This window comes from Pseudoalteromonas sp. PAST1, from assembly GCF_021532515.1.
GTDB classification, from domain to species: domain Bacteria; phylum Pseudomonadota; class Gammaproteobacteria; order Enterobacterales; family Alteromonadaceae; genus Pseudoalteromonas; species Pseudoalteromonas simplex.
On the sequence record NZ_JAKGBH010000028.1, the window covers coordinates 1 to 57,671 of the forward strand.

Here is a 57,671-nt window from a genome sequence, read left to right on the forward strand (position 1 = left end):
GAGAAATCCAAGTCGTTGGTCTGGTGAGACCAGAAACTGGGATAAGATCGGAAGCGTGGAGTTAAATCCGGAGAATAAAAAAGAAGCAGCTTAACAGCTCAGGCGACAACTACCTTGAAAAACGCCGTCTGCAGTGAACGTGAAACCTAAGTAATCAGTGCTGTTAATTTGATGATTGTACTTAAGGTCGAACATTACATAGTTATCACCATCTTCAACATCAGTGAAAGTCGCTTTTAGAAGAAGGTTAGGGTTAAAGAAGTAACCCGCAGACAGATTGAATAAATCAGTGTCTGAACCGTAATCGTAATTGCTGTAACCCGCACCGATTACAAAATCTTGTACGAAGTACTCACCGCCGATGTTAGTCACATCACCAAAGTCATCATCTGCGTACGAACCAAACACGTTAGTTGTTCTGTTGATGTATTCAAACTGGTCGTATGGACCCATCGTTTTCTTTGGTGCGAAGTAATAAGTTGAATCAACACTTACAGTGTCGTTGCCATCGGTGTCCTTGTATCCTAAATGGCTAATTGATTGGTAACTATCCGCAGCAGTCGCGGCAGTTGACAGAAGCATACTCGAAATAATAACTGCTAACTTTTTCATAAACAGATTTCCCTATTAACATTGTTTCATTGCTGTTGAAAACTAGCCTGATGGCTAAGTTGGGCACATGCTAACGTCAGAAAACTGAATGGAAACTTAACTAAGCGTTTGTTTTTACTTGATTAATTGTAATAAAGTATCGGTAAATGTAAAGAAAAAGTTGGCCAAAACTTTCATCTTTTAGCCAACTTTTAATAAAAAAACAAGATTTGTCAGTACTTTATAAAGCAAATTGACTTATAATTCTATAAACCTCATTAATGTTATCTCCTGCTTTAAAGTCTTTACTGATTGGCGTTGGATCTGAACCAACCCAAATTTTCAGTTCAGCATCTAGGTCAAAATGCCCGGCACTTTCTTTACTAAACTTAGTAATTTTTGAGTAAGCAATACTCAGCATTTCAACTTTAGAACCGGTAACACCTTGTTTATCTATGATAATTAATCTTTTATTAGTAAAGATGAACATATCACGAATAACTTTATAGGCTTTTTGAACTGTTTCACCATCAATCAATGTATTAGCAAGCAGCTCTTCTAAGTCGTCGTTATCGACTTCACTTGCATTACCCATTAATCCACTTAATAGACCCATAACTAGCTCTCCTTATGAAAAATTTGATTTTCGAGTGTGTGACCATTTACCAGTTGACGATACTGCCAACCTTGCTGATAACAAAATTGTAGAAGATTGATGTCAAAAGGCTCTGCGGTTTTCTCAAACTCGATTACATATTCTTTTGCTTGGCTCATATAAACATGATGTACATCGGCAAGGCCAGCAAGCTTTGCTTCTACATCATCATAGTGTTGATTTAACTGCAGCGTAATAAAGTGTTTATTATCTTGCGTGCTAGAACGGGCTTGATGCTCACTTAACACCCCTTTATCGAGGTGTAAAACTTGTGAGCATAAACGCTCAAGTTCAGTTAAGTCATGGGAGCTTAAAATAAATGTTGCTTCGTTACTTAAAGAACTTACCAGCTCCCTTACCTCACGAGCATGAATTGGATCAAGGCCTGCAGTTGCTTCATCAAGCATCACTATTTCAGGTGAGCCAATTAATGCCTGTGCAATCGTCACTCGCTTACGCATACCATGAGAAAGATCATCTGGTCGTTGCTTAGCCACTTCTGATAAACCAACGAGCTCTAAAACACGAGCCGTTTCTTTTTTACGAACCGCACCACTGAGCCCTTGTAATTGGCCATAAAAGTTAAGTTGATGCGCAATACTAAAACGAGGATCAAGCTGGGCATCTTGCGGTAACGCGGTTAGCTTACCAAATAACGCCGCACTGCCTGGGGTATACCCCATTACCGATAGCTTTCCTGAGCTAGGTAAAATATAGCCACATAACAAACTGAATAACGTTGTTTTACCTGCACCATTAGGACCAACTAGCGCTACCGGTGCCCCTTTGTTTATCTCAAAGCTAACGTTATCGAGCGCTCGTTTAGCCCCGTAGTTTTTTGACAAGCCTTGTGCTTGAATTAAAACGGTCATAATGAGCTCCTTGCAAAAATTCGTTCCCCAGCAACCAGTAGCACTGCCGTTTGTAAAAGTGGTAAACCTAGAGCCAATGTGATGCCGGCACGTTGACCTGCCATTAAATCAAGTTGATAGCCCGGAAATATGTAATTTAAAACCTCAAATGCAGGCCATTGCCATGTTAGTAAGCCAATCACAATATTACCGCCAGCAAAGAACAAAATAGCCAAAACAAACGCAAGACGCGATGAACGGGCAAATGTATTTAAAAAGCTCATCAAGGCAATAAATGGCATAACCGCAACAAGCAAATAAAACAACAACATAAAGCTTCGCGATAAGCCAGAAAGCAGTAAACTTGGCTCACGATAGCCGAGCATTGCAACCGTTGCCATCAAGGTAACAAACAACAATGCTGCTAAAATGAGTAGCTGTCCTAAAAAGCGGCCAATAATAATTTCTGAACGAGTCGCTCTTAGCGATAAAAAGCGTAACGTACCTCGCTGTCTGTCGCCCACTGTTTGGTCACTACATAAAAACAAACAAAAGCTTGGGAAACTAAATAAAGCAATCAGCCAATAAACGGCAAGTTCAGATTCAGGCCAATCAAGTAATTTACTGATGCCAATGGCGCCAAATGCTTGCCTTGCAAAGTCGGCAAAATCAGGTGAGCTAATCAAGGTCACAGATTGGGCAATGGGATAGCGTAAAATTAGTAGCCAACAAATGGCAAAAGCGGCAACCGCCAACAAACCACGTTTGGTCAGAAATAGTCGTACCAGCTCAAATTGGGCAATTTGTGCAAGGCGTTTAGGATGTAACTGCGTCACTCATAATCCTTAATGAATTTTATTATTAGAATTACACTAAGTTGAAACAGCTTGAATTACCAGAAAAAAAAGACCCGACAAGCGGGTCTTATGTAACAAAGTATAAACTTTTAACCTAGAGGTGGCTTTCGTACACTGCAAGCGCTTGGTCAAGATCGGCTAGTAAATCAGCCACATCTTCAAGACCAATGTGTAGCCTTATTACCGGGCCTTGTGACCAACCTGTTTCAGAGCGAAGCCCTTTCATGCTCAGGTTTGCCGTGACCAAGCTCTCATAGCCGCCCCAAGAAAAGCCCATTTTAAAATGGTGCAGGCTATCTAAAAACGCATCAATTGCTTGTTGATTACCCTGCTTCATTACAAATGAAAATAAGCCGTTGCTGCCATCAAAGTCTCGTTTAAAGAACTCATGACCCGGGCACGTTGCAAAAGCGGGATGGCGAATATGATCAACCAATGGGTGTGTTTCAAGCCATTTAGCCACTTCGATGGCGGCTTGTTCATGCTGTTTTAAACGCACAGCCATAGTACGCAGACCACGTAGCGCTAAATAAGCATCATCTGCAGAGGTGCATTGCCCTAGTAGGTATGAATTTTCTCGAAGGGTTGGCCAATACTTTTTATTAGCGACCGCCACACCCATCATCACATCAGAGTGACCAACAATGTATTTTGTCGCTGCTTGAATACTAATATCTACGCCATGCTCAAGCGGTCTAAAATGCAGACCATTACCCCATGTGTTATCTAGCATGGTCATTACACCGCGCTCATTAGCCTCAGCAACCATGGCTGGCACATCTTGTACTTCCATAGTGATTGAGCCTGGTGATTCTAAAAACAATACGCGAGTGTTATCTTTGATAAGCTCATTAATTCCTGCGCCAATTCCCGGTGGGTAATAGGTTGTTTCAATACCTAATCCAGCCAGTATTTTGTCGCAAAAATCACGGGTTGGCTCGTAAGCGGTATCCACCATTAAAATATGATCGCCTGTTTTTACAAACGATAGCAGCGCATTGCTTATTGCAGCCGCACCTGATGGATATAGCGCACAGCCTTCGCCGCCTTCAAGTTCAGCAATTGCTTCTTGCAGAGCAAAATGTGTCGTCGTACCGCGACGGCCATAAAATAACGTTTTGTCGCCCCGTTTCTTCGCCGCTGCTTTTAAATCAGCCACTGAATCGAATACCACTGTTGATGCACGTTGCACCACAGGGTTCACAACCCCTTGTGTATATGCTTTTTTACGCCCTGCAGAGACGATTTGGGTATTTTTATTTGTCTTTGTCATAATTTGTCCAAGCTGTGCTTTACAGGTTGCGCCAGTGCTCAACCAAAAATCGAGAAATAGAATCTTGTCGGGTTAGTTTAAGATGGCTACCCTGCTCATGCCATTGGCCGAATTCATTAAGTTCAGCACGGCTAAACCATCTCGCATCGTCTAACTCGTCTTTATCTACCTGAATATCTTCTGAAACCGCTGTGGCCATAAAGCCAAACATGATTGATGATGGAAATGGCCAAGGCTGTGACGCGATATATTGAATATCTGTCACCGCAACACCGGCTTCTTCCATGACTTCGCGGGCAACGGCCTGCTCTAGTGTTTCACCTGGGTCAACAAAACCAGCAAGAGTTGAAAAAACACCGTCAGGCCAGCTTGCTTGACGGCCTAGTAAGCAGCGCTCAACTCCATCTGAAAAGGTTTTAGTCACGATCATAATCACCGCAGGATCAGTTCGCGGAAAAGTTTGATGCTGGCAAGTTTGGTTCTCACATAAACGTGAATGCCCTGCTTCAACCATGTTATTTTCATGACCACAACGACCACAAAAACGGTGCGTTGCGTGCCAAAAACACAAGCCCCTTGCCAGTGCGGCAATCGAGCCTTGTTTTAGCTCAACTTGTGGGCCTAACTTGCGAATATCAACAAATTCAGCGCCATTAAGCATAGGCTCAATGAGTGAGTCTGGAACATGGCTGACATCTAAAGCAAAATGCGCCACATCATCGTCGTCTAAACCCAATAAAATGCCTTTTGATAAATCGAGATGATCCACTTGAGATAAGCGTAAATAACACACTTCAGGACTGTCTTTAACAAATAAACTTTGATTGTTATTGACCAATAACCAGCGACTCTGAGAATTCATTTGAGCCTTTAACCACTTTGGATCTTTACGGCGATTTGATGCACGATCCAATGGCATTTGAGAGTAATTCAGCATGGCGTTCCTTGAAAATAGTTTACTCGCTAAAACTACCATAAGCGGATAATAAACCCAATTTATTACAGGCATAAAAAAAGCCCAAACTGGGCTTTTTTATTCTCTCACAATTTTACAAGGTCGCTAGATGCGCTTGTAGTTTTTGGTTCTCAGCTTCAATATGCTGATAGAACTCTAAATCTTCTAATTTACTCGCGGCAGCTTTATCAATGATGATCACCGCATCTTTATGAAGTTGCAGTGCTGAAGCTGGGCATTTAGCCATTAACGGGCCTTCTACCATGGCATGAACGGCATCCGCTTTACTTGCACCCGTTGCTAAAAGCACAACTTTTTTGGCTTCTAAAATAGTGCCAATGCCCATAGTGATTGATAAATGCGGTTGATATTCGCCTTCTGTAAAAAATCGTGCATTGTCTTCAATCGTCGCTTTCGTCAGTGTTTTTACACGGGTGCGTGATGTCAAACCTGATGAAGGTTCGTTAAAACCGATGTGACCATTACGGCCAATACCAAGTAGTTGTACGTCAACACCACCAGCCGCTGTGATTTTTTGCTCATATTCAGTACAAGCAACAAGCGGATTTACTGCATCACCCGGCGGTACATGGGTGTTTTGTTTGTCGATATCAACATGGTTAAACAGCTGCTCATTCATAAAGTAACGGTAACTTTGAGGATGCTCGCCAGTTAAACCTAAGTATTCGTCTAAGTTAAATGTTGTCGCTTGGCTAAACGAAATATCGCCAGCTTTATTTTTTTCGATCAGTTGTTGGTACAAAGCAACAGGTGTTGAACCTGTGGCAAGACCGAGTACCGAGGCTGGTTTTTTTAGTAATTGTTTAGCAAAGATGTTGGCACCATACGCTGCAACTTGGGCTGCATCATCAAGAATCACTATTTGCATATCGATTAGCTCTAATTATAAGTTGGAAAAAAATGGGACCTAAAACCCAACCACACGTGCAATCGAGCTGGGTTTTAGATCAAACCACTGCCAGGATACGATGCAGTAGCTACAACCATTATGACAACGCTGTCATTATCACTTCTAGTTTTATCTTTGTAAAGTAAAAGTGAATAAAAAATTACTCTTTCTGTTAGTGTTTAATAATTATCAAACACTAACAAAGATCTTACGGCGATACATCCAATGCAATACCAGCATTTGTACTGCTAATAACGCAATCACCGCCATCAGGGGTTGCCATGCCGCTGGCACAGCTCGAACCACCCCACCAAATACGCTTTGGCTTACATAACCCCAATTCACTAGACTTGACGCTAAATAAATAATAATCGAGTTTGCACCTATGATCACAAATGGATACGCAGCGCGTTGCCCCGGTAAAATATCAACCAGTGCATAAAATACGGCGAGCAATATGGCACTCCAGCCAACGGTCACAAGCACAAATGAGCTGGTCCAAAGTTCTTTATTTACTGGGAACTGTAAATCCCATAACCAGCCTAAGCATACACTTACCACACCTGCGGCGAACAATAAGGCGGTCATTTTCCACTCGCCAATTTGCTGAGCACGTGCCACTAATTGACCTGCAAACACACCCATTAATGCATTAACTATCGCAGGGATATTCGACAACACACCTTCTGGGTCTACCACACGGTTTTGATAACTAATCCCCGGCAGTAAATATGCATCAAACCATGCATTCCAACTTCCTGCAGCTGAAAGGTCACCAGCACTGCCACCCGGCACTGGAACAAAACAAAGTAGTAACCAATAACCCACTAAAATAGCTGCAGCGGTAATAATTTGTGTTCGTAAACCAGTATGCCAAACCAACATTGCACAGAAGAACCACGCAATAGCGATGCGGCCAAGCACACTGGCATAGCGAATTTCATCTAACGCCATCGGCATCCCTGTGCCCCAGCCGTGGTTATACAAAATACCTAATAAACACAATAGTAAAAGACGTTTACCCGCCTTACGGTAATACACTTTGCGCTCATCAAACGGTAAATGGTCAATGCGTTTCGGGGCTAACCCCATCGCAACACCCGATAAGAATATAAACAATGGGAAAATCAGATCGTAAAATGTGAAGCCATGCCAAACGCTGTGCACTGTGTGTGCTTCAAAAACTTTCCAGCCAGTCCAGCCAGTTAAAACGAAGAGCGCTGCGAATAGTGACTGTCCGCCTAATATCCAAAACATATCCATGCCGCGCAGTGCATCCAGCGATGCCAAACGTTTTCTTGTTGGTTGTGTTGTTGTCATTGTATTACCTTAAATAGAAAAAGCCCCGCGATACAACGGCGGGGTTTTTACCAGGGAAGCTTGTTATAGCGCTTTTCCAGCAATAAAGGTGGCTTGTACATTTTGCTGTGCGTCTAACACTACAAAGTCAGCGTCAAACCCGCTCAGTAAGCGACCTTTTTTATGTAAACCTAAATATTGTGCAGGATAAAGTGATGCCATACGTAAGCTCTCAGCAAGACTAACATCCAATGTGTTCACTGTGTTGCGCACCGCACTTGCCATATCAAGTACGCTGCCTGCTAATTCACCGGTCGTTGAATTTAATCTATCGCCAGTACGAATAACTTTACGGCCATCAAAGAAATCAAACTCCATATCATCAGTCCCCACAGGTGGCATTGCATCTGTGACTAACATAATTTTTCCGCGCTGTTTGCTGCGAATTGCTAATTTAGCTGATGATGGGTGTACATGGTGACCATCAACAATTAAACCGCACCAGCTGTTATCATCCCAAAGTGCAGCACCCACAACACCAGGCTCTCGCGATGTAAATGCTGACATAGCATTAAATAAGTGGGTAAAACCATCTGCCCCTGCAGCAAGTGCTGCATTTGTGGTCGCAAAGTCTGCATTGGTGTGGCCAATTGATACTTTTACACCACACTCAACCAAGCGCGCGATATCATCAGCACTGACATTCTCAGGTGCTAAGGTAACCATTTTAATGCCTAAGTCTTGGCGGGCATAAATTGCAAATTCTTGCTCTGTAATAGGGCGAATAAATTGCTCGCTGTGGGTGCCTTTTTTCGGCAATGAAAGGTGCGGTCCTTCGAAGTGCACACCCATTACGCCCGGAACACCTTCAGCAATTGCTTGTGCAGTTGCATCGGCCGCTTTTGCCATGACTTCGACTTGGTCAGTGATCAGCGTTGGCATAATCGCTGTTGAACCAAACTGACCATGTGCTTTGGCTATTCTATCTAAGCAATCTGGCGTTTGTTCAGCGTTAAAAAACGCCCCGCCACCGCCATTCACTTGCACATCAATAAAACCGGGGGCCACTAACCCCGTTAATGCAACGGCATTAGCATCTGCTTCAACACGGTTAAATACACCATTATCGACGCTAAAATACACATCAGATAAAAATTCGTCACCGGTAAACAATGAACTTGCATGATAAATCGTCATTACAAACTTACCTCTTGGTTTTGTTCAAGCACAGATTGCTGAGCAAAATACACAGCGCCCATTTCCGGTGGTTGAATAGGAGATTCAACGCGTTTCGCAATATCTTCTGCAAGCCATTTATTTAATGGCTCAGCTAAACCGCCAATCATAGATAAACGTGGCGGGTTATTCTCTAATAAACGCTGAGCTAATTTACTGACGTAATCAGCACCCTCTTTAACAATCGAAACCGCAACTTTGTCATTGTTATTGGCTGCTTCAAATACATAGCGGGCTAATTTGGCAAAACTACTCGAAGGCTGACCAGACATTTTTTCAACAATCGCCATCGCATTGTCAGCTGCAAAATGCTCGGTGATCACGTTAGTCAGATTTGTTGCTTCGCCTAGGCCATCAAGGTCTAGTAATGTCGCTTTTATTGCTTCAAGACCCATCCAGGCGCCACTGCCTTTATCGCCTAGAGCAAAACCATGACCGCCAAAGTTAGTTGTGCGACCATTTACACATGAGAAACCACATGAGCCAGTACCTGTGATGATCACCGCACCATCACTCCCTTCATGGGCGCCGATACAGGCTGTATGTAAGTCGGTGGTGAGGAACATTTGTTTGAATGGATGCTCCCATTCCATAATCTTGTCGTACAAACTTGGTAGGTTTACGCCTGCTAAACCTAAGCCGGCATAAAGCTGATGAACGGTTTCAAGCGGTAAACCCGCATCACGAAGTGCTAATTGTGTTGAGACCATAATTGATTCGAGAGTACGTTCCAAACCATGTAATGGATTTGCAGGACCACCTAGGCCAGTTCCTAATACACCTTGTTTAACAGAGTAGATAGTTGCGCGACATTTCGTTCCGCCGCCATCAATACCAATAAACAATTGGTCCTCACTCACACTCTTCGCCATCATTTAACGACCCCTAGCCTTCGTTTAGTTTTTGTCTAAATCGCATTATTTTTCTTATCAGAATGCGAAATCATCTCAACCTTTGTTGATTTAATGTTACACAACAAATGACAGCGTTGTCATTATATTTTTTATAAAAATTCGTATAACTTTCATATTTATTTTTAATTTATTGAATTAAAACGCTTTATTTAACAGACAAGAAAATTAGAAACCACATCAACAATGTCCTATTACACCTTTATTTATGCTTTTTTGCATAATTTAGTGCGTTGTGCGTGACTATTCCTTTATTTATCATCAAGTGTAGCTAATGTTAGCTTAGCTGAAATAATACTTTAGTTAAACATTTTATTTTTATAGGAATATTTTTTACCTTGAGAGTAACAGTGAATCATCAATACAATGAAATTCAGCAGCAGCTTGCTTTAAAATATCTGCTGTGAGGTACTCTGCCCCATAGACATCACACGGTAGCTGATACTTATTCGATAAGTGACCAAGTAATAATGCAAAATCACCATCACCCGAAAGTAATACCATTTTATCGAGCTGCTTAGCATGCTCTAGCATGTCAATGGTAATGCCAACATCCCAATCCCCTTTCGCACTGCCATCTTTGCGCTGAATAAAAGGTTTCAGTTTTACCTCAAAGCCAATTGCGCGCAGAATATTTTGAAACTGCGATTGCTTTTCATCGCCACGATATATTGCATACGCAATGGCGCAATCAATTTGGTAGAGTTCGCTCATTTGTGCCCAAAAGGCATTGTAGTCAAAGTTTTTCTTGTAGCTTTCTCTACAGGTGTAATAAATGTTTTGTACATCTACAAAGATACCGACTTTTGGCTTATCAACTGCTGACATAAATTTTCTGTTTTTAGTGATTTGTGTTCACTGTAGCATATCTAGGTTGATATTTACGAAAAAGTAACCTAAATTGGTTACATAAAACAAAGTAACCAAATTTGGTTACTTATTGCGATGTAACTAAATTAAGTTACTTAATCTAAGGGATCATAATGATTGCGGTGATCAGCGGTGATTTAATTAAATCACAAAAAATTCCACAGCAAGAATACGACGCCATGCTTTATCAGCTTGATCAAAGCTTGCGCTTTGTTGCTAAGCGCTTTTATGCAAGCTTTACCATTTACCGTGGCGATGCATTGCAAATACAGCTAACAGAGCCAGAGCTTGTATGTCATGCAGCAATCTTGTTGTATTTGCAAATGAAAGCAGCCAATTACGAGCTGCGACAAAGCTTGGCTATTGGCTCACTCGACAACCCACGCGCCGATATTAAAACAGCCACAGGCAGTGCTTATACCTTATCTGGCCGTGGTTTAGATAATATGAGCCAGCAACGCTTAGTGTTAAATATTGAAAATAACGCCCTTGAAGAAGGCTTTGCGCTTAATATTGCGCTTGTTGAAGTCCTGCTTGAAAAAATGAGTCAAAAGCAGGCTAATGCCCTGTTTTATTATTTAACCGCCGAGAATAATAGCCATGCAGAGCTTGCCAAAGAGCTTAATACTAGCCGAGAGAATGTCACTAAGTTACTCAACCTAGCCCATTATCAACTTATCGAGCGCTTTATAAATTATAGCCAAACCACACTCAAAGGATTGTTATGACCAGTTTTGCTCTACTACTCACCGCGTTAGTACTGGGCCACTTACTTGCTGACTTTTATTGGCAGCCAATGAGCTGGGTGCACGATAGAAACAACCGTCACTTTCGTGCCAGTAAGCTCTATTTGCACGTATTGACGCATGGTGTGACCTCTTTAGCGTTGCTCACACTGTGGGAATACACCTACGGCTGGCAAGAGTTCTCTCGTGTACTGATAGCAGCTGGTGCGATTATGCTAAGCCACTATGTCATTGACTTGGCAAAGTCATATTCAAATAAAGGCGTAGTGCCGTTTTTACTCGACCAGTTGGCACATCTTGTTGTGATTGTAATGCTGAGCGTTTGGCTTAGTGATAAGAATGAATTTTATAGCTTAGCGTGGCAAAAGCTGATTGCCCTCGATACTTTGTTTGTTATTGCAGCTTATTTATTGGTGCTTAACCCAAGCTCTGTGTTTATTCGCATGATGCTGGAGAAAATCAATATTCAGATAAACAATGAAGGCAGTATTCCTGCAGCGGGGCATTTTATTGGCTTGCTCGAGCGAGTGTTGATGTTGAGCTTTATTTTGCTAGGTGAATACGGCGGCGTGGGTTTTCTGCTGGCGGCCAAGTCTATCTTTCGATTTGGTGATTTAAAAGAAAGTAGCGAAAAACAACTCACTGAATATGTCATGCTGGGCACTTTGTTAAGTGTCACCGTGACACTCTTTATTGGTGTCGCCACCTTATATTGCATTAAACTCATTTAAAACAAAAAACGCGCAATTGCGCGTTTTTTGTTTTAAATGAGTTTAACTATCCGCAACGGGTTTACGTCTTGGACGAGATGGCCCCGATACACGCTGACGATTACCCGCAGGTTTATTACCTGTTGGTTTAGTGTTATTTGATTTATTCCCGTTGTTAGCGCCTTTTTGGTTTTGGCTTTGCTCTTTACCCTTACCCTGCCACTTACCTTGTGAAGGACGCTTTTGCGATTTAGGTTTTGGCTTTTGTGCAGGTTTTGCTGCACCTTGACCATCTTGAGCTGGTACTTTTGGCTTTTTCGGTTTCTTTGGCTTTTTCGGCTTAATTGGACGCGTATCTAGCGGCTTTTCAGCAACCGGTTTGCTTGGCTCAAAACCTGCTTCGGTTGCACGCGGAATAAGCTCACCAATAAAGCGCTCAATACCATATAAATCGTCGGCATCATCTACTGTTACAAACGAAATAGCATGGCCCGATGCACCCGCTCGGCCTGTACGGCCAATACGGTGAACGTAATCTTCATAAATATTCGGTAGATCGTAGTTAACAACGTGCGGTAGCTCAACAATATCCAGGCCACGGGCAACGATATCAGTTGCAACTAGTACGCGCACTTCACCGGATTTAAAGCCTTCGAGTGCTTTAACACGAGCGCCTTGCGATTTATTACCATGAATCGCAGCGCCGACAATATCATCGCGTTCAAGCTGCTTAACTAAACGGTTTGCACCATGCTTGGTACGGCAAAATACTAATACTTGTTGCCAATCATTAGTACGGATCAAATGACTAAGTAATGCTGTTTTACGTGATTTATCTACCGCATAAACAGATTGAGCAACGGTTTTAGCTGTAGTGTTTTTTGCCGCGACTGAAATTTCAACGGGGTCGTTAATGAGCCCTTTTGCAAGTTCACGAATTTCGTCAGAAAAAGTCGCTGAGAACATCAAGTTTTGACGTTTAGCAGGCAATTTAGCAATGATACGTTTGATGTCATGAATAAAGCCCATATCAAGCATACGGTCGGCTTCATCAAGGATCAGCACTTCTAAATCATCAAACTTAACAGCATTTTGATTGTGTAGGTCTAATAAACGACCAGGTGTGGCCACTAAAATATCAACACCTTTACGAAGGCGCATCATTTGCGGATTAATTTTAACGCCACCATAAACAACAAATGAGCTAACATTTGAATGCTTAGCATATTGCTCAACATTTTCGCTTACTTGTAGAGCCAACTCGCGAGTTGGAGCCAATACTAATGCGCGTACTTTATTGCCACCCGCTTTAGGGCCCTTTGACAAACGCTCAATTAACGGCAGTGTAAAACCTGCTGTTTTACCTGTACCAGTTTGCGCTGCGGCCATAACATCACGGCCTTCAATGATCGCAGGGATAGCTTGTGATTGAATAGGCGTAGGTGCTTCATAGCCCTTTTCTAAAACTGCATTTACTAAAGCTGGTGATAAACCTAACCCATCAAAACTCATACTATCTCTCTTTAAAAAATTCAGCCGATTCGGCGAAGTGCGCGCATTATACCTAGGATAGTCAATAATGCATGGAATTATTTGCAAACTAACACTTAATACTGAACTTAGCAGACAAATTTCAGGCATAAAAAAAGCGGCTCTAATGCCGCTTTGTTCTCATACTCAATCTTTACTTAACACCCAGTTCGCGTAAACGCTCTTGTAAGTAGCTGTCTGCTGTGTAACGCTCAGAAAGCACAACATCAGGACGCGGGTGTAAGAATAGTGGTAACGAAATACGTGATTTCGTTGACGCTTTACCCGTTGGGTTGATCACACGGTGAATCGTTGATGGAAAGTAACCACCTGACGCTTCTTGTAGCATGTCACCAATATTGATGATCAAGTTACCAAAATCACATGGTACGTCTAACCAACCGCCATCTGTTTTTTGTACTTGTAAACCTGGCTCATTCGCCGCAGGTAATACAGTTAATAAGTTGATGTCGCCATGCGCTGCTGCACGGATTGCACCTGGTTCTTCATCACCTGTCATTGGTGGGTAATGAAGAATACGCAGGAGTGTTTGCTCAGAGTTAGCAATCATATCTTTAAGGTCGATAGAGAACTTAGCACGCACCTCTTCTGGTGCCTCAGCTTGAACCCAGCTTAATAATGTTGCTGCAAACTCATTGGCTAAACGGTAGTACTCACGGATTTCTTCTTCTAGCTGTGCTGGAACGCGGCCTTTTGGATAAACGTGGTAGTACTCTTTAATATCTTTAACGGTAAAGCCTTTTGCAACTTCTGACACTGATGGTGGGAAGTAACCATCTTGTGTTTCTTTTGAAAATAAAAACTCGTGCTTTTGCTCAGAATTAAAGAATTCTTGCCAATTTTTGTAAATAGACTCAACTAATGACTGAGGGATTGGGTGATTTTTTAATACACCGAAACCTGTGTTTCTTAGTGACTCAACAAATTGAGCGGCCGCATCGCTCGCTTTATAATCAACGGTAGGTAAATGTTGCATTTGTCTTTTCCAGTGAATAAGGTTCAAGAAGTCTGTGCTAAGCATAGCATTTCTTCATTATAGCGCTTCGCGAGGATAGAGAAACACAGGCAAAAACATAAGGACTTATGTCCGCCCCACCTTGCTTAGCTCCTTAACTTTGATACAGATCAAGCAACAAATCATTTGCTATTTATTAGCAAGTAAAAATGCGTTGAGCTCTTTACTCATTCGTTCTAAAAGCGCTTTTGGGCCACCATCATACATATCGTTATGGTGCGAATCTTTAAGCTTAATTTGCGTCACTGGGTATACAGCGAGCTCTTGCGGCGTTAGCAATACGTTGTCATCTGCTGGGTAATCGCTACCGCGTAGTGTCAGTACAGCAATATTATTGTTTCTTGGGGTCAGCATACGGCGATGATCAAGGGTGATCAGCTTAGCCACCTTAGCAGGATAAATAGCGGCATATAACGCTGCAATATCACCGCCATTTGAGTGCCCAAATAAAGTGAGCTGATTAAAGTCATACGCAGGGTATCGCTTTGCAAGTTCTACGGCTAAAAACTCAAGGGTTTGTACACCGCGGTGCCAGTTTTCCATGCGTGTGGTCATGTAGGGTGGCTCAGGGTTTAAACTCGGATCGCCTTTTAACTCATGAGCCACTTCAACCGTTAAGTAACCATGCTGATGAAAGGCCTGCTGGGCAAATTGATAGTCTGTATGTGCCATACCGTAGCCTGCCCCAATAAACGCCACGGGGCATTTTGTCTTTATCGTGCATTTGCTATCGGCTGCTGTAATGGTCACCGGAATATGGCGTGCCCGCTCAGTATCAAACAGTGTCTCTGTTTGATTTGCAAAGGCTGTTTGCCCGCAAAGCGTTAAAGCGAGCAATAGCGCCGGCTTTTTAATATTTAACATGCTAATTTGAATTCTAAACTACGTTTAACCATAGGCCACTCACCATCAATAATTGAAAACACCACGGTGTCGCGTACGCATCCATCAGCCATTATTTGGTGATTACGAAGCACCCCATCTTGTTTCGCCCCTAAGCGAGCAATGGCATTGCGCGAAGCCTGATTATGCCAATGGGTACGAAACTCAACAGCAATCACATTAAGTATTTCAAATGCATAACTCAGTAGCAGTTTTTTACAATCAGTATTAACCCCAGTACGCTGAAAACGCTTGGCATACCAGGTATAGCCAATTTCTAAACGGCGGTTTTTACTGTCGATATTACAAAAGCGAGTTGAGCCTATCACCTCATCGGTGTGTTTATCGATGACAGCAAATGGTATTGCGCGACCAAGTGACTGTTGTTCAAACGCCATATTTAAATAATCGTCAACACGTTCTTCATTGGGCACTGAGGTAAACCAAAGCTCCCAAAGCTTTCCATCTGAAGCGGCGTTTACTAAAGCATCACGGTGCTCAAGCGTTAACGGCACTAATTTAACAAATTGACCTTCTAAGGTGATGGGGCTTAAATCCATAACTTTCCTTAACCTTAATTAGTAATAATATTTAATCCACCAGCTCTATATCGAGCCCTGCTAATAAATCCAAAGCGGCATAACGTTCAAATTTGGCCTTACTGATATTGTTAGCTGTTATATCAATGGCGAAATGACTGGCACCAATAAAATTAGCTTTACTGAGGTTGGTTTGTTGAAACAAACTGTCACGAAAGTCCGTATCAGTAAAATCAGCAGATGTTAAATCTGCATGTCTAAAATCAACATCTTTGGCAAAACAGCTACGCATTTTTAAAGCTTTTAAACTAAGTTCAAAAAAGCTGCTGTGGCTAAGTTCACAGCCAACAAAACTCACTGGAGCACGGCTGGCGAGTAGCGGCCAATCAACATCAGTAAAACGAACACTGGTTAATTTACACTGTTTAAAGCTTACTTCTTCAAGCGAGGTGTATCTAAGCCCAAGCGTAGCTAAATTACAATTTTTAAACTCACACTCTATAAACCGGCAGTTTTCAAACTGACTATTGCTAAAGTCACAGTCGATAAATTCACATTGCTCAAATTCGCAATGCGAAAATGTTTGCCCTGCAAGGTTTGCTTCAAAGGTATGCTCAAAATAAAGGGAATGGCTTGCAATCACGCGGTGGTCTCAATATCTTGTTTAAGCGCAAGTACAGCAATAAAAATAAGACCAAACAATGGAATTAGCCCTAGTAACCCACCAATAACGACCACCACGATTGGTGTTGAGGTTTTACGCTTACCTAAGAAATAGCTGATAGCGGCAAACAGTGGGAACAGAACAAGTACAAAATAACCTAAAAAAGTTGCACTGATATTCATACTCTTTCCTTGAAGAACATACCAAATATTCATTTAAGCACAAAAAAACCCTAAGGCATACACCTTAGGGTTATTATTCATTAAGCCTTATAATTCAGGTTATTATGAATTATTCAGCGTCTTTCGCTACAACATCAAGTGCAAGCTCAGTTAATGCATCTGCATTTGCTTTGCTTGGTGCATCTGTTAATAAACATGATGCTTGCGTTGTTTTAGGGAAAGCAATAACGTCACGAATGTTATCAGTACCGCATAACAGCATAACTAAACGGTCAAGACCAAACGCAAGACCTGCATGCGGTGGCGTACCGTATTTAAGTGCATCAAGTAAGAAGCCAAACTTGTCTTGCTGCTCTTGCGCTTCGATACCTAAAATTCTAAATGCTGTTTCTTGCATTTCTGCATTGTGAATACGTACCGAACCACCACCAACTTCGTAGCCGTTTAATACCATGTCGTATGCATCTGATAGTGCACCAGCTGGGTTTGCTTCAAGCTCTTCAGGAGAAATACCTTTTGGTGCAGTGAATGGGTGGTGAACCGCATGCAATGTACCTTCGTCGTCTTCTTCGAACATTGGGAAGTCAACTACCCATAATGGTTTCCAGCTATCAAGATCAGTAATACCTAAATCAACACCAATCTTAAGACGTAGCGCGCCCATCGCTTCGTTTACAACGTTACGCTTATCAGCACCAAATAAAATGATGTCGCCAGATTGTGCGTTAGTACGCTCAAGTAACTGGTTGATCACCTCTTCGTTTAAGAACTTAGCGATTGGTGACTGTACACCTTCAACGCCCGCTGCACGGTCGTTCACTTTCATCCATGCTAGGCCTTTCGCGCCATAGATACCGATGAATTTAGTGTAATCGTCGATTTGTTTACGAGAAAGCTCAGCACCGCCTGGTACAGTTAATACAGCAACACGGCCTTTTTCGTCATTAGCAGGACCAGAGAATACTTTAAACTCAACGTCTTTTACTAAATCAGCAACGTCTACAAGTTGCATTGGGTTACGTAGGTCTGGTTTATCAGAACCATATAAACGCATTGCTTCGCTGTATGGCATTACTGGGAAGTCGCCTAAGTCAACGTCTAGTAATGATTGCCACATTTCGCGGATCATTTTCTCAGTCATTGCACGCACTTCATCAGAGCTCATGAATGACGTCTCTAAATCGATTTGTGTGAATTCTGGCTGACGGTCAGCACGTAAGTCTTCGTCACGGAAACATTTAACAATTTGATAGTAACGGTCAAAGCCCGACATCATTAATAATTGTTTAAATAACTGTGGTGACTGAGGTAAAGCGTAGAAGCTACCTTTATGAACACGGCTAGGTACTAAGTAGTCACGGGCACCTTCTGGTGTTGCTTTTGTTAGTACTGGTGTTTCGATATCTAGGAAACCGTTGTCATCTAAGAAACGACGCACAAAGCTGCTCGCTTTTGCACGAAGTTTGATACGGTCGCTCATTTCAAGACGACGTAAATCTAAGTAACGGTATTTTAAGCGGCGCTCTTCAGAGTTTTGCTGATTAAAATCAAGTGGTAATGGCTCAGAACGGTTGATGATAGTTAAGCTTGTGCCTAAAATTTCAACTTCACCTGTTGCCATGTCTTTATTTACTTGGCTATCAGGGCGTGCGCGAACAACACCTTTTAACTGCACACAAAACTCTTGACGTAGTTTATTCGCAGTATCCATTAATCCTTCTACTTCAGGATCAAAAACAACTTGTACTAAACCTTCTCTGTCACGTAAATCGACGAAGATAAGACCACCAAGGTCACGGCGTTTGTTGATCCAACCACATAGTTCAACTTCTTGATCTACGTGAGATTTATTTAGCTGTCCGCAATATATAGAGCGCATAGTATTCCTGTCAGTTAAAGACTTATAGCCGCCTGCTCTTAAGAGTTCGCTATTTTGAGAGCAAAAGCCACTATACAAAGTAATCATTTAAGGCAGAGCATTATACCCAAACCATCGCAAAATGCGAGTGCCAGCAGTGCCTGTCGGGGGCTAAATATATACCTCGACTTCTGAGCAAACATTTCTTTTGATACACTAGCTAAAGTTTAAATTTATTGGTTGGTTTAATGCTGTATTTAGGTTGTCCGCAGTGGTCTAGCACCGCATGGAAAGGAAATTTACTCTCTAGTCACTGTAAAAGCGCCGACATGCTCAGTGAGTATGCGCAATCTTTTAATTCAGTCGAGGGCAACACCAGTTTTTATGCTGATCCAAGTCATGAGTCATTATTGCGCTGGCATGATGCGGTACCCGAAGACTTTAAATTTACTTTTAAGTTTCATCGGCGTTTTAGTCACGAATTACAGCTGACGAATATAACTAGTGAGCTTAATGCGTGGCTAAACTTATTTGAGCCAATTTTTGCTAAAACGGGGCAAATTATGTTACAGCTACCCCGTGCCTTTGAACCAGATGCCCTACCCCTGCTTGCAAATTTTATTGCACAACTCCCCAAACAACTTAGTTACGGTGTAGAAGTACGTCACCCCGGCTTTTTTAATAAAGATGATGCTGAAATTCGTTTAAATCAGCTGTTAATTGAAAATAATATAGATCGCATCAGCATGGATACCCGCGCTTTATTTGCTGTTCCCGCCGATACCGATGCACTCATTGATGCGCAAAAGAAAAAGCCTTATTTACCTGTGCATGCCATTGCAACAGGAAATCAGCCTATGCTGCGCTTTGTGATTGCCAGTCTTGAACATGAATACAAGTCGTATTACCAGCCATGGCTGAAAAAAGTAAAACAGTGGCTTGATGAAGGAAAATCACCCTATTTGTTTTTTCATACCGCAGATAATCGCCAGTCACCACTTTTAGCAAGACAGTTTTGCCAAGATTTAGGTTACAATCACCCCGTGCTTGCACCTTTTATAGGTGAACGCGAAGCAAGCCAAAGCAGTTTATTTTAGCGCCCGATTTATCAGAGAAAACATGAAAGATTACAGCCGTTATTTTCAAGGTTACCCGCCTCAAATCATTGAGCAAGTGTTACAGCTATTTAATGGCGACAGGGCCGCAAAATACCTTAAAGGCAAATACCCTGATGCGCATAGCATTACCAGCGATAAAGCTTTATACAATTACGCCACTGAACTAAAAAAGCGCTACCTTAAAAATGCCCTGCCTTTTGGTCGTGCCGCATTCAAAAAACAAGGCGATATGGTCACAAATGCCTTAGGCACCCATACTTTTCGTATGCAAGGTAAAACCCGAAAACACGATCTTGCCATTAATAGCGACCTGCTTCGCGCACCTGAACCACTTCTCAAAGCACTCGTCGTACATGAGCTGGCTCACTTTAAAGAAAAAGACCACAACAAAGCCTTCTATCAACTTTGCTGCCACATGGAGCCGCAATATCATCAACTAGAACTAGATTTAAGAATATTCAGTGTGTTGGTAGGTGAAGGGAAAAATCCGTATTAAAACTATCAGCTAAAAACTGACGGCTGAAAGCTGACAGCTAAACTTCTGAAACCTCAAACCTTCTTTGCCCTATCAGCTGCCCAGACTCGGTAACCACTTTGACGACCCATTTCCCTGCAGCATTAGCAGGGAAATTCGTTTTATGGCTCCACGCTCGATAGCCCTCTTTACGACCACCAGAAATATCCAAGGCTATGCGGTCAACTTCTTTTCGATTATGCACCCAAACGTGGAAAATTTTTTCATTTAACCCTCGCGGTGCTTTTACCGCACTAAAACTATATAGACCGTTTTCATGTAAGCTCTGCTCAGTGAGTTCTGTTATTGGCGAAAGCGGTTTACGAGCCTGTGCATCTAACTGATATGACATACTCATATCGGTTAAACGCAGTGCCGCAGGTGGCACAAAGCTACGTAATTGCCAAAGCCCAGCACCTAATGTACAAAGCAATAACACCAACAACGGGAAACGCCACCATTTCGCATTGGGCATCAAATTGCCAAGACTGGGGACCGTTAAAATAACCGCTGTTATTAGTGCAATTTCAAAACTTTGGCTGGTCGTTAACTTTAATAAAATTGGTAAGGTAACCGACAGCACGACAAACAAAGAAAAGCTATGAAACACACTAAACCAGACACTGTGCCTTGCAAGCTTTTTATAATAAAGGGGGTCAACAACAGAAACGAATGCACAAAGTATAATTAAAGCGGTAAACGCGGCCTGACCATGGTCCCAGGTTGTCACTGCTAAGAAAAATGGTAAAGCAAAAAACAAACTTTCTTGCTGCACAACTTGCAGCGCAAAGCGCATCACATTAGGCGACACCGCCACACCAAAACGCTCCTCTACTTTATCTCTTAGCCAGTTATCTATTAACAACCACAACCAAGTGACTAATAACAAAATAGAGATAAGCTGCGAAAACGATTCTTTTCTTTCAACAAAGACATAGCTTGCCACACCACTACAAAAAGCCAACACCGCCATCAACCCCGGCCGCTTCTGCATCATGAAAACAAATTTAGTTATAAAGTTTTTTAAGTAATTCATGCAATCATCAAATCCATTTAAGGCTTTATGAGTAAAGCATAAATTGGATGAATGTAGGCTTTAAAACAAGCTTTAAGTTCAAAGCTTTAAGCTGTAAGTTTTGAGCCAAGACTAATTACTCAACTGTATCGATTATGAAGGTTCGTAAATAACAATTTGACTCAACCACCAGTTAAGTTCATCGTCAATTTGCCATGCCTCACATGAATTCAGATGTTTTAAAATTACCTGCTTATCAGACTGACAACACATAGCTTTTAATACAAGATTACCATTTTCCCAAAGTGTTGCTCTTGCTATAAGGCCATTGCCTTTAATTTCGATGTATTGAGCTTTAATTGGCTCACCCAATTGAGCAGAGAGAACCACCTTGAGCTTTTCAATTGTCAAAATTTTAGATTTTGAATTTCTCCAATTATCTAATTCTTGCAGCATTATTTTCCTCAACATAAGAATGTAAGCAATTGCTACCAAGCACTATTTTTATACCGAGGTAGCTTACAAGGCTCTTAACCTAATGAGTCAAAGCAAATTTCCGTTTAACTCATGTGAAATACCTAGGGTAAATTTGCCATACTCAGCTTGATCAGATTCGCTATATTCGAGCCAAAGTTGTTTTGCTTCTAACAAATCAGAAATATTATCAATCTCTCGGACTCCATTAAGTACAACATGTAGAGTCTCCGATTGAGTTTGGAATGTAACAAACACTTGAAACTCACTCCCAGCGCGTTTTAACTTCACTTCATTGACAATAACATCTTGGTATATGTGATTAAACTTCAATTCAATTGCCTATTGAGTTATTTCAGTAGATTAATTTATGTATTACACACCAAGACATTAACTTAATGAAAGCTGAAAAACCATATTTCAAACTTAGGGTTCAGTACCCTCAATTGAATTTCAGCGTTGAAATAAACTCAACATAGAACACTAAGTCTTATAGCCTTTTCAAAACAAAAAAACGCGGCCTGACCCGCACCTCTATTTTATCTGACGGCTGAAAGCTCATGTTAAATAAAAACACTTTTGACTATTCAATCAAACTTGGATAACTTCAGTCGAACACCTAAAATGCTTGAAATTATTTTTTCACAGTGGAGGGGTTGGAGAATAGAGGTAGATTATGCACGTTAAATTGAAATTCACTTTAATACTTTCTTTATCATTACTTTCTATTGGCTGCGCAAAAGCAGAGCAATGTGCAGAGTCAATGCAACTAGGTGAAACTACTTTTTATTCAGAGTGTCGAGGTGCTGAAGCAATTTCATCCAGTACTATACACTCATCAATGAGCCTAGATGAAGCATTCGAGATGATGTTGAATATTTTAGAGTCTAAGGGTGATATTCAAGCTTCAAAAAACGATTTATATGTTTCTATTTTTTCAATAATGCAGACAGAAAAATTTAATTTTAGAGTAACTTCTTTTCCTAACGGGATATTATTGGCTTCTGAGAATACTAGCGCAATTTATCTGAAAATAGATGAGAAAACATGGTTACAAAAGGTTCTGTAACGTACACATTAAAAAATGTTAAATTGCAACTTAAATCGCATTCCACCCTGCATTTATTTACTATTTAGCATTTTATAACAATACACATAACGCCACCCATTTATTGATTCAACAAACCTCGCATTAATATCAAATTAATAACTGAACCCAATATAAGCCCAATATACAATTGAAAAGTTAGTTTCCAGTTAATATTAAATCTTGTTAATAACTGAAATTAACTCCTAATAAAATAAAAGGTAAAGAAAGGAATATCTAATGCCATTAAATGCAAACGTAAAAACAGAGGTTATTAAAAATACTGAGAAGTTTGAAGGACGAGTTCCTCATTTGTATCTTGATACCAGAGGATTAGATACTGTGGGAATCGGTCATCTAATTTAAAACAAAGCAGCCATGGCATCAGTTGTCATGTATAAAAATAATTCAAACAACACGCTTGTGTTAGCTTCATTAGCTGAGAAGCAAGCTGAGTATGACTCGATAAAAAAGCAACCCTATGGCTTTAGTCGCAATGCAAATTTTTACAAATTGCATACAACTTTAATTATGAAAGACCATGATATAGTAGCGCAAAAAGAAAAACACATTTTAAAATTCTATAGTGAACTTACTAAATATTACACCACGTCTAATGGCTTCGCTAAAAGCTTTGATTTAATGCCCTATTCAGTACAGAAAGCATTACTTGATATGGTCTTTAATTTGGGAATAACAAAGCTGCGTACGCAGTATGTAAAAATGAATAACGCCATTAAGAAAGAAGACTGGATTGTTGCAGCAGTTGAGAGTAAAAGGGTTGGCATTTCAAGTTCAAGAAACAACTATGTCAGCAACTTATTCCTTTCTGCCCAAAAACAGTCAATCACACCTTAAGAGGTTAAAAGCATGTCTCAGCAATTATTACGTTTAGGAATATACGTTAGTGTTATTTTTACCTTGTTAAGCGCTTGCTCTACAAGCAACCAACCATCAAAACAACAGCAAAACATTGAAACTGCTTGGCTAAACCCTTTGATATTTGAACAACAAATCGAGACTAATGACTCTTTGGAGGATATCAAATTCAATATTGAGTTTACAGGAACTGACAAAAAGCCATTTTTTGCTAAAGGGTGCTCTTTTGTACTTCAAAGCGGCGATGATATTGTTGTGGACTGGGAGTATGACCGCTGGCAATGGCTTAAAGCCAACTGTGTGGGGGCAAATAGATACTTCAACGCACCAAAAACTGCCTATAGTTTCTGGCCTGAATTATTTGACTACGAAACAATTAAGCACCTTCCTGCTTCGGCGATTCCCAATTTAGGAGGCGAAAGTTTAGAAGGGCGAACTGGTAGTTTATCTTCTTACGATAAAAGCCTTACGTTCGTTGCAGCATCACGTGAAAACAGTATTTCGGTAGAGGTAGATGGTTTAGAGGTGCATTATACTCAAGTTGCACGTGCAGACTTTAATCATGATGGTTACCAAGATATTTTCATCCGTATGGATTGGTTTGTAAAAGATGCGTTTGGGAAAGGAACTGATTGGGTAGTACTAACTAAATTATCCTCAGTTGAAGATCCTATGTTGCTCTGGCGAAATTAGAAAATTAAATATGGATGTGTAATTTAGAATCTATAAACAAATCCACATTGAACTCAACAAACAATTTAAACACAAAAAAAGCGCGGTCTAACCCGCGCCTCTATTTTCTCTGACGGCTGAAGACTGATAGCTGACAGCTCAAGTCTTTGGGTTACAAACCAAGTTCTGCCATAAAATCATCATCTGCATCGTCTGCTTGTGATGATGCTTTTTGCTTTTCAGCTTTTTGTTTAGCTTCGTTTTCGATGATGTCATCCGGATCAACCGCTTCTGAAATATCAAAGTCATGTAGTTTAATAAATTCAGTTTTATCCATGGCTAATTCTAGATAGAAGATATTTTGCTTAGCTGTAGTGAAAGTCACACGGCGTGCTTGTGGTCTATCCATAGTAGTATCAACAGAGATTTGCACCTGTTTATTAATTGCCATCATCTTAGGTTGGTTTTGCGTGATAGAAGTATGCAGCTGGTCGCGTACTTTTGACGTAAAGTCACCAACGATTTGGTTCATCAGTTCGCCAAGTACGTTTGCCACATCATCTGATAAATGGCTTTGTGCAATTTCTTCTTCTGGCATTCCCATGTTACGCATGTAGTCATGGTAAATTTCCATGGCAGCTTGCGCTGTGAAGTTTGTTACCACAAGCCCGGTAAAGCCACCATCGAACAATACAAAACAGCCTATATCTGGACGCATACAGGTGCGGGTAATTTTTTGAACCATGGCAGAATAACTAATACTGTTACCGCTTGCTGAAGACAGAACTCCAGTCACAGAATGACACAGAGTTGATAAGATATCTTCTGTACTGATCACTTTGCTTTTTGTCATTAAACTTCTCTTTTTTGTACTTGTTATTGATAATTCTAGCCAAGCTACTGAATTTATCACTGACTATCCAGTTAAAAATGCTAAAATAGCGGTATTATTTTTTAAAGAGACTGTTCAAGTGACGCAAAAAGACAGTATTTATGCCACTGAGCAAGCGGTTAAAGACTTTAGCTTTGACCAACATGTAGTAGAAGTTTTCCCTGATATGATCCAGCGCTCGGTGCCAGGTTATGCAACTATTGTTAGCACCATGGGTAAGCTGGCTGGTGAGTACGCGCAAAGCAATTCAAACCTATACGACTTAGGCTGTTCTCTTGGTGCTGTAACTTTAAGTATGCGCCGCAATATTCGCACTGATAACTGTAATATTATTGCCGTCGATAACTCAGAAGCGATGGTTGAGCGCTGTAAATTACATTTACAAGGTTTTCGCTCTGAAGTGCCGGTCACGGTTACACTGGGTGATATCAACGATTTAGACATCGAGAATGCCTCTGTGGTTGCGATGAATTTTACACTGCAGTTTATTCCACCTGAAAAGCGCCAAGCGGTGCTTGAAAAGATTTACGCAAATTTAAAACCAAGCGGTGTTTTGCTGCTGAGCGAAAAAATTAGAGGTGAAAATGAGCAATGCGATAATTTGCTCATTGATTTACACCATGATTTTAAACGTCACAACGGCTATTCGGAGCTTGAGATCAGCCAAAAGCGTACGGCTATCGAAAATGTCATGCGCCCTGATCATTTATCTACCCACTTAAACCGATTAAGTGAAATTGGTTTTAGCCAAACGCAAGTGTGGTATCAATGTTTTAACTTCTGCTCGATGATTGCAATCAAGTAATCATCACAACGATATAAAGAGTATTTCATGTCTCAATGGTTTAACCAATTTTACGCTGCGATTGCACAAAGCCCGCTTAGCCACTGGCTCGAAACTTTGCCTGGTCAATTAAAACACTGGGAACTAGAAGCCAGCCACGGTGATTTACCGAAATGGCAAAAAGTGCTGAAAAACTTACCTGAGGTAAGCACAAACCATGTAAATCTTCAGGATAAAGTACAAATTGGCACCGGTGATGAGCTATCTGAAGGTCAGCAAAAACAGTTAACGCATTTATTAAAGCGCATGATGCCATGGCGTAAAGGCCCCTTTAGCTTACACGGTATCGAGATTGATACTGAGTGGCGCAGTGATTGGAAATGGGATCGTTTACTGCCTCATATCGAACCGTTAAAAGGCCGCACTGTGCTTGATATTGGCTGTGGCTCGGGTTATCACTTGTGGCGCATGCGCGGTGAAGGCGCAAATTTTGTGGTGGGTATCGATCCATCCGATTTATTTTTATGCCAATTCCAAGCGATAAAGCATTATCACCAAGATGAAAACGTGCATTTATTGCCGTTAGGTGTTGAAGCTCTGCCAGAGCTAAAAGCATTCGATACAGTTTTTTCGATGGGTGTTTTATATCATCGTCGTTCGCCTATCGACTTTTTAGCGCAATTAAAAGCACAGCTTCGTCCTGGTGGTGAGTTAGTCCTTGAAACACTGGTTGTTGAAGGTGATGAGCACACAGTTTTAGTGCCAACCGACCGCTATGCAAAAATGCGTAATGTATGGTTTATCCCAAGCACCGCGGCATTAAAACTATGGATGGAACGCGTCGGTTTTAAAGATGTACAAGTTAAAGACTGTGCAATCACAACGCTTGAAGAACAACGCAAAACCCAGTGGATGGAAAACGAATCATTAGTCGACTTTTTAGACCCTAATGACACCAGCAAAACCATTGAAGGTTACCCTGCCCCTCTGCGCGCTATTTTAACCGCGAAAGCTTAACAAATAGTGAGAAGTTTCGAGTTTCAAGGTTAAAAGTTCATTTGCCTGATACTTTTGCCTTGGAACTTGAAAACAAAAAACCGGACAACTGTCCTTGTCAAGTCGGTTAAAGTGATTTTTCAACTAGCCGCGCCAGTGCAATTGTTGTAAAATACGCGCGTTTCTAAGCAACCCACATGCAACTTTTTTGAGGAAAACCTGTGAGCGAACAAAAACAGTCTCTTAGCTATAAAGACGCGGGCGTAGATATCGATGCCGGTAATGCACTTGTTGAGCGTATTAAAGGCGTAGTTAAAAAAACCAGACGTCCTGAAGTAATGGGCGGTATCGGTGGTTTTGGCGCACTTTGCGAACTACCAACTGGCTATAAAGAGCCTGTACTGGTTGCTGGCACAGACGGTGTTGGTACAAAACTACGTTTAGCAATCGATCTTAAAAAGCACGACACAGTGGGTATCGACCTTGTTGCTATGTGTGTAAACGACCTTATTGTACAAGGTGCAGAGCCACTATTTTTCCTTGATTACTATGCAACGGGTAAATTAGACGTAGATACTGCGGCTGATGTTGTAACAGGTATTGGTAAAGGCTGTGAGCTTTCTGGCTGTGCATTAATCGGTGGTGAAACTGCTGAAATGCCAGGTATGTACGACGGCGAAGACTACGACATGGCTGGTTTCTGTACTGGTGTTGTAGAAAAATCAAAAATTATCGACGGTACTAAAGTTGCTGCAGGCGACCAATTAATCGCTCTTGCATCAAGTGGTCCTCACTCAAACGGCTTCTCATTAATTCGTAAAGTTCTTGAAGTATCTGGCGCAGACACGAGCGCTGAGCTTGAAGGCAAAACACTTGGCGATCACCTTTTAGAGCCAACTCGTATCTACGTTAAACAACTACTTGAGCTATTCAAGCAGGTTGACGTACATGCGTTATCTCACATCACGGGTGGTGGTTTCTGGGAAAACATCCCGCGCGTACTTCCTGAATCTGCAAAAGCAGTAATCAAAGGTGATAGCTGGGAATGGCCTGTTGTTTTCAACTGGTTACAAGAAAACGGCAACATCACAACACACGAAATGTACCGTACATTCAACTGTGGTGTAGGCATGGTTTTAGTTGTTCCAGCTGACAAACTTGAGCAAAGCTTAACAATCCTTAAAGATCTTGGCGAAAATGCATGGCATATCGGTGAGATCCAAGATGCGAAAGCAGGCGAAGAGCAAGTAGAAATTTTAGGTGGTCGTGACTAATGACCCCTTGTCGTCTTGTTGTATTAATTTCTGGTAGCGGTTCTAACCTTCAAGCCATCATTGACGCGTGTGCGCGTGGTGAGATAAAGGCCGAAATCGCCGCTGTAATTAGTAATAAAGCCGACGCCTATGGCCTTGAGCGAGCAAAAAATGCAGGTATACAAACACGTGTACTAAGCCATAAAGATTTTGACTCGCGCGAGGCCTATGATGCTGAGTTAATGGACATTATTGACAATTTTGAACCAAATCTAGTTGTATTAGCTGGTTTTATGCGTATTCTTACACCTAGCTTAGTGCAAAAGTTTAAGGGAAAAATGTTGAACATTCACCCTTCTTTGTTGCCTAAGTACCAAGGGCTGAATACCCACCAGCGAGCGATAGATGCAAAAGATGAGGTTCATGGTGTTAGTGTTCACTTTGTCACAGAAGAGCTAGACGGCGGTCCCGTTGTTCTTCAAGCCAAAGTGCCGGTACTCGAAAACGATACCGCAGAGACACTCGCACAACGTGTTCATCAGCAAGAACATATAATCTATCCGTTGGTGGTCAAGTGGTTCAGTGAACAACGACTCAAGATGGAAGCAGATTATGCAGTTTTTGACGAAAAGAAACTTCCTGCACACGGCGCGCACTACCCAGAATAAAAATCTAAGTGCCCTACTCGCTTGTGTGGGCACTTTATTACTTCCTACCAGTGTATTAGCTGGCGACCTCACTCAATACGAAGCCAAATACGATGTACTTCGTAAAGGCGAAACCCATGGTAAAGCAGTACGCGAGCTGAAAAAAGCCGCAGACGGTAACTACGTGCTCACTTATCACAGTGAAATCGAATGGATGATTTTTTCAGACTCACGAAAAGAAACATCCATGTTTACTTATCATGATCAGAAAATTTCTCCGCTAAGTTACACTATGGAGCGTTCGGGCACCGGGCCTGATAAAGAGTACAGCTTAAAATTTGATGCTACGCAAAAGCAAGTTCAAAGCAGCCAAAGTAAATACCCTCTTAAAATTGATTGGTCAGATGATTTTCAAGATTCACTGTCTTATCAAGTGCAAGTACGCGAAGAGCTAAAACAAGGTAAAACGCAATTATCGTATCCACTGATTGATAAAAAAGGCAACCTTCGTAATTATGACTTTGAAGTTGTCGGCACAGAAATGATTTCGCTACCTATTGGTAATGTAGAAGCGATTAAAGTAAAACGATTATACGATAACGATAAGCGTCAAGCGCTTGCTTGGTTTGCCCCAGAAATGGACTACATGCTAGTTCGTATGTGGAAAGGTGAAAAAGGCGTAGAGCAATTTGAAGTGCAGCTCAATTCATTCACCGTGACCACACCTGTTAGTGTTCCAAATGAAGTGCAACAAGAAGTGAGTAATGAAGCGCCTGAGTAGCGCTTCATCTTTTATTTAAATCTTTTCGCCCATTTTAAACAGTGCAAACTCACCTGGCTCCATTTTCTGCCAGCGTTCATCATTGGTGAGCGGCCTTGTTGCAATCACAGTAACCACATCGTTCGGTGTGGTTTCTTTTTGAAAATCAATCACCATGTCTGCATCAATTAATGTCGCTTTACCAAACGGTGCACGGCGTGTGATCCAATGTAGGTTATTGGTGCAATAAGCTAAAACATAAACACCATCGGTAAGTAGCATATTAAATACGCCTTTCTCACGCAGCGTATGAGCAAGCTTTGCAGCATAACGAAATACAGACGCCATATTTGATGGGCGTTTAGGGTATTTTTCGCGAATTTTATCGAGCAGCCAGCAAAACGCCAGTTCACTGTCTGTATTCCCCACAGGTCGATAGTAATCTGGTTTTAAATCATGATAATTCGATAATTGCCCGTTGTGAGCATACGTAATTTCACGGCCCCATAACTCACGGGTAAATGGGTGGGTATTTTCAAGGCACACTCGACCACGATTACCTTGGCGAATATGGCTTATCACCGAAATACTTTTTATTGGGTAAGCTTTGACGAGTTTGGCAATTTCTGATTGGCAACTTGGCTCAGGATCTTTAAATGTACGACAGCCTTTGCCCTCGTAAAAAGTGATGCCCCAGCCATCTTTATGCGGGCCAGTATTACCACCGCGTTCTAATAATCCTGAAAAACTGAAACAAATATCCGTTGGTACATTGGCCGACATGCCAAGCAACTCACACATAGAACTCTTAACCTATAAAACTAATCGAAGGAAGGCATGATGGGCTGATCCCTGCCTGCGCTCATTGTTAAACATAGCGTTAAAGATGGCAACTGCTATGCTGAGATTTTCAGAACTATCTGAGCAATTCACAACTAATCGTAAGTATAACGGCGCTGATTATAAGTAATTACTCAACAATTCCTCATCTGCTGTAAATGTTTTTGCACTGATAGCCATTTTTAAAATAATAAAACTCACCAAACAAGCCGTTTTAATCCTTGTTCCCCTCTTGATAATTCGCTTTTCTAGCGCTACTCTAAAAGAGGTGGTCTGACCTCTATTAAGGAATAATCAATGACTCTCATATTTTTACTTGGTTTACTCGTGCTGCTTAGTATTGCGAGTTACCACAGAGCAAGCTGGAATACCTGCTTAGGTATTGCCGTTGCGACTTTACTTGTTGGCACATTTGCTGGCGCGTTTGGCGCAATTAGTTGGCTACTATTCTTACTTATCGCTGTGCCACTTTCTGTGACTGGCGTTCGTCAACAATACATCATTAAACCTATCTTCGCTGCTTTCAAAAAAGTAACCCCGACTATGTCGGATACTGAAAAATCAGCAATCGATGCCGGTACGACGTGGTGGGAAGCGGATCTATTTTGTGGTCGTCCTGACTGGAACAAATTACACCAATACCCAGCACCTAAACTGACTATCGAAGAGCAAGCGTTTATTGATGGTCCAGTTGAAGAAGTGTGCAGCATGCTAGATGACTGGCACGCAACTCACGAACTAACTGATTTACCGCAAGATGTTTGGCAATATCTAAAAGATAATAAATTCTTTGCCATGATCATCAAAAAAGAATTCGGCGGTTTAGAGTTTTCTGCTTATGCACAATCATGTGTACTGCAAAAGCTAACTAGTAAATCAACGTTACTTTCTTCTATCGTAGGTGTACCTAACTCATTAGGTCCGGGCGAATTACTTCAGCACTATGGTACTAAAGAGCAAAAAGATCATTACTTACCACGCTTAGCAAGTGGTCAAGAAATTCCATGTTTTGCTTTAACATCACCAGAAGCAGGTTCTGACGCAAGTGCAATTCCTGATTACGGTGTTGTTTGTAAAGGTCAATGGAACGGCGAAGAAGTTGTTGGTATTAGCCTGACATGGAACAAGCGTTACATTACTCTTGCTCCTGTTGCGACTGTACTTGGTCTTGCATTTAAACTACAAGATCCAGACGGTTTACTGGGTGATGACAAAGAACCTGGTATTACCTGTGCGCTGATCCCTACAGATACTCCAGGGGTCGAAATTGGCCGTCGTCACTTCCCGCTAAACGTCCCATTCCAAAATGGTCCTACTCGCGGTAAAGACATCTTCGTACCACTTGATTACATCATTGGTGGCCCGAAAATGGCTGGTCAAGGCTGGCGTATGCTTGTTGAATGTTTATCTGTTGGTCGTGCAATTACATTGCCGTCTAACTCAACAGGTGGCATTAAAACAATTGCGCTTGCAACAGGCTCTTACAGCCGTATTCGCCGTCAATTCCGTTTACCAATTGGTCAAATGGAAGGTGTTGAAGAATCAATGGCAAAACTTGCAGGTTACGCATATAGCTCTGATGCTGCAGTGAGCATGTCTACAGGGGCTGTTGACCTTGGTGAAAAACCATCGGTTGTATCTGCGATTATCAAATACCACTTAACTGAGCAAATGCGTGAAGCAACGATTCACGGCATGGATGTTCATGGTGGTAAAGGCATCATGCTTGGTCCAAACAACTACTTAGGTCGCGGTTACCAAGGTGCGCCAATTGCAATTACCGTTGAAGGTGCAAATATCTTAACGCGTAACATGATCATTTATGGTCAAGGTGCAATTCGTTGTCATCCATTCGTGTTAACTGAGCTAGGTGCTTGTGCAATTGAAGACCGCGAAGAAGCGCTTGCTGTATTCGATAAAGCATTAATGGGTCACGTTGGCTTTACTATTTCGAACCTTGTTCGTACTAAGTGGTTAGCATTAACAAATGCTCGCTTCACAAGTACACCATACAAAGACGAAACAGCTGAGTTTTATCGTGTTGCGTCACGTTTCAGTGCATCATTAGCATTAATGTCAGATATCAGCATGGCGGTATTTGGTGGTTCATTAAAACGTAAAGAGCGTATCTCTGCACGTTTAGGTGACTTACTAAGCTACTTATACCTTGTATCTGCAACGCTTAAACGTTACAACGACGAAGGCCGTAAAAAAGAAGATTTTGCGCTTGTTCAATGGAGCTGCCAAGATCACCTTTACCACTGCCAACGTGCACTCGCTGACTTAATCAATAACATGCCATCTGCACCACTACGTGCGATGCTAAAAATCATGTTATTCCCATTCGGTCGTCCAGTACGTAAGCCTACTGATAAGCTTGAGCACAAACTTGCTCACTTATTACAAGTACCAAGCGAAACTCGTAACCGTTTAGCTAACTACATTTATCTTAAAAACGAGCCACTTAACCTTGTTGGTCGTCAAGAGCAAACGCTTAAAGACATCCTTGAAGTTGAGCCTCTGTTTGACAAGGTATGCCGTGAAAAAGGCGTAAAACTGCCTTTCTTCCAGCTTGATAAAGTAGCGCAAATGGGCCTAGAAGCAGGCATTTTAAGCCAAGCTGAAGCCGACAAACTAGCTGCTGTTGAAAAAGCCCGTCTTGACGTTATTAACGTTGACGACTTTGACCCAGCAGACTTAGTTGCAGGTAATGTTGCCCGCGGCGAGAGCGATAAAAAAGCAGACGCCGCTTAAGCTAGCAAAACAATTCCAATTGTTATGAAAAACCAAACCAGCGCAAATTGCGCTGGTTTTTTTTGCGCTAAATATTGCTGCAATACACACCACACTGCCCCAATAGGGATGTAAATCAAGTTAGTGCCAAGCATGCTTATAACGACAATGAAAGCCACAGAAAAAAATATAAAGCTCGGTAAAAACTGGCTTAGATAAAACGGCTTATCTTGGTTATTGCTTTGAAAGAACAGCCGATATTTTTTAAAAACAGCCAAGCAATCGAACTGCAGCGAGCTTGTTAGCAACACGCATACTGAAAAAGCCAAAGCCAGTACCAAGTCGCTAAAGTCATTACGCACTGCAATTAGCTGTAATAAAGCGAGCAAGCATGCTAGCAAGACTGAACCACGCCATATTAAGCTCCAGCTATGCTGTATAAAGTAACTAAGCCAAAACAAAGCAAGCGAGTGTACTTTTAACTTATGACTTATTCTTACAGGTGGGAGTAAAATCGAACAGCCGAAAATTGCAATAAAACTTAGATAGTATTGCAGTGAAGTTAAACTAGCAGGCAGTAATACCAAGATAGAACTGAGTAATAAACTATAAAAAAGTGCACCTGGCCTATAAAGAACAAATACTCCACATAGCCACTGCAACAGCATAAACAGTATAAAATGAGGCACTTGTAGCCATTGCTTTAACGATAGGTCGACTGCTATTAGTAAACTGGCAATAAGCCAAGCATTACTTAACAGTAGTAACTTGCAGTCAACACATACTCGCCAAGAGGATTTATATAGACTTCGCTGAAATGCCCTATTTTGCTCATTTTTAATGGCTGGTGCCATGGCCCATAACATTACTGATTCAAGTAAAAGATAAATCACTGCTAATTTTGCACCGTAACCAGGTGCTGCATGGCTATCGACTATTTTACCAAGTCCTAAAAACAACAATAAAACCATACCAAGAAAAGCTGGGCCCAGTACCAGTGCAAACAACAAGCTAAAATTCTTTAACTGAGACAGCATGCTCTTGAGGGTGGTCGTATATGCTAAGTATCGAAAAGAAAGGAATGAGAAGTAACTTGCAAAGGAATTTATCATAGTGATGTGCACTCAAAACCGTGCTGTATAAACACCTCTGGTTCGTGGCTTGTAATGATAATTTGCCCATTAGGTTTATTATCAAGGTAGTCATCAAGTAAGGTAAGCAAAAATTTTATACTTGTTTGATCAAGTGCAGCACTCGGTTCATCTAATAGCAAAAATGGAGCTTGCTTTAAAAAAGCAGTTATAAGCTGACACTTCTTTTGATTGCCACTCGACAAAGCACTAAAGCGAGTATTGAGGTGCTCTTTAAAGTTAAATCCAGTAATGAGTTGCTCAGGCATATCTTTCTTTAACGCCTTGCAACTAAGTTCAATAACTTGTCGCGCAGTTAAAAAATCTGGCAGAGCAATACGGTCGCTAGCAATTGAAACAATGTTTTGCGGCGATTTTAATGCTTGATTATTATATAAAACCTGCCCTGATTGCGGCTTTTCAAGGCCAGCTAGCATCATCAATAATGTTGTTTTTCCTCTGCCATTGGCTGCCTGTAAACAAACTCGTTTACCTTGAAATTGCTTATTATAGTTTTCAAAAACGTGGGCTGAAGCAAAGCGCTTATTGAGGTTGTTAATTTCAATCATGTTTATTCCTTTAATAGTGAAAAAATAGTAACACACTCATATCTCTTATTAGTTACATGATTTGTAACAAATATCGAACGGGTAAAACTTGCGTTTAGATTATGAACAGGCAACACTTTAAAACGAAAAATTAACAAGGAATAATTACAATGAAACCGAGTTTTCAACTAGCAGCTGTTGCATGCGCACTTAGCCTTGCACTTGCAGGATGTTCACAATCAACCCCATCAACTAGCAGCACCGAAAGCGTGCAACAAAGCCAAACTGTTAAACAGTATGACGCTGAAACCTTTTTTGATACAACCTCAATCATGGGCAGCAGCTTTTCACCAAAAGGCGACAAAATACTCGTTAGCAGTGACGAAAGCGGTATTTATAGCCTATACGAAGTAGATATAAAAACCGCCAAAAAAACCCGCTTAACAGATTTTGAAGACAGTACGTATGCTGTGGCTTATTTCCCTAAAGATGAGCGCGTACTATTTACTAAAGACTCTGGCGGTAATGAGCGTTATCACATCTATGTTCGCGAAACAGACGGCACAGTTAAAGATCTTACGCCAGGTGAAGAAACCCGTGCAGGATTTGCAGGCTTCACAGAAGACGGTAAACACTTTTTTATAACCAGCAATCAGCGTGATGCTAAGTTTATGGACCTATATCGTGTTGATGCTAATAGCTATGAAGTAACGCCTGTTTATCAAAATACCATGGGGCTAGATGTCGGTGCGATCAGCCCTGACGGCCGCTTTATTGCTTTATCGAAAAACAATTCGAACAAAGACAGCGATGTATTTATTCTCGATACGCGTAAAAAAACACTGAAACCAGAGCTCATTACCCGTCATGACGACGACGCTAAATATGGCCCAGAAACCTTCTCAAGAGACAGTAAATCATTATATTACTCAACCGACGCCAAAGGTGAGTTTGCAGAGGTGTGGCGCTATGACTTAACGACCGGCGAGCACAGCCCTGCCCTCAAAGATGAGTGGGATGTGAGTTTTATCTACTTCTCTAAATCTGGTCGTTATCAAGTAAGCGGTGTTAATGCTGACGCAAGCACTAAAGTGTCGATAATTGATACCACCACAGGTAAAGGTATTGCCATGCCATCGCTGCCAGCTGGTAACTTACGTGGTGTGAACTTTTCAGCTGATGAAAAGACCATGGCGTTTTATTTAAATTCAGATACCTCACCAAGTAACCTATTTGTTTGGCAACTCGGAGAATCAAAAGCTAAACAGTTAACCAACACATTAAGTGATGCAATTAATCAAAATGACTTGGTTGAAAGCACAATTGTGCGCTTTAAAAGCTTTGATGGTTTAGAAATCCCCGGGGTTTTATATAAGCCTAAGCAAGCTAACAGCAACAACAAAGTACCAGCTTTAGTTTGGGTGCACGGCGGTCCTGGCGGCCAAAGTCGTACAGGCTATAGTGCAATGCAGCAGCATTTAGTCAATCATGGTTATGCCATTTTTGCAGTTAATAACCGTGGCAGCTCAGGCTATGGTAAAACCTTCTTCCATTTAGATGATAAAAAGCATGGCACTGACGATTTACAAGATATTGTTTACGGTAAAAAACACCTGCAAAGCCTAGATTGGGTTGATGCTGATAAAATTGGCATCATGGGGGGCAGCTATGGTGGCTTTATGACCGCCGCAGCTCTTGCCTTTGAACCTGAAGAGTTCAAAGTAGGCATTAATATATTTGGTGTAACAAACTGGGTTAGAACCTTAAACTCGATTCCACCATGGTGGGAAAGCTTTAAAAAGGCGCTGTATGATGAAATGGGCGACCCAGCGACAGACGGTGAACGTCACCGTGCCATTTCGCCACTATTTCATGCTAAAAACATCACCAAGCCATTAATGGTGATCCAAGGTGCTAACGACCCTCGAGTTTTACAAGTTGAAAGCGATGAACTTGTTGCCGCTGTAAAGGCAAATGGTGTGCCTGTCGAATATGTATTATTTGATGATGAAGGCCATGGTTTTACTAAAAAAGAAAACCGCATAAAAGCCTCAAATGCATACCTTGAGTTTTTAAATACCTACTTAGATAAATAGCAAAATTGCAAAGATAAAGAGCCGGTATGATGCCGGCTTTTTTTATGCAAAACACCTGTATAGATTCAAAATTTTACAGTTTACACAGTACTGTATAAAATACTGTATATCTTTACTGGTAAATTTTTCACCTTTTCCAATCATCAAAATAAAACCGTAAAGCACTGTTTAATAACAATTAAATTATTTTGACTAAAATTAAACTGAATCATTGGTTAAAAAATAGCAAAAAAGTACTTGCGCAAAAACACTGTATAAACTACTGTATACACATACTGTATAAACAACCAGTGAGTGAAAGTTATGTTACAGCCAATTACCTTAAGAACAGTTAAAAGCTACCAACAAGATAACGACAAAGCGTCTGTTAATTTAATTCAAATTGAAGACGAAATTTCAGCAACTTTTGAGCTGTTAAAAGTATTGCATCATTACAATAGCCAAAATGCATGGACACTATTAATTGCTCCTGATCATGTTCCTAGTAAAGCCTTACTAGATTCATGTTCGATTGATACCAGCAAACTTCTTGTGATCAGACAAAAACATTTAGTTAATCTTGAGTATGTTCTTAGTTCAGCATTACATAACGGTAATTTTGCTGCTGTGATCACATGGACAGATATTGTAAACAATCATCAACTTGATTCGATGAACTTAAACCTTGAGCAGGCATCTGCTAAATTTTATTGTTTTACAAAAAGCGCTCAATTAAACAATTTAGTACCGCAGCCACAATAGGCTTGTTAAAATAACAATTTATAGTTTTAGGTAAGTTGTTATGACATCACTCACACACTCCCTTTGTCCTTGTGGCAGCGAATCGACTTACGAGCTTTGCTGCCAGCCTTTTCATACAGGTGCAAGCCAAGCTGATACGCCAGAGCAACTTATGCGTTCTCGTTTTAGTACTTACGCACTAAAAGATGCAAAATATGTATTTAGTACCTATGCACAAAGCCAGCAAGCCGCTAACCCTGTTCGCGAAATTAAAGATTTTGCTAATAGCTGCCGTTTTACCAAGCTAAGTGTTTTAGATACTGAACATAACGAGCAAGAAGGTTTTGTAGAATTTAAAGCTAATTACTTTTATCAAAACTTGTATTGTGAGTTACACGAGAAGTCGCGTTTTATTAAAGAAGATGGCCTATGGCGTTACCTAGACGGTGATATAACGCCAGTTGCAGATATTAAAATAGGCCGTAACGACGAGTGCCCTTGTGGGAGCGGCAAAAAATATAAAAAGTGTCACGCTCTTTAGTTACCATTAACCTGGTAAATCCAGTCTAAGGCTTGGGTAATCGTTGTTGGGAATGCGGTTGCATGGCGTGCCTGAGGAATAACAAATAAATTTGTTATAACCAGCGCGCCGCTTTGTTTATTAATTTTAGCTGCTAATTGCCTTGCGCCCGACACCATTTTTTCACCTTCGCTTTCTTCAAGTTCACCCACTGCGATGTAAACTTTTGTTGTGTTGGCAGCTGGTTTTACAGCCATAGCTAATATTGAGTTTTCTTTAAACCACACTGAAGGACTGCCGATAATATAATTTGAAAAAAGCGAAGGCTCAGTGAATAAGGTATAAGCCGCAAATAAACCGCCAAGTGAGTTACCGACTAACGTACTTTTTTGGGTTGTTCTGTAGTGAGCCTCAATATGAGGCAATACAGTATGTTTTAGGTAGTTTAGATACTGACTTGCTCCGCCTGTTTTACGCTGCCAATTTTTATCTTCAAATGGCGTATAGTCATAAATACGGCTATTGAGCCCAGATACACCTTTTTGATATCCAACTGCAACGATAATTACCTCCTCTATAGCCACCGAATTCATCATAAAGCGACTAGCACCAGAGGCAATTGGCAAACTGTAGTTTGCATCTAACAGGTAAACAACTGGGTGGCGCTTCTGGTTCTGCTTTTGGTAGCTGCGTGGCAATTTAATCGTAATGGGGTATTCGTTTTTGGTATGTTTATCTTTAAGTAACACAGTATTAGTACGTGGCAAAGTAAACGGCTCAGCATTGCTTACAGAGCTCACACTCAAAAAACTGATCACAATAACTAACAGTAAATAAGGCATAGTTAATCCTTTAGCCACTTCTTAATTGGTAACAGCCACTCATCTTTTGGTTTATAAAATGCGCCATGGGAGAGCCCTGTATTAATGCTTATTTCTTCGAACTTGGTTACGTCACTTCTATCAATTAAAAATTGGCAAGAGCCAACCTGATCTGAGCGCTCAAAGATAGAATACACTTTGCCATAAGCCTTAACTGATGTGTGATTTTTTATAAGGCCTGCACAACCTGCCAATATAATTAAGTTAATATGTGTACGTTTAAGTTCATTAGCCGCCAGGATCGACAATGCCCCGCCCCGTGAAAAACCAACCAAACTAATGTTCGACTCAGCAACACCGACACTGATCAATGCTTCAACATCTGCAGCGAGTTTTTTCGCAAACGTAAATGGCTCAGTACCTTTTGGCCTGTGATAGGCAATTAAATGATAGCTTTCATCTGCCAGTGCTTCTTTTACAGCCACAAAATCATAAACCCCAAAGGTTTTGTGAACAGGCTTAGGGTTTGTCCCTTCAACGATAAAACCATGTGAATAAAAAACGTAGTGACCATGCGGGTCAATCTCTGTAGGAAACTGGCTGTAAATAGTGCCAGCGCAAACAGGCAAAACCCAGCATGCACAGAGTAAAATTACGGTACGTATCACAAGCATTCCTTTAAAAATCACGTTACACCTAATAGAAGATAATAACACCTAAAAAATAATATCTTAGCAAACAACTAAACCCTACTCTCAGTAATTTTAATTAAATATCAAATTACTAATCGCAAGCTGTATCACGATTTAAACTGCAAGTTTCAACTTGAGGTAAATTCATGGAATTTCATAGTTAAACTACAAAAAACCTTATGACAACGCTGTCAATTATTTATAAAAAGGCGTATTGTAAAAAAGCAGTTAAAATAACCACATATTTTAGACGTCTAGACGTTGAAAAAATAAATTCTAAGGCGTAGTATGTTCGTAATCTGAGTTAGACTCACATTTTCCATGAGATTTTTTAAAGATGATTGATATAAAGCACCTAAAAACCATAGCGACCCTTAAAGAAACAGGCTCTTTGGTCAATACCGCCCGTGAGTTGTTTTTAACTCAATCGGCTTTATCGCATCAAATTAAAGATCTCGAGAATAAGTTAGATTGCCAGCTGTTCGAACGTAAAACACAGCCTGTGCGTTTTACTCCGCAAGGTATGCTACTTCTGGAGCTTGCTAATGAAGTATTACCTCGTGTTGAGGCAACAAAATGTCGGTTAAAAGAAAGCCTTAACCAGCCAATCTCAAATTTACGTTTAAGCGTTGAGTGTCATGCCTGCTTTCATTGGTTGCTCCCAACCATCAAAGAATTTAATAATTTTTGGCCTGATATTAAAATTGATTACGAGCGCGGCTTTAGTTACGACGCCATTCCAGATTTAATTAATGATGAATTAGATCTAGTGCTGACTTCTGATATTCGTGAACCCGATCAACTTGAGTATGCTCACCTGTTTGATTTTAAATTAAAACTAATCGTTGCACCGGATCATGAGCTAGCAAAAAAAGCCTATGTCACCGCCCTTGATTTAAAAAACGAAACAATTATTTCGTACCCTATTCCCCGTGAGCGCCAAGACATCTTTAAACATTTTATTCAAAATGCACGCTTTGATGGCACGCTTAAAACGGTTGACCAAGGCTTATTGATATTTCAATTAGTGAGTGCAGGTATGGGGGTTGCAGCATTACCAGACTGGCTAGTCACTCCTTATGAAAGCCAAGGACTCATTAAGTCTATTCCGTTAGGTGCACTAGGCCTTACTCGCCCTATGTATTTAGCGATGAAAAAGAATATGAAAGATAACCCAGTTTATCGCCACTTTTTAAATACGTGTAAGCAAAATAACGGTCGCTAAAACAAGGCAAAATAACTAACATAGCTGCATAAATTACTAATAATGTTAATACATGTTTGAAATTAAAAAGATCATTGGCTCTTTATTAATGCCCCTGCCGTTGCTCGGGCTGCTTACTTTAGTGATGGTATTTTTAGCCATTGCACATAAACGCAAAGCACTCTATTTTGGCTTTGTTAGCATTTTAACTTTAATGCTGATAAGCACGCCATTTGTTGGTCAGTCACTGATAGCTGCAAGCAATAACCCTGCATGGCAATTTAACCAAGCAAAACACCCTAAACTCGATAATATTGTGGTACTTGGCTGCTCTATAATGCCCAACTCGCGCCTTCAAGCAAACCACCAGCTAGGCGATTGTGCGCTTGCTCGATTACTTGAAGGTGTTAAGCTTGCCTATCACTACCCAAATGCCACCCTCTATGTATCAGGAGGCGGTTTTGCTAATACCACCAATAGTCAGCTCATGTTTGAAACAGCAAAAGCGTTGGGTATTTCTGCGACGAGAGTTAAACAAAACCCTCTCGCTATGGATACCGCAGAAGAAGCGAAACGACTTGCCATTTATTTAGTCGATAAAAAAACAGCGCTTGTCACCTCAGCGAGCCACATGCCACGTGCGAAAGACTTATTTAATGCACAAGGCATTGATGTGATACCAGCGGCAACCGACTTTCAAGATTTTAGTCAGTATCCAACGTATAAGCAGTTTATACCTAACATTGCAGTACTTGTTGCAGTGACCAGAGTCGCGCATGAGAAAATTGGCAGTGCTTGGGTGAGTGTGCGCCGCTGGATTGATCCAGAAGCGCTGTAGAACAATCAGACTGGATTGTCGATATCGATAAACGTCACATCAAAACCATGCTGCTCAGCTAAAAGCTCGCCTAAGGCTTTAATGCCATAACGCTCAGTAGCATGGTGACCAGCTGCAAAAAAGTCGATACCTTGCTCGCGTGAACTATGAATCGTTTGCTCAGAAGCCTCACCTGTAAGATAAGCATCAATCCCTTGGGCAGCTGCTAAATCAATATACCCTTGTCCGCCACCTGTGCACCAAGCGATGGTTTCAATTTTCTCTTTTCTTACCAAACTAGCTAATGGTGCACGGTTAAGTACTTGGGTTATTTTAGCGGTAAACTCTTCACCACTTAAAGGTGTTTTTAAACGCCCTTTCACCGGCACACTATTTGGACCAGATTCAAGCCCACCTGTGAACTCAATATCAAGTAACTTAGCCAGTTGCGCGTTATTACCAATTTCAGGGTGTATATCTAGCGGTAAGTGATAGCCATATAAGTTAATATCATTATTTAAAAGCGCTGCAATACGGCGCTTTTTCATGCCCGTGATTGGCTGAGATTCCCCTTTCCAGAAATAGCCGTGATGTACCAAAATAGTATCTGCATTTTCTGCAATAGCGGCATCAATCAATGCTTGACTAGCTGTGACACCCGTCACTATCTTTTTTACTTCGCTCGCACCTTCAACTTGTAAGCCATTTGGGCAAAAGTCAGCGATAGAATCAGGTTTAAGAATGTCGTTTAATAATTGAGTAAATTGTTTGCGTTGCATATAAAAATCGTCCTTCAACCCTCTATTTTGTGCAAATTTTGGCGTTTATGAGTGAAAAATGGAAGGAAAATCGCAAAAAATTGAAAAGTAAGCTGAAAATAGGTATAAATATATATTCTTAATCTGTGTTTACAACGTATAGGGTCTCTGATGAGCAAACTAGACAAAACAGAAGTGTTAAATGCCTTCGAAGCAGCATACGAAGCAGCGAATGGTAAGAAACCTGAAATCACAACAAAACCTGGTTGGTATAGCATCGACGGTGGCAAAAATATGCGCCTTGCTGATGTTGCAGCACTGACTGAAGAGCTCACTTCTGGTAAAACAGCTGAGCCTAAAGCAGAAGAAGCACCTAAAGCACCAGCGAAAAAAACCAAAACTAAAACCGCTGCACCGGCTAAAACAGCTAAGAAAGCATCGTTCACTGTTGTTACAGCAAACGATGACGGTTACAAAGCTGAAGAGCTTTGGATTGTTAACCTAGCTGAAAAAGACCACGATTGTCGTTTACCGCGTGGTGTTGTGTAATCAAATTACACTTAGCAATTTTAAAAACCGCTACTCGTTAGCGGTTTTTTTATGGCTGATCATTTGGCTAGTTATAATCCATTGACTAAATTGGCCAAACAACACAATAAATACGGTTCCAATCAATACAGGCATCACTAAAAAATCCCAGCTTTGCATAGATTGCATTATCAAAATTGGGTTTGCGCCTGCAGCAGGATGTACTGTGTCCGTCAACATCATTAGGCTAATTGCCAACCCTGTGGCTATAGCAATTTCAACAGGCCCTACTCCGACATAATTTACAAATACGACACCGATTAGTGCAGTTAAAAAGTGCCCACCGATAACATTCTTCGCTTTCGCAAGCGGACTATGTGGCACACCAAATACCAACACCGCAGTTGCTCCAAATGGGGCCATCAACCACACACCAAAACTTCCTAATTGCTGTAAATAGGCCAACACAAAAATTGCCATACAAGCAAATATACCCGCAATGGCCGCCTTGCTTACTTTATTCTCCATAAAACCTCCAATAGGTAGACCGACTTGTCTACCTGGCAAATAGTAGACAAGTCGGTCTACTTCTGTCAAGCTGTCATTAGTCACCCAATGAGGCCATGTTATGGATAAACGAACACATATTATTTTGACCGCCCTGTCACTTTTTTATCAAAAAGGCATTCATAGTGTGGGGATAAACGAAATTATTAGTGCGGCGGGTGTCGCCAAAAAAACCATGTACCACCATTTCACAAGTAAAGATGAATTGTTACTCGCGTGCCTTAGTGAGCGCCATACCCGATTTTTAAATTGGTTAACGCAAGCCACCAGCAAGCTAACCACTGTTGAAGAGTTTAAAGTCGCTTTGATCAGCTGCCATGAAGCTTGGTTTAACTCTGAAGTGACTGAGTTAGGTGATTTTAATGGCTGTTTATTTATTAACACTGCCGCTGAGTTTGCTGATCCTGCAAGCCCGATAAATCAAGCCTGCAAAGAGCATAAAATGGCAGTACAGCAGTTAATTAAACAGCGTCTATCAGCGTGTGAAAACATGGAAAGCTCGCAGCTCGACTCACACAGCCACTATTTAATGACGCTGGTAGAGGGCATGATCTGCCAAGCAAAACTAGTAGGAATTAAACAGTTTCCTTATTTAAAGCAATAAATAAACAATAAAAAAGCGGCACAATGGCCGCTTTCAGTTTAGATTTTTGCTATGTTAGATTTTTTCAAAATATAGCTTTTCGCGTTTTTTCTCACCCACTTCGTTCATGGTTGCAGCATCAAATAAACGACCATTGATCATAGTGTAATCGATTTTATCTGTATCACGAATGTTAGTTAGCGGGTTACCGTCAATAACAATTAAATCGGCAAGTTTACCCGGCTCAAGAGAACCGATGTTGGTATCAAGGCCAATGTATTTTGCAGGATCTAAGGTTGCTGCACGAATTGCTTCAAGTGGTGTCATACCACCTTGCGCAAACATCCAAATTTCCCAATGTGCCGCTAAACCTTCACGTTGACCGTGAGCACCAAGGTTTACTAAAACACCTAAGTCTTGCAGCTCTTTAGCAACACGGGCATTGTTAAAGTGGTTATAGTGATGATCGGGCGCCTTAACACGACGCATTGAGCGAGGCAAAAGCTGATTCTTTGGTACAAATTTACTTAAGCGTGGGTGATTCCACACATCTGTCTTGTCGTACCAATAATTTTCACCCCAAATACCACCGTAAGCTACACCCAGTGTCGGCGTATAACCCACATCGCTTTGAGACCAAAGCTGGCGAATATCATCGTAAATATTGGCAACAGGAATTGAGTGTTCAATACCCGTATGACCATCAACTACCATAGTTAAGTTATGCTGCAGTAATGAACCGCCTTCTGGCACAACCATCATTTCAAGTTCACGACCTGCTTCAATAACTTGTTGGCGCTGTTCACGACGAGGTTGGTTATATGATTTAACACTAAACGCACCTACTTTCTTTAAACGCTCAAGATGGAATTTAGCATCTTCTAACGAGTCAATATGCGATGTATAACCTGGCATATTCGCACCATATAAGATGGTACCTGTAGAGAAAATACGAGGGCCGACAATCATGCCTGCTTTTTGCATTTCGCTTGCAGCAAAAATCTCAGTGGTATCGTTTGATGGATCATGAATCGTTGTCACGCCTAACGCTAAGCCCGCTAAGTTCTTCCAGTTTTGCTGTGGAATGATCTCATCGCTGCCTTGCGAGCCATGCGCATGCGCATCAACAATACCCGGCATAATCGTCTTGCCAGTTACATCTATTACTTCTGCGCCTTTAGGAATAGCAACGCTGTCTTTACTGCCAACCGCTTTAATATGCTTACCATCAGTAACAATAACGCCGTTTTCAATGACCTGCTCACCGTTCATGGTGATAATACGCGCACCAGTTAACGCAAAGATTGATTTAGGCTCCGCCATGGTTTTTGTAAAACCGATGTTGTCACCGCTTTTAACTTTAAAGTCAGTCTCTGCATTTTGGTTAATATCAAATAAACCCGCTAGGCTTGCATGATATAACTCTGGGCCTAAGCTCCAATAAAGTTTATCGCTTGTGCCACTCCAACTGATGTTTTCACCCGCGCGAACAGAAAGCTGCTCAATTGGGAATTGACTATCTTTAGGGCCAATATTAATGGTTTTGCCACGCTCAACAAATGGCGTAACAAATACTTTAAAACGCTCTGCAAACGCTAAGTATTGGCCATCTGGTGATACTCTAAACTCTGTAGCATGTTCTGATTCGTAAAGTTTACGAACTTGCTTTGATTCAAGCTCAACAACACTTAATGTTGGTTTCGGCCAAGGGCTCATCACATAAATACGGTCATTCGCTGCACCAAATTGCGGCTGATAGCCTGATTTAGTGATTAGCGTCGCTTTACCGCCTTTAGCACTTACTGAGTAAATACCTGGCTCTAATGACCATGTTGGGTTAAGGATACTGCCGCCAGATGCTTTACGGTAAACAACCGTTTTGCCATCTGGGCTGAAAGTTGGCTCTACATATTTACCCGGCTCTTTAGTAATGGTATCGCCACGGCCACTGCGCGCAGATACTACACGTACTGAGCCCTGTTCGTTATCATCCCATGTGGTGTAAACAATCTTCTTACCATCACGAGAGAACTGCGGGAATAATTCAAAGTGGTCGTCTTGCTTAGTCAGGCGCTTTACTTTGCCAGACTCTAAATCACGTTTATAAATATGGCCTAGCGCTTCAAATATAGCCGTTTCACCATCCGGTGAAATTTGTACATTACGCAGCATTTTCACATCAAAATTATCGCTATCGATGTTTTGTGTAAAACGCACGGCTTTTTGAATTTGCTTATTGGTCTCCACTTTAAACGGAATAGTCGAGACAGACTTATCATCCACATCTAGCTTATGAATTGACCCACCCGCCCAAAAGACCAGTTGTTCGTTATCTGGTGTCCAAGCAATTGTTGGGTATACGCCATGAATTGCCCATGTCTCTTGCATATCACGCTCAAGCTCGCCATACAGCTTAGTATGCTCACCGGTGTGAAGATCATATAAGTACAAGCTTGTTTGGAAATCATCGCGCTTAATATACGCAAGCTTTTTACCATCTGGTGAAGGTGTTGGTCGAATAGCCCCACCCATGCCATCAATAATTGTTTCAATCTCGCCAGTTTCACGGTCATAGCGTTTAATTTTATAAATACCCGCTACAGAATCTTTAGAGTAATGGAATGTTTTACCCGGCGTTGCATCATGCGAGAAATAAACATAACGACCATCCGGTGAGAACATCGGCTCGCCTAAGTCTTTTTGGTCGTTCTCACGTGCGGTTAGCTGCACACCTTTACCACCCGCTTTGTGGTAAAGCCATACTTCACCAGCCCCTAGAGAGCGGCTTGCAGTAAAGTGCTTACGCGCAACTAAGTAGTCACCATCTGGGCTCCAAGCTGGGCTGTTTAACAAACGAAATGTTTCGTTCGTTACGGCTTTTTGGTTTTCACCATTTAAATCCATAACCCAAATGTTATCGCCACCACCTTGGTCTGAAGTAAACGCAATGTGCTTACCATCAGGGCTAAAGCGTGGTTGCATTTGCCATGCAATATCACTGGTTAATTGCGTTGCTGTGCCACCTGACATTGGCATGGTATAAATATCGCCGAGTAGGTCAAACACCACTGTTTTACCATCAGGGCTAATATCTACGTTCATCCACGTGCCCTGCTCAACACTAATTTTAGCGTCTAGGAATTGGCCTTTAGGTGCGTCCACCTGCCATTTGTCGTCATTTGATTGCTCAGCTGCCGCCACTTGCCCAGTTAGAGCAAGTGAAATAGATACAGCGAGCGCTGTATGAAGCATTTTCTTCATTGAAATCTCACTTTTTATTGTTTTGCTTATATGCACACTTTTAAGATTGCACCAAATAGCATAGCAAGATTCCAGTGATTCGTGTTAAACAGACGTAAATAGTCGACTAATGCCACGCAATCGGATCAAACTGATAAAAGCCAACCAGTAAATGATAAATTTCTGGGTCAAATTGCCTGAGTTCAGCGGGTTTTTCTAAGAAAGTTTCGGTAATAACTGCAAAAAACTCTGCCTCGTTGGTCGCGCCATAACTATGGATAACATGAGGCATGCCATAAGCTAAATGGGTTTTCAGTTGATTAAAGGCGCGGCTAAATACTTTTGCCCACTTTTGATAATCTTCATTACTCGCAAGCAGTGGTGTACCCGTGGTTTTGCCGGTTTCTTGGTCGAGCTGATGGGCAAATTCATGAAACACTAAATTATGGCCATCGCTTGGTAAACGGTTCCCCTCAAGGACATCATGCCAACTCAATACCAGTGTTCCGCCTGGCCATGATTCACCTTGACGCACCGTATTGTGATAACTAACAAGTCCGGCATTATCGCGGGAAGTTTGCGGGGCATAATACGCGCTTGGATATAACAGGATCTCTTTTACATTACGATACAGTGGCCATGGTTTATTAAGCACTAAAACACAGGCATCGGCTGCCACAATCAGCTTCATTGCATCATTAAGCTTAAGGCCATCACAACCGATAAAGCGTTTTTCATTTAAAAACCAAACGATATGACGCTCCAGCTTTTCACGATCGGCATCCGTCATCTTTCGGTAGATGGGCATATATTTTAACAGCAGATCTTTTTGCTGAACATTGAGGGAGTTATTTAGGTATTTTTTCTGCCAAAAGTGATTACGGATATCGTCCCAGCGCCAGTAACACACAACAAAAATTATTAAAAAAAGTATCAAAACCAGGTTAAGCATTACTATCGCCTAAAAAACAATCTTGATACTTTAATGTGTGCAAACAAAAAAAGATCAATTGTTTACACACATTTTTATTTTTAAAGCTGATTAATCGAGCGTAATACAGCCTTGATTATAAATAAAAATTTGGTTCCGGCCGTTATTCTTCGCATTGTATAAAGCGTTGTCGGCGTGTGATAGCAAGCGGTCGTAGTCTGCAACTTGCGCGTTATCTGCCACACCAAAACTTACCGTTACAGAAAGGCTATCTGCTAATTCTGAGAAATCGTAACCCGCTATCTCTAAACGGATAATTTCACATAATCTTGCGGCCTCTTCAGCGTTTTTGTATGGAAACAACAGGGTAAATTCTTCACCGCCCCAACGCGCCGCATAACCTTCATCAGGGAAGTTCATGCGCAGTAAACGAGCAATTTCACAAATCACTTTATCACCAATTAAGTGCGAGAAATTGTCATTAATGAGTTTGAAGTGATCAATATCCATAATCGCAATACTAAGCGTTTTATTATCACGTTGGAACTGACTAAAGTTTTCAGACAGCCATATATCAAAGGCACGTCTATTCGGTAATTGCGTTAATTGGTCATGATTCGCTAAATGAGCAAAGGCATCGGCTTGCGTTTGCAAATCATGCATTTGCTGTTCAACTTTTTCAGTTAACTCAATTTCAATGCGCTTGTAATGATATAAGCGGTATTTATAAATGGCATAAGCAGCAAAAAGCACTGCAACTAAGATAAATAATTTAAAGCTGGTTTTCTGCCAAAAATAAGGGGCTATTTTAAACCGCAGTACTTGTTCATTATCTTGCCAATCACTATTTGGATACCCAGCGCGCACTTTAAAGGTATAGTTACCCGGTGGTAAATTAGTGTATTCGGTAATGGCCAAGCGCCCCCTGTCTACCCATTGTTGATTGTAACCACTTAATTGCGTTTGGTAGTTTAAACGCCCGGGCATGATAAAACTAAGCCCAGCGTAATTAAACGAAACACGAGAAACACCAGCAGGTAAGCTCAACACCTCACTTCCAACGGGTAAAGTAATGGGTTTGCCATCGACTTCGAAGCTTTCAATAACCGTCGATAGTCGGCGTTTACTGGCTTCTTTTAAACGCTCTGGTGTCGCAATAGCAACGCCTTTTGCTGTGGCAACCCATACTTGTCCATCTGAATGAAGTACAGCAGCAGGGTTTGAACCACCATTAGCTTGCGCGCTAAGCATGCCATCGCCTTCATCATAAAGCTGCATCGAAACACTCATTGGCTGAACTTTTTCAGGATTATCTAGCAGTGCTACTAGCTGAGCTTTATTGACTTGAATAACACCGCGATTACTGGTCAGCCACAGTGAGTCACCTTGTTCAATGACTTGGAACAGCTTATCGACAGGTAAACCTTGATCTCGACCAAATAAGCTCATTTTATCTGTACTGAGATTGTAACGAACGAGACCTCTATCGGTTGCAAGCCACATTTTATCGCCATCTAAGTAAAAGCCGAATGCATACTCAGTGCTGAACTGCGTTGGAAACTCAAGTGTTTTAAACTGCTCTGTAACTGGGTCAAAAATAGACACACCGACGCCCGTGCCAACCCATAATCTACCATGGTCATCCTCATTAAGTGCCATTATGAAATCACCGGCTAGGCCATCCTCCGTGGTAAACGAATGAATTTGCCCTGCAGGGTCTATCTTGGTTAAGCCTGCAGCGGTACCAACCCATAGATTATCAAAAGCATCAAACAACACAGCGCGAACTTCGTTACTGATCAGGCCATTACTGCGGTTTTTTACTGGGTAAATTTGCCCATTAACCACTTTCATTAAACCGGCAGTATAAGTGCCTAGCCAGACTCCGCCCTGCTTATCTTCAGTTAAACTTAAAACGGATAGTGGGTCTTTTTCATAGGCTTGGGTAAGGGTTGTGAGCTTGCCATTTTCAATACGATTTAAGCCATTACTACTGCCCACCCATAAGCTGCCATCAGAATGCGATAACACGGTACGCACATAATCAGATGCAAGCCCACGACTTTGGCTCCAATTCGTAAATGGTGCTTCGCGCAGGCGGAATAACCCGGCATTCGTGCCAACCCAAATACTTTTTTCCCGATCGAGCAATAAGGATAAAATACGGTTGTTGGGTAAGCCATCATCTGCCGCTAAGTTTTCAAGGCCTAAACTGCTAAGTCTAAATACCCCTTTATTGATGGTGCCAAACCACAAATCGCCTTGTGCATCTTCGAGTAAACTAGCAATTGATTCGTTGTTAAGGACGGGATTAATAGCAACAAACTTATTATTTTTCTTTTGCCATGCCCCTTTTTCAGTGCCGACAATTAAAGTGCCTGACTCCGTTAGTAACAAGGTAAACACAGAAGCATTTGGAAGCCCTGAGTCTTCATTGATCTTACTAACTTGCTTATTCTCTATTTGATAAAGACCATCACTGGTCGCAGCCCAAATCACGCCTGTTTTGTCTTGTAAAAGGCGGTAGGCACTTAACTTATCAAGCAGTTTTTGCTCAGTGGCAGTTTCAGAAGCGCGGTATACAATACCTTGCCCTTCAAGTGCCAACCAAAGCTCACCTTGTTCAGTAACAAGTGCATGATTAACCATGGCTGATGAGCTTGGTAATGCGCGCCACCCTCCTTGTGAGCGAAGCGCAATGCCACCACGGGCACCCACGATATATAAATCGCCATTTTCCATTGCAATAAGGCTACGTAGGCCAGAATCAGGTAAGCCAGGTATTTCTGTTCGAGTAAAGAGTTTAAACTCGCGACCATTAAAACGGGCAAGCCCTTCCCAAGTTGCTATCCAAATGTAACCATCTTTGGTTTGCGCTACACCATTGATACTATTGTGAGGAAGGCCGGCGCGAGTACTCCAAGTCTCTGTAAAATAGTCACTTAAAGAGAGGCGTGCAGATTCTGCAACCGCGCTGAAACATAAAAAAAGGAAAATACAACTAACTACCCGCACCATTAAACTAAAACCCTGATATTTATTATCGTTCTATTCAGTGATGTAGTTATGCGAAGTAAAGTCATCCCTAACTTCAGATAATACTACATTAGTTGCAATTTTTACTTACTTCGATAACATTTAGCAAGAATCAATTACAAAAATTCGTAATTTTTTCTTGCAGTATTTTCACAAATCTTGCTACATGCAGGCCATCCATCAAAGCATGATGCACATCGATTGAAAGCGGCATCTTGCCAGTTTGTACGTCATATTGGCCAAACACAAACTTGGGTATACCTAGACCATGCCCTTCACTCACCGCATGCGAGAAGCCGGTAAAATTAAGCCATGGTAGCACTGAGATATGAATAAGATCAGGCTGCCCTTCTGTTGCAGCAAATGCATCAGAGAAAAATGGTTTTGCTTTACTTGTTTTACCCACAGCAATCGCGTGTTTTGAAAAATCTTCCATCGACGCTTGTTTTTCAAAATAACTAAAACGAAAAGTTTCATCTTCTGCAAGCTCTACCACACTGCCTCTTACAGATGACAGTTGTACGGGCAACAAATCAATAATACGTTGACGCATTGGTGCATAGTCATGACATGCTTCAAGTGTTAGGTAAACATAGCTGTGAAAGAACGAATACGGTTCTGCTTTGCACTTGTTATATAGAGCCGCCATATCGAGTGAAACACATACATTAAAATATGGCAGAGAAAATTCTTTGAAAAAAGCGAAATGCTGCTTACGAGGCCAAGTATCAAGATTGATTGGGGTTATTTCACAAGGCTGAGTTTTCATTAGGCGTCCTCGAGATTTAAAAACCGAGTGTACCGAGATAGTTAGCCTTCGTCATTTTGTTGCGATAAATAACAGAGACAAAAAAGGTGCGACTTGCGCACCTTTTTACCTGTAAATTTATCGATTTACTAAATTATAAGCCGTTTTCGATGATTTCTAATGCGAGTTCATCGGCAATTAAATGCGTCGACTTTTGCTCTTTTTCAGAGCGAGCAAAGATTTCTGTTAGCGTATCAAAAATGCCTTCAACGTGCTTCGTTGATGCTTCTGCACTATAACCTGCTGGTGCAGTTTCGTAATAAACGTTGATGATACCACCTGCGTTAATTACGTAATCTGGTGCGTATAAAATACCTTTTTCGCGGATGATCTCACCGTGACGAGACTCTGCTAATTGGTTATTCGCACAACCTGCAATAATTGTTGCTTTTAAACGCGGGATAGTCGTGTCATTCACCGTTGCGCCAAGTGCACATGGTGCATACACATCAACATCTAAGTCGTAGATTTCATCAATACCCACAGCCGTTGCATTGAAGTCATTTACAACACGCTCAACAGCTTGTTCGTTGATATCTGTTACAAATAATGTTGCGCCCGCTTCATGTAGGTGTTTACAAAGGCCATATGCTACTGCACCTAAGCCTTGCACGGCTACTTTGATACCAGCAAGATCTTGATGACCTCGTTGATGTTGTAACGCCGCTTTAATACCTAAGAATGTACCATATGCTGTGAACGGTGAAGGGTTACCACTTTTACCTTCAAGGCCTAATACATAGTTAGTTTCTTTATTCATGATAGCCACATCATCACAAGTGATGTTTACATCTTCAGCTGAATAGTAGCTACCACTTAAACGCTCTAACTGACGACCAAATGCACGGAAAAGTTGCTCTGATTTAATTTCTTTAGCATTACCGATGATCACTGACTTACCGCCACCAAATGGTAAACGTGCCACAGCATTTTTGTAGGTCATACCTTTTGATAAGCGAAGTGCATCAGTAACAGCATCTTCATCAGTTGTGTAGTCCCACATTCTGCAACCACCAACCGCTGGACCTAACTTGGTATTGTGAACCGCGATAATAGCTTTTAGGCCTGATTCTTTATCTGAACAAAACACCACTTGCTCGTGGTTATCAAAGTCGACTTTATTAAATACAGCCACAGTTAAATACTCCGAAATTTTCTTACCCTAAAGGGTGTGAGCGCTGAAAGTGCCGAGACTTTATCACTTCGTATGCTCCCTTACCACTAAATGAGATGATAAAACTAAGCAAAGTTCTCAGGCCGAAATAACAACTCAAAAACTAACACTTTATGGAAAAAATATACCAGTCAACGTACGAATTAAGCATTGTTAATTCAAAACAAAATATTAACATCGCCAACTTTATTACGTGAACGTAAAGGTAAAGTATAGCGTAAAGAAAAAATGACAAAAAAATTATGCTGATAAAGCCAAGTAAAATCAGCTTTTAAAGAGATGTTAGAGAAATAGCTGAGACTGGTCAGAGCTGAAAAAAAACGGCGCAGGTGCGCCGTTTTATGAAAAGAGTTTCAAGATGGTTATTTTAATTTGCCATCAAGTTCTTCGATTTTTGCTTTCCAAATAGCAGGGCCTTGCGTATGCGCATTGGCACCTTCACTATCAACAGCAACGGTTACTGGCATATCTTCTACTTCAAACTCGTAGATTGCTTCCATACCTAAATCTTCGAACGCAACAACACGTGCTTTCTTGATTGCTTTAGATACAAGGTAAGCTGCACCACCTACTGCCATTAAGTAGATAGATTTATTGTTTTTGATTGATTCTACTGTAGCAGGACCACGCTCTGCTTTACCAATCATACCGATGATGCCCGTTTTTTCTAACATCATATCAGTGAATTTATCCATACGAGTCGCAGTTGTAGGGCCAGCAGGACCTACCGCTTCATCACCCACAGCATCTACAGGGCCAACGTAGTAGATAAACTTGTTATCAAAATCAACGCCTTCAGGTAAACCTTCACCTGATTGGATCATATCTTGTAAACGTTTATGCGCTGCATCACGACCCGTTAAAATAGTACCAGACAGAAGAACCGTTTCACCCATCTTCCACTCTTGTGTGTCTTCTTTAGTCAGTGTGTTTAAATCAACACGACGTGTACCTTCACCTACTTCAAATGTAACTTCTGGCCAATCTTCTAGTTTAGGCGCTTTAAGATCAGCTGGGCCTGAACCATCTAACGTGAAGTGTACGTGACGCGTTGCTGCACAGTTCGGGATCATTACCACTGGTTTTGATGCTGCGTGAGTCGGTGCCGTTTTAACTTTCACATCAACTACGGTTGTTAAACCACCAAGACCTTGAGCACCAATACCTAACTTATTAGCACGTTCGAAGATATCGATACGCATTTTTTCTTCAGTTGTTTCAGCGCCGCGCTCAATTAGCTCGTGAATATCAACCGGATCCATTAATGATTCTTTAGCAAGTACCGCAGCTTTTTCTGCAGTACCGCCAATACCTATACCTAGCATGCCAGGTGGACACCAGCCCGCCCCCATGGTTGGTAATGTTTTCTCAACCCATGCAGCCACATCATCAGATGGGTTAAGCATAACCATTTTCGTTTTATTTTCTGAACCGCCGCCCTTCGCTGCCACCATTACTTCTACTTCAGCGCCTGGCACTAAGTCAATATGAACAACTGATGGTGTGTTGTCTTTAGTGTTTTTACGCGTACCAGCTGGGTCTGCAACAATTGATGCACGTAATGGGTTATCTGGGTTTAAGTATGCGCGACGTGTACCTTCATCAACCATTTGCTGTACAGTCATGTCTGTTTTATCCCACTTAACATCCATACCTACTTTTACGAAACAAGTAATGATACCTGTATCTTGGCACAGTGGACGTTTACCTTCAGCAGACATACGAGAGTTAATTAAAATTTGCGCAATGGCATCTTTTGCCGCTTTGCTTTGCTCTTTGTTGTAAGCTTTTTCTAAGGCTTGTACGAAATCGAGAGGGTGATAAAAAGAAATGTATTGCAATGCATCTTCAATGCTATCAATGAAGTCTTGCTGACGAATTGTACTCATTACGGGTTCCTTAAGTTTTTATCGCGTAGCGCTGTACGTGATCCTGAGTAAACCGGTGACGAAGATTTACTCTACGGGTTAGTCATGGCATCACTATAAAGGAAATCATAACGCTGCCAATCAAATTTAACTTATGATACCCTCCTCGCCCGTTTCGGGCTAGTTATTCAGGGCAATGTAGATGATAAACGATGAAAATTTGTGCATAAAATTAGATTTAAGTGGTGATTGCATCGCGCTATTTAGTCATTTTGCTCATTTGCCCCATGCCGTGTTGCTCGATTCAGCCAATAGCGAACATGTGAATAGCCGCTTCGATATCATCGCTATTGCCCCTTTAAAGCAATTAGAAGTGCGTGAAAATACCTGCTTTGTCGACGGCAAAGCACAATCAAGTGATTGTTTTAGCTTGATGAAAGAAGGCCTTCAGGAATTTAATCACACAGCAAACTCTAATAACCTGCCTTTTACAGGTGGTTGGCTTGGCTATTTTGGTTATGATTTAGGTCGCGTGATTGAAAGCATGCCAACTACTGCCGAAAACGACATTAACATGCCGCAAATGGCTATTGGCCTTTATCCAGATGCCCTTATTTATGATAAGCAACAGCAAAGCTGGTTTTACGTCTGTCAGCCAAATCATAATCGCTTAGCGCTATACCAGCAGCACCTAAACGAAACACCAGCAAGTGCAGAGTTCGCGCTACAAAGCGACTGGCAATCAAACATGAGTAAAGCCAGCTACAGCGAAAAGTTCGAGAAAATTCAAGCTTATTTAAAAAGTGGTGACTGCTATCAGATCAACCTTGCACAGCGTTTTAAAGCTGAGTTTTCTGGTTCAACATGGCAAGCCTATAAACAACTTCGAGAAGCGAATAAAGCACCGTTTTCAAGCTATATAAATCACCCTGATGGCGCTATTTTATCTATCTCCCCTGAGCGTTTTATTGCTATTAATCAGGGCCAAATAGAAACCAAGCCAATTAAAGGAACCCTCCCTCGTTTGGCTGACTCTGAACAAGACCAAGCGCAAGCAACCCGTTTACAACAATCTGAAAAAGACCGCGCAGAAAATGTCATGATTGTTGATCTGCTACGCAACGATTTAGGCAAAGTGGCTCGCCCAGGTAGCGTCACCGTTCCCTCGTTATTTGCCATTGAAAGCTTTCCGGCTGTGCATCATTTAGTAAGTACTGTGCGCGCAGAATTAGCGGATGGCAAAGGTGCCGTTGACCAAATTCATGCCGCTTTCCCGGGTGGTTCAATTACCGGAGCGCCGAAGATTCGCGCTATGGAAATTATAGAAGAGCTCGAGCCGCATCGTCGTAGTGTGTACTGCGGCTCAATTGGCTACTTGAGTGCTTGTGGCAAGATGGATACCAGTATCACAATCCGTACTTTAGTGTGTCACAAAGGTGCAATCTATTGCTGGGCTGGCGGTGGCATTGTGGCTGATTCAAAGGTCGACTTGGAGTACCAAGAAACTTACGATAAAGTAAATAAAATACTGCCTTTATTAAAGTAAAAGTTGAAGTAACCACCTTGAATAGCCAGCAAATAATTGCCCGTTTTAGTTTAAGTCAAACCACAGAGCGCCCAGCTAGCATTCGCTTTAATGCCGAAAAGCGTGCCAGTGCCGTAATGTTACCTCTGCTTGATGTTAACGACGAAGCGCATTTGTTATTGTGCAAGCGACCTAGTTATTTACTTCATCACCCGGGGGAGATTTGCTTACCGGGTGGAAAGTATGAAGAACAAGATGACACTCTGCTGCACACCGCCCTTCGAGAGCTCAATGAAGAGCTTAATATTGCGACACACCAAGTGACTGTCCACGGTAAATTACATCAATACGCGACTCTAACCGGTTTCACTATTGAACCTTTTGTGTGTGTCCTTAGTGAGGGCACAACATGGCAAGCAGATCCCAACGAAGTTGCTGCCAGTTTTTTACTACCCTTATCTTATTTAAGTAATCAACAAAATTGGCAACCCCTCCCCTTTGAGCGAAATGGTAAAACCATTACTTTGCAAGGCTTGATGACCCCCCATGGTCTGCTTTGGGGAGCAACAGCAAGCATTATTAATAACTTTATCAAGCAGCTCGCCCTACCAGTTTAATTATCCTGCTTTTAGGGTTACACAGACACGTTTAAACGTTATCATGTGGCACCGTTCAAAGGCAGGTAGTATGCCGTTAATAGAAAAATGAGTAGCAAATTATGATCAGTGCATTCGATATGTTTAGTATTGGTATTGGCCCATCGTCATCTCACACAGTTGGCCCGATGCGCGCTTCGCGTTTATTTGTAAACGAACTAGAAGAAAAAAACTTACTTGCAAACGTCACCGATATTAAAGTTGAGCTATTTGGCTCACTCGGTCAAACA

58 protein-coding genes and 1 pseudogene (1 of these 59 running past the window's edge) are annotated in these 57,671 nt (G+C 41.4%); 24 read left to right on the forward strand and 35 right to left on the reverse strand.

Going from position 1 to position 57,671, the window contains the following annotated elements; translation table 11 throughout:
• Positions 1-117 precede the first annotated feature (117 nt).
• The 11 genes and pseudogenes from L1272_RS14235 to L1272_RS14285 all read right to left on the reverse strand — a co-directional run.
• A pseudogene (locus L1272_RS14235) lies at positions 118-612 on the reverse strand (putative porin); the annotation flags it as partial.
• A gap of 220 nt (positions 613-832) precedes the next feature.
• Complete coding sequence (locus L1272_RS14240) at positions 833-1,207, reverse strand: PH domain-containing protein (RefSeq protein ID WP_054551567.1); 375 nt, start codon at positions 1,205-1,207, stop codon at positions 833-835.
• Positions 1,208-1,209: 2 nt separating this feature from the next.
• The gene (locus L1272_RS14245) at positions 1,210-2,118 is read right to left on the reverse strand and encodes an ABC transporter ATP-binding protein (RefSeq protein ID WP_138619291.1); all 909 of its coding nucleotides are present in this window, start codon (positions 2,116-2,118) and stop codon (positions 1,210-1,212) included.
• Positions 2,115-2,933 carry an ABC transporter permease gene (locus tag L1272_RS14250; RefSeq protein WP_235373724.1) on the reverse strand — a complete coding sequence of 273 codons (819 nt, stop codon included), beginning with the start codon at positions 2,931-2,933 and terminating at the stop codon, positions 2,115-2,117. The genes L1272_RS14245 and L1272_RS14250 overlap by 4 nt, the downstream gene beginning before the upstream one ends.
• A 115-nt stretch (positions 2,934-3,048) precedes the next feature.
• Positions 3,049-4,227: a cystathionine beta-lyase gene (locus L1272_RS14255; RefSeq protein WP_235373725.1), complete on the reverse strand. Its 1,179-nt coding sequence runs from the start codon at positions 4,225-4,227 to the stop codon at positions 3,049-3,051.
• 19 nt (positions 4,228-4,246) lie between these two features.
• Positions 4,247-5,164: an NAD(+) diphosphatase gene (gene nudC / locus L1272_RS14260; protein WP_138601666.1), complete on the reverse strand. Its 918-nt coding sequence runs from the start codon at positions 5,162-5,164 to the stop codon at positions 4,247-4,249.
• 112 nt (positions 5,165-5,276) lie between these two features.
• Positions 5,277-6,071: a glucosamine-6-phosphate deaminase gene (gene nagB, locus L1272_RS14265; RefSeq protein WP_235373726.1), complete on the reverse strand. Its 795-nt coding sequence runs from the start codon at positions 6,069-6,071 to the stop codon at positions 5,277-5,279.
• A gap of 210 nt (positions 6,072-6,281) precedes the next feature.
• Positions 6,282-7,412, reverse strand: a complete 1,131-nt coding sequence (gene nagX / locus L1272_RS14270; RefSeq protein WP_235373727.1) for a transmembrane glucosamine N-acetyltransferase NagX — start codon at positions 7,410-7,412, stop codon at positions 6,282-6,284.
• 63 nt (positions 7,413-7,475) lie between these two features.
• Positions 7,476-8,588, reverse strand: a complete 1,113-nt coding sequence (nagA, locus tag L1272_RS14275; protein WP_138601670.1) for an N-acetylglucosamine-6-phosphate deacetylase — start codon at positions 8,586-8,588, stop codon at positions 7,476-7,478.
• Entirely contained in the window at positions 8,588-9,502 is a 915-nt protein-coding gene (nagK, locus tag L1272_RS14280; protein ID WP_235373728.1) for an N-acetylglucosamine kinase, read from the reverse strand. Before nagK ends, nagA begins: the two co-directional genes overlap by 1 nt.
• Positions 9,503-9,871: 369 nt before the next feature.
• Positions 9,872-10,366 carry a LabA-like NYN domain-containing protein gene (locus tag L1272_RS14285; protein WP_235373729.1) on the reverse strand — a complete coding sequence of 165 codons (495 nt, stop codon included), beginning with the start codon at positions 10,364-10,366 and terminating at the stop codon, positions 9,872-9,874.
• Between the two features lie 155 nt (positions 10,367-10,521).
• Between L1272_RS14285 and L1272_RS14290 the strand changes: the two genes are divergently transcribed.
• Both L1272_RS14290 and L1272_RS14295 read left to right on the forward strand, forming a co-directional pair.
• Positions 10,522-11,136 carry a hypothetical protein gene (locus L1272_RS14290; RefSeq protein WP_235373730.1) on the forward strand — a complete coding sequence of 205 codons (615 nt, stop codon included), beginning with the start codon at positions 10,522-10,524 and terminating at the stop codon, positions 11,134-11,136.
• Positions 11,133-11,885 carry a DUF3307 domain-containing protein gene (locus tag L1272_RS14295; RefSeq protein WP_235373731.1) on the forward strand — a complete coding sequence of 251 codons (753 nt, stop codon included), beginning with the start codon at positions 11,133-11,135 and terminating at the stop codon, positions 11,883-11,885. Before L1272_RS14290 ends, L1272_RS14295 begins: the two co-directional genes overlap by 4 nt.
• Positions 11,886-11,927: 42 nt before the next feature.
• Here the strand turns inward: L1272_RS14295 and L1272_RS14300 are convergent, their stop codons facing one another.
• From L1272_RS14300 to aspS, 7 genes are all read right to left on the reverse strand, one after another.
• Positions 11,928-13,376 carry a DEAD/DEAH box helicase gene (locus L1272_RS14300; RefSeq protein WP_235373732.1) on the reverse strand — a complete coding sequence of 483 codons (1,449 nt, stop codon included), beginning with the start codon at positions 13,374-13,376 and terminating at the stop codon, positions 11,928-11,930.
• A 172-nt stretch (positions 13,377-13,548) separates the two neighbouring features.
• A complete protein-coding gene (locus L1272_RS14305; RefSeq protein ID WP_054551580.1) occupies positions 13,549-14,391 on the reverse strand; it encodes an isopenicillin N synthase family dioxygenase in 843 nt (280 codons plus the stop codon).
• 168 nt (positions 14,392-14,559) lie between these two features.
• A complete protein-coding gene (locus L1272_RS14310) occupies positions 14,560-15,294 on the reverse strand; it encodes an alpha/beta hydrolase (protein WP_235373733.1) in 735 nt (244 codons plus the stop codon).
• Positions 15,288-15,872 (reverse strand): GNAT family N-acetyltransferase, encoded by a 585-nt coding sequence (locus L1272_RS14315; protein ID WP_054551582.1) that lies wholly within the window; start codon positions 15,870-15,872, stop codon positions 15,288-15,290. The genes L1272_RS14310 and L1272_RS14315 overlap by 7 nt, the downstream gene beginning before the upstream one ends.
• Positions 15,873-15,903: 31 nt before the next feature.
• Positions 15,904-16,494 carry a pentapeptide repeat-containing protein gene (locus L1272_RS14320; protein ID WP_235373734.1) on the reverse strand — a complete coding sequence of 197 codons (591 nt, stop codon included), beginning with the start codon at positions 16,492-16,494 and terminating at the stop codon, positions 15,904-15,906.
• Positions 16,491-16,697, reverse strand: a complete 207-nt coding sequence (locus L1272_RS14325) for a hypothetical protein (RefSeq protein ID WP_054551583.1) — start codon at positions 16,695-16,697, stop codon at positions 16,491-16,493. Before L1272_RS14325 ends, L1272_RS14320 begins: the two co-directional genes overlap by 4 nt.
• Before the next feature lie 109 nt (positions 16,698-16,806).
• Complete coding sequence (aspS, locus tag L1272_RS14330; RefSeq protein WP_054551584.1) at positions 16,807-18,576, reverse strand: aspartate--tRNA ligase; 1,770 nt, start codon at positions 18,574-18,576, stop codon at positions 16,807-16,809.
• Positions 18,577-18,803: 227 nt separating this feature from the next.
• Here aspS and L1272_RS14335 point away from each other — a divergent pair, with 227 nt between their 5' ends.
• Both L1272_RS14335 and L1272_RS14340 read left to right on the forward strand, forming a co-directional pair.
• A complete protein-coding gene (locus tag L1272_RS14335) occupies positions 18,804-19,652 on the forward strand; it encodes a DUF72 domain-containing protein (RefSeq protein ID WP_054551585.1) in 849 nt (282 codons plus the stop codon).
• A 22-nt stretch (positions 19,653-19,674) separates the two neighbouring features.
• Entirely contained in the window at positions 19,675-20,169 is a 495-nt protein-coding gene (locus L1272_RS14340; protein WP_054551586.1) for a M48 metallopeptidase family protein, read from the forward strand.
• 37 nt (positions 20,170-20,206) lie between these two features.
• Here the strand turns inward: L1272_RS14340 and L1272_RS14345 are convergent, their stop codons facing one another.
• From L1272_RS14345 to L1272_RS14355, 3 genes are all read right to left on the reverse strand, one after another.
• The gene (locus tag L1272_RS14345) at positions 20,207-21,223 is read right to left on the reverse strand and encodes a DUF5924 family protein (RefSeq protein ID WP_199528668.1); all 1,017 of its coding nucleotides are present in this window, start codon (positions 21,221-21,223) and stop codon (positions 20,207-20,209) included.
• A gap of 132 nt (positions 21,224-21,355) precedes the next feature.
• Positions 21,356-21,658, reverse strand: a complete 303-nt coding sequence (locus L1272_RS14350; protein WP_138599711.1) for a hypothetical protein — start codon at positions 21,656-21,658, stop codon at positions 21,356-21,358.
• Between the two features lie 87 nt (positions 21,659-21,745).
• A complete protein-coding gene (locus tag L1272_RS14355) occupies positions 21,746-22,009 on the reverse strand; it encodes a hypothetical protein (RefSeq protein ID WP_199528667.1) in 264 nt (87 codons plus the stop codon).
• A 343-nt stretch (positions 22,010-22,352) separates the two neighbouring features.
• Here L1272_RS14355 and L1272_RS14360 point away from each other — a divergent pair, with 343 nt between their 5' ends.
• The 4 genes from L1272_RS14360 (at position 22,353) to L1272_RS14370 (ending at position 24,335) form a co-directional block, all read left to right on the forward strand.
• Positions 22,353-22,745, forward strand: a complete 393-nt coding sequence (locus tag L1272_RS14360; protein ID WP_199528666.1) for a hypothetical protein — start codon at positions 22,353-22,355, stop codon at positions 22,743-22,745.
• A 258-nt stretch (positions 22,746-23,003) separates the two neighbouring features.
• The gene (locus L1272_RS23140; RefSeq protein ID WP_267237894.1) at positions 23,004-23,129 is read left to right on the forward strand and encodes a hypothetical protein; all 126 of its coding nucleotides are present in this window, start codon (positions 23,004-23,006) and stop codon (positions 23,127-23,129) included.
• A gap of 12 nt (positions 23,130-23,141) precedes the next feature.
• Entirely contained in the window at positions 23,142-23,621 is a 480-nt protein-coding gene (locus L1272_RS14365) for a hypothetical protein (RefSeq protein WP_199528665.1), read from the forward strand.
• Positions 23,622-23,633: 12 nt separating this feature from the next.
• Positions 23,634-24,335, forward strand: coding sequence for a hypothetical protein (locus L1272_RS14370; protein WP_199528664.1), 702 nt, complete (start codon positions 23,634-23,636; stop codon positions 24,333-24,335).
• Positions 24,336-24,486: 151 nt separating this feature from the next.
• Here L1272_RS14370 and L1272_RS14375 read toward each other — a convergent pair whose 3' ends face one another.
• A complete protein-coding gene (locus L1272_RS14375) occupies positions 24,487-25,167 on the reverse strand; it encodes a DUF3334 family protein (RefSeq protein ID WP_054551591.1) in 681 nt (226 codons plus the stop codon).
• A gap of 118 nt (positions 25,168-25,285) precedes the next feature.
• On the opposite strand from L1272_RS14375, the gene cmoA reads away from it, so the two are divergent.
• From cmoA to L1272_RS14400, 5 genes are all read left to right on the forward strand, one after another.
• Positions 25,286-26,011, forward strand: a complete 726-nt coding sequence (gene cmoA, locus L1272_RS14380) for a carboxy-S-adenosyl-L-methionine synthase CmoA (protein ID WP_199528663.1) — start codon at positions 25,286-25,288, stop codon at positions 26,009-26,011.
• Between the two features lie 27 nt (positions 26,012-26,038).
• The gene (gene cmoB / locus L1272_RS14385; RefSeq protein ID WP_054551592.1) at positions 26,039-27,007 is read left to right on the forward strand and encodes a tRNA 5-methoxyuridine(34)/uridine 5-oxyacetic acid(34) synthase CmoB; all 969 of its coding nucleotides are present in this window, start codon (positions 26,039-26,041) and stop codon (positions 27,005-27,007) included.
• 200 nt (positions 27,008-27,207) lie between these two features.
• The gene (purM, locus tag L1272_RS14390; RefSeq protein WP_054551593.1) at positions 27,208-28,260 is read left to right on the forward strand and encodes a phosphoribosylformylglycinamidine cyclo-ligase; all 1,053 of its coding nucleotides are present in this window, start codon (positions 27,208-27,210) and stop codon (positions 28,258-28,260) included.
• Positions 28,260-28,907, forward strand: coding sequence for a phosphoribosylglycinamide formyltransferase (gene purN / locus L1272_RS14395; RefSeq protein WP_199528662.1), 648 nt, complete (start codon positions 28,260-28,262; stop codon positions 28,905-28,907). The genes purM and purN overlap by 1 nt, the downstream gene beginning before the upstream one ends.
• The gene (locus tag L1272_RS14400; RefSeq protein ID WP_235373735.1) at positions 28,852-29,667 is read left to right on the forward strand and encodes a DUF3108 domain-containing protein; all 816 of its coding nucleotides are present in this window, start codon (positions 28,852-28,854) and stop codon (positions 29,665-29,667) included. The genes purN and L1272_RS14400 overlap by 56 nt, the downstream gene beginning before the upstream one ends.
• A 15-nt stretch (positions 29,668-29,682) precedes the next feature.
• Here L1272_RS14400 and L1272_RS14405 read toward each other — a convergent pair whose 3' ends face one another.
• Positions 29,683-30,447 carry a class II glutamine amidotransferase gene (locus tag L1272_RS14405; protein WP_054551596.1) on the reverse strand — a complete coding sequence of 255 codons (765 nt, stop codon included), beginning with the start codon at positions 30,445-30,447 and terminating at the stop codon, positions 29,683-29,685.
• A 336-nt stretch (positions 30,448-30,783) separates the two neighbouring features.
• Between L1272_RS14405 and fadE the strand changes: the two genes are divergently transcribed.
• A complete protein-coding gene (fadE, locus tag L1272_RS14410) occupies positions 30,784-33,240 on the forward strand; it encodes an acyl-CoA dehydrogenase FadE (protein ID WP_054551597.1) in 2,457 nt (818 codons plus the stop codon).
• Here the strand turns inward: fadE and L1272_RS14415 are convergent.
• Both L1272_RS14415 and L1272_RS14420 read right to left on the reverse strand, forming a co-directional pair.
• Entirely contained in the window at positions 33,237-34,331 is a 1,095-nt protein-coding gene (locus L1272_RS14415) for a DUF6136 family protein (RefSeq protein ID WP_199528661.1), read from the reverse strand. The two genes, fadE and L1272_RS14415, sit on opposite strands and share 4 nt — an antisense overlap.
• A complete protein-coding gene (locus L1272_RS14420; RefSeq protein WP_054551599.1) occupies positions 34,328-34,918 on the reverse strand; it encodes an ATP-binding cassette domain-containing protein in 591 nt (196 codons plus the stop codon). Before L1272_RS14420 ends, L1272_RS14415 begins: the two co-directional genes overlap by 4 nt.
• A gap of 149 nt (positions 34,919-35,067) precedes the next feature.
• On the opposite strand from L1272_RS14420, the gene L1272_RS14425 reads away from it, so the two are divergent.
• The 3 genes from L1272_RS14425 (at position 35,068) to L1272_RS14435 (ending at position 38,254) form a co-directional block, all read left to right on the forward strand.
• Positions 35,068-36,993, forward strand: a complete 1,926-nt coding sequence (locus L1272_RS14425; RefSeq protein WP_194441617.1) for a S9 family peptidase — start codon at positions 35,068-35,070, stop codon at positions 36,991-36,993.
• 303 nt (positions 36,994-37,296) lie between these two features.
• On the forward strand, positions 37,297-37,734 hold the full coding sequence (locus tag L1272_RS14430) for a SulA-like leucine-rich domain-containing protein (RefSeq protein WP_054551944.1): 438 nt from the start codon (positions 37,297-37,299) through the stop codon (positions 37,732-37,734).
• Positions 37,735-37,774: 40 nt separating this feature from the next.
• Positions 37,775-38,254, forward strand: a complete 480-nt coding sequence (locus L1272_RS14435) for a YchJ family protein (protein WP_235373736.1) — start codon at positions 37,775-37,777, stop codon at positions 38,252-38,254.
• On the opposite strand, the gene L1272_RS14440 is transcribed toward L1272_RS14435, so the two are convergent.
• Both L1272_RS14440 and L1272_RS14445 read right to left on the reverse strand, forming a co-directional pair.
• Positions 38,251-39,075, reverse strand: coding sequence for an alpha/beta hydrolase (locus L1272_RS14440; RefSeq protein WP_194441618.1), 825 nt, complete (start codon positions 39,073-39,075; stop codon positions 38,251-38,253). The two genes, L1272_RS14435 and L1272_RS14440, sit on opposite strands and share 4 nt — an antisense overlap.
• 2 nt (positions 39,076-39,077) lie before the next feature.
• Complete coding sequence (locus tag L1272_RS14445) at positions 39,078-39,722, reverse strand: alpha/beta fold hydrolase (protein ID WP_235373737.1); 645 nt, start codon at positions 39,720-39,722, stop codon at positions 39,078-39,080.
• Between the two features lie 361 nt (positions 39,723-40,083).
• On the opposite strand from L1272_RS14445, the gene L1272_RS14450 reads away from it, so the two are divergent.
• Together L1272_RS14450 and L1272_RS14455 are read left to right on the forward strand one after the other, a co-directional pair.
• A complete protein-coding gene (locus L1272_RS14450) occupies positions 40,084-40,971 on the forward strand; it encodes a LysR substrate-binding domain-containing protein (protein ID WP_054551603.1) in 888 nt (295 codons plus the stop codon).
• A 52-nt stretch (positions 40,972-41,023) separates the two neighbouring features.
• The gene (locus L1272_RS14455; protein WP_194441619.1) at positions 41,024-41,788 is read left to right on the forward strand and encodes a YdcF family protein; all 765 of its coding nucleotides are present in this window, start codon (positions 41,024-41,026) and stop codon (positions 41,786-41,788) included.
• A gap of 5 nt (positions 41,789-41,793) precedes the next feature.
• Here L1272_RS14455 and L1272_RS14460 read toward each other — a convergent pair whose 3' ends face one another.
• On the reverse strand, positions 41,794-42,546 hold the full coding sequence (locus L1272_RS14460) for a Nif3-like dinuclear metal center hexameric protein (protein ID WP_138619339.1): 753 nt from the start codon (positions 42,544-42,546) through the stop codon (positions 41,794-41,796).
• Positions 42,547-42,696: 150 nt separating this feature from the next.
• On the opposite strand from L1272_RS14460, the gene L1272_RS14465 reads away from it, so the two are divergent.
• On the forward strand, positions 42,697-43,074 hold the full coding sequence (locus L1272_RS14465) for a hypothetical protein (RefSeq protein WP_054561783.1): 378 nt from the start codon (positions 42,697-42,699) through the stop codon (positions 43,072-43,074).
• Between the two features lie 30 nt (positions 43,075-43,104).
• On the opposite strand, the gene L1272_RS14470 is transcribed toward L1272_RS14465, so the two are convergent.
• The gene (locus tag L1272_RS14470) at positions 43,105-43,581 is read right to left on the reverse strand and encodes an HPP family protein (protein WP_166339447.1); all 477 of its coding nucleotides are present in this window, start codon (positions 43,579-43,581) and stop codon (positions 43,105-43,107) included.
• Positions 43,582-43,681: 100 nt separating this feature from the next.
• Here L1272_RS14470 and L1272_RS14475 point away from each other — a divergent pair, with 100 nt between their 5' ends.
• Positions 43,682-44,224, forward strand: a complete 543-nt coding sequence (locus L1272_RS14475) for a TetR/AcrR family transcriptional regulator (protein WP_194441620.1) — start codon at positions 43,682-43,684, stop codon at positions 44,222-44,224.
• A 54-nt stretch (positions 44,225-44,278) separates the two neighbouring features.
• Here L1272_RS14475 and L1272_RS14480 read toward each other — a convergent pair whose 3' ends face one another.
• The 6 genes from L1272_RS14480 to L1272_RS14505 form a co-directional block, all read right to left on the reverse strand.
• Positions 44,279-47,464, reverse strand: coding sequence for an amidohydrolase family protein (locus L1272_RS14480; protein WP_054551609.1), 3,186 nt, complete (start codon positions 47,462-47,464; stop codon positions 44,279-44,281).
• Between the two features lie 106 nt (positions 47,465-47,570).
• The gene (locus tag L1272_RS14485; RefSeq protein ID WP_194441621.1) at positions 47,571-48,395 is read right to left on the reverse strand and encodes a M90 family metallopeptidase; all 825 of its coding nucleotides are present in this window, start codon (positions 48,393-48,395) and stop codon (positions 47,571-47,573) included.
• A gap of 90 nt (positions 48,396-48,485) precedes the next feature.
• On the reverse strand, positions 48,486-51,392 hold the full coding sequence (locus L1272_RS14490; RefSeq protein ID WP_194441622.1) for a ligand-binding sensor domain-containing diguanylate cyclase: 2,907 nt from the start codon (positions 51,390-51,392) through the stop codon (positions 48,486-48,488).
• Between the two features lie 130 nt (positions 51,393-51,522).
• Positions 51,523-52,179 carry a CatA-like O-acetyltransferase gene (locus L1272_RS14495; RefSeq protein WP_054551612.1) on the reverse strand — a complete coding sequence of 219 codons (657 nt, stop codon included), beginning with the start codon at positions 52,177-52,179 and terminating at the stop codon, positions 51,523-51,525.
• 133 nt (positions 52,180-52,312) lie between these two features.
• A complete protein-coding gene (locus tag L1272_RS14500) occupies positions 52,313-53,353 on the reverse strand; it encodes a Leu/Phe/Val dehydrogenase (RefSeq protein WP_054551613.1) in 1,041 nt (346 codons plus the stop codon).
• 401 nt (positions 53,354-53,754) lie between these two features.
• Positions 53,755-55,281 carry a fumarate hydratase gene (locus L1272_RS14505; RefSeq protein WP_054551614.1) on the reverse strand — a complete coding sequence of 509 codons (1,527 nt, stop codon included), beginning with the start codon at positions 55,279-55,281 and terminating at the stop codon, positions 53,755-53,757.
• 181 nt (positions 55,282-55,462) lie between these two features.
• Between L1272_RS14505 and pabB the strand changes: the two genes are divergently transcribed.
• The 3 genes from pabB to L1272_RS14520 form a co-directional block, all read left to right on the forward strand.
• Positions 55,463-56,806 carry an aminodeoxychorismate synthase component I gene (pabB, locus tag L1272_RS14510; protein WP_199528660.1) on the forward strand — a complete coding sequence of 448 codons (1,344 nt, stop codon included), beginning with the start codon at positions 55,463-55,465 and terminating at the stop codon, positions 56,804-56,806.
• Positions 56,807-56,823: 17 nt separating this feature from the next.
• Positions 56,824-57,402 (forward strand): NUDIX hydrolase, encoded by a 579-nt coding sequence (locus tag L1272_RS14515; protein WP_166339455.1) that lies wholly within the window; start codon positions 56,824-56,826, stop codon positions 57,400-57,402.
• A gap of 101 nt (positions 57,403-57,503) precedes the next feature.
• Positions 57,504-57,671: the beginning of an L-serine ammonia-lyase gene (locus L1272_RS14520; RefSeq protein ID WP_054551617.1), read on the forward strand. 1,209 nt of this gene lie beyond the right edge of the window; the window shows 168 of its 1,377 coding nt (coding positions 1-168); it begins with the start codon at positions 57,504-57,506; its stop codon lies off the right edge, out of view.

Coding starts and splice junctions, on each gene's coding strand:
- L1272_RS14240 (WP_054551567.1), bottom strand. CDS start 1,207: ATGGGTCTATTAAGTGGATTAATGGGTAATGCAAGTGAAGTCGATAAC.
- L1272_RS14245 (WP_138619291.1), bottom strand. CDS start 2,118: ATGACCGTTTTAATTCAAGCACAAGGCTTGTCAAAAAACTACGGGGCT.
- L1272_RS14255 (WP_235373725.1), bottom strand. CDS start 4,227: ATGACAAAGACAAATAAAAATACCCAAATCGTCTCTGCAGGGCGTAAA.
- nudC (WP_138601666.1), bottom strand. CDS start 5,164: ATGCTGAATTACTCTCAAATGCCATTGGATCGTGCATCAAATCGCCGT.
- nagB (WP_235373726.1), bottom strand. CDS start 6,071: ATGCAAATAGTGATTCTTGATGATGCAGCCCAAGTTGCAGCGTATGGT.
- nagX (WP_235373727.1), bottom strand. CDS start 7,412: ATGACAACAACACAACCAACAAGAAAACGTTTGGCATCGCTGGATGCA.
- nagA (WP_138601670.1), bottom strand. CDS start 8,588: ATGACGATTTATCATGCAAGTTCATTGTTTACCGGTGACGAATTTTTA.
- nagK (WP_235373728.1), bottom strand. CDS start 9,502: ATGATGGCGAAGAGTGTGAGTGAGGACCAATTGTTTATTGGTATTGAT.
- L1272_RS14285 (WP_235373729.1), bottom strand. CDS start 10,366: ATGTCAGCAGTTGATAAGCCAAAAGTCGGTATCTTTGTAGATGTACAA.
- L1272_RS14290 (WP_235373730.1), top strand. CDS start 10,522: ATGATTGCGGTGATCAGCGGTGATTTAATTAAATCACAAAAAATTCCA.
- L1272_RS14295 (WP_235373731.1), top strand. CDS start 11,133: ATGACCAGTTTTGCTCTACTACTCACCGCGTTAGTACTGGGCCACTTA.
- L1272_RS14300 (WP_235373732.1), bottom strand. CDS start 13,376: ATGAGTTTTGATGGGTTAGGTTTATCACCAGCTTTAGTAAATGCAGTT.
- L1272_RS14305 (WP_054551580.1), bottom strand. CDS start 14,391: ATGCAACATTTACCTACCGTTGATTATAAAGCGAGCGATGCGGCCGCT.
- L1272_RS14310 (WP_235373733.1), bottom strand. CDS start 15,294: ATGTTAAATATTAAAAAGCCGGCGCTATTGCTCGCTTTAACGCTTTGC.
- L1272_RS14315 (WP_054551582.1), bottom strand. CDS start 15,872: ATGGATTTAAGCCCCATCACCTTAGAAGGTCAATTTGTTAAATTAGTG.
- L1272_RS14325 (WP_054551583.1), bottom strand. CDS start 16,697: ATGAATATCAGTGCAACTTTTTTAGGTTATTTTGTACTTGTTCTGTTC.
- aspS (WP_054551584.1), bottom strand. CDS start 18,576: ATGCGCTCTATATATTGCGGACAGCTAAATAAATCTCACGTAGATCAA.
- L1272_RS14335 (WP_054551585.1), top strand. CDS start 18,804: ATGCTGTATTTAGGTTGTCCGCAGTGGTCTAGCACCGCATGGAAAGGA.
- L1272_RS14340 (WP_054551586.1), top strand. CDS start 19,675: ATGAAAGATTACAGCCGTTATTTTCAAGGTTACCCGCCTCAAATCATT.
- L1272_RS14345 (WP_199528668.1), bottom strand. CDS start 21,223: ATGAATTACTTAAAAAACTTTATAACTAAATTTGTTTTCATGATGCAG.
- L1272_RS14350 (WP_138599711.1), bottom strand. CDS start 21,658: ATGCTGCAAGAATTAGATAATTGGAGAAATTCAAAATCTAAAATTTTG.
- L1272_RS14360 (WP_199528666.1), top strand. CDS start 22,353: ATGCACGTTAAATTGAAATTCACTTTAATACTTTCTTTATCATTACTT.
- L1272_RS23140 (WP_267237894.1), top strand. CDS start 23,004: ATGCCATTAAATGCAAACGTAAAAACAGAGGTTATTAAAAATACTGAG.
- L1272_RS14365 (WP_199528665.1), top strand. CDS start 23,142: ATGGCATCAGTTGTCATGTATAAAAATAATTCAAACAACACGCTTGTG.
- L1272_RS14370 (WP_199528664.1), top strand. CDS start 23,634: ATGTCTCAGCAATTATTACGTTTAGGAATATACGTTAGTGTTATTTTT.
- L1272_RS14375 (WP_054551591.1), bottom strand. CDS start 25,167: ATGACAAAAAGCAAAGTGATCAGTACAGAAGATATCTTATCAACTCTG.
- cmoB (WP_054551592.1), top strand. CDS start 26,039: ATGTCTCAATGGTTTAACCAATTTTACGCTGCGATTGCACAAAGCCCG.
- purN (WP_199528662.1), top strand. CDS start 28,260: ATGACCCCTTGTCGTCTTGTTGTATTAATTTCTGGTAGCGGTTCTAAC.
- L1272_RS14400 (WP_235373735.1), top strand. CDS start 28,852: ATGCAGTTTTTGACGAAAAGAAACTTCCTGCACACGGCGCGCACTACC.
- L1272_RS14405 (WP_054551596.1), bottom strand. CDS start 30,447: ATGTGTGAGTTGCTTGGCATGTCGGCCAATGTACCAACGGATATTTGT.
- fadE (WP_054551597.1), top strand. CDS start 30,784: ATGACTCTCATATTTTTACTTGGTTTACTCGTGCTGCTTAGTATTGCG.
- L1272_RS14415 (WP_199528661.1), bottom strand. CDS start 34,331: ATGATAAATTCCTTTGCAAGTTACTTCTCATTCCTTTCTTTTCGATAC.
- L1272_RS14420 (WP_054551599.1), bottom strand. CDS start 34,918: ATGATTGAAATTAACAACCTCAATAAGCGCTTTGCTTCAGCCCACGTT.
- L1272_RS14425 (WP_194441617.1), top strand. CDS start 35,068: ATGAAACCGAGTTTTCAACTAGCAGCTGTTGCATGCGCACTTAGCCTT.
- L1272_RS14430 (WP_054551944.1), top strand. CDS start 37,297: ATGTTACAGCCAATTACCTTAAGAACAGTTAAAAGCTACCAACAAGAT.
- L1272_RS14435 (WP_235373736.1), top strand. CDS start 37,775: ATGACATCACTCACACACTCCCTTTGTCCTTGTGGCAGCGAATCGACT.
- L1272_RS14440 (WP_194441618.1), bottom strand. CDS start 39,075: ATGCCTTATTTACTGTTAGTTATTGTGATCAGTTTTTTGAGTGTGAGC.
- L1272_RS14450 (WP_054551603.1), top strand. CDS start 40,084: ATGATTGATATAAAGCACCTAAAAACCATAGCGACCCTTAAAGAAACA.
- L1272_RS14455 (WP_194441619.1), top strand. CDS start 41,024: ATGTTTGAAATTAAAAAGATCATTGGCTCTTTATTAATGCCCCTGCCG.
- L1272_RS14460 (WP_138619339.1), bottom strand. CDS start 42,546: ATGCAACGCAAACAATTTACTCAATTATTAAACGACATTCTTAAACCT.
- L1272_RS14465 (WP_054561783.1), top strand. CDS start 42,697: ATGAGCAAACTAGACAAAACAGAAGTGTTAAATGCCTTCGAAGCAGCA.
- L1272_RS14470 (WP_166339447.1), bottom strand. CDS start 43,581: ATGGAGAATAAAGTAAGCAAGGCGGCCATTGCGGGTATATTTGCTTGT.
- L1272_RS14475 (WP_194441620.1), top strand. CDS start 43,682: ATGGATAAACGAACACATATTATTTTGACCGCCCTGTCACTTTTTTAT.
- L1272_RS14480 (WP_054551609.1), bottom strand. CDS start 47,464: ATGAAGAAAATGCTTCATACAGCGCTCGCTGTATCTATTTCACTTGCT.
- L1272_RS14485 (WP_194441621.1), bottom strand. CDS start 48,395: ATGCTTAACCTGGTTTTGATACTTTTTTTAATAATTTTTGTTGTGTGT.
- L1272_RS14490 (WP_194441622.1), bottom strand. CDS start 51,392: ATGGTGCGGGTAGTTAGTTGTATTTTCCTTTTTTTATGTTTCAGCGCG.
- L1272_RS14495 (WP_054551612.1), bottom strand. CDS start 52,179: ATGAAAACTCAGCCTTGTGAAATAACCCCAATCAATCTTGATACTTGG.
- L1272_RS14505 (WP_054551614.1), bottom strand. CDS start 55,281: ATGAGTACAATTCGTCAGCAAGACTTCATTGATAGCATTGAAGATGCA.
- pabB (WP_199528660.1), top strand. CDS start 55,463: ATGATAAACGATGAAAATTTGTGCATAAAATTAGATTTAAGTGGTGAT.